Below are 57,671 nucleotides of genomic sequence, written 5' to 3'. Positions count from 1 at the left end.
ACTTTGAGAATTAGAATCAATTGTTGCAAAGTTTTCTACATTCACTTTTTGAGGTTGCAAATTATGATAAACATATTGTAGACCTGATTCAAACGGAATATTTTTAATAGAATATCGGATAGAGTTCATAAATCCAACATCTTTAACATATGAAGAAACATTAAACTTAATTGTTGCTTGCTCCATACTTAAATCATTAGAATAATGACTAAAATAGAAAGCGTTTATCATATTTACTTTAGAAGAAATTGATGTCATCAAAGATGGAGAAACAGCAAAATTACTCCATTTCAAACTCGTTCGAAGTGCCAAATTCTCATCTTTAACTTTCAACTCATCACCACTGATAAATGCATCTACAGCAAACAAATTATTTTTAGAAAATTGAGATAAAAAAGTAAAATTACCATCAGAAAAACCATATTTCATATCTTTTACATCACTGCTTTCTGATCCTGATTTCAAGATTGGGCCGACAATTTCATCGATATACGTTTTTCTTCCTGAAATATAAAATCCAGTTTTATTAGTAAGAGGAACCGCAAAACTTAATTGTGAAGCCAAAATTCCGACATTACCCTGAATATTAAATTCAGATGGCAGTTTCCTATTTGAATTCAAAAGTGTTGTAGAACTCAATCTTCCGCCATATTTTGCATTAGAACTTGATTTATCAAATTCAACCTCTTTAATATGATCCGCATTGTAAAACGGAAAAATCCCTAACAAATGAGACATTCCATAAATGGGCGTATTATTGTATAAGATTGCATTATGCCCTGGATCACCTCCGCGTACATAAAAGTAACCATTTGCATCTCCTGAGTTTTGCACTCCAGGCGTAAGTTGTAAAATTTTTATTATATCAGTGGTCCCTAAGACCGTAGGAACTGAAGACAATTCTTTTAAGTTAAATCCTAATTTCCCTCCCTTGAGATCTTTGATTCCATTTTTTTTATCATTAGAAATCACTACTTCTTTTAGAAGTGACACATCTTTATTTAAAACAATAGAAAGTATGGTGTCTTTTTTGAAATCAAATTGAATATTTTCTTGAATATAACCTGATTGACTGATGAGGATTTTTACCTGCCCAAGAGGAATGTCTGCAGAAAAATCACCTAGATTATTGGTTAAAGAAAAAGTTTCAAAATCGGTAGTAATAAAAGAAATATTTACTCCACTTAAATTTTCATTTTCAGAAGATTTTACATGACCAGAAATAATTGCCTTTGATTGTGCAAAGCCAATAGAAAAACAAAGAAAAAACAGGAAATTAACTATCTTCAACACTTAATTTTAATAAGAAAAATGCGAAAATAAACAATTATAACCCAATTACATCAGGTTATAATTGTTTTTAATTTTATATTATTTCAATTTATTTAAATACATATTAACAGTATTATCTAAACCAAGATAAAGTGCTTCTGCAATTAAGGCGTGACCAATTGAAACTTCCAACAGTCCCGGAATATTTTCTTTGAAAAACTTGATATTATCTAAACTCAAATCATGACCCGCATTGATCCCTAAACCTAATTCGTTAGCTAATTCGGCGGCTTTGGTGTAAGGTTCAATTCCTTTTTCGTTTCCTAAACTGTATTGATGTGCAAAGGCTTCAGTATACAATTCAATTCTGTCAGTTCCTGTTTTTTTTGCTCCTTCAATCATTTCCAGAATCGGATCAACAAAAATTGAAGTTCTAATTCCGTTTCTTTGAAATTCCTGAATAACTTCTGTCAAATATTCCTGATTTTTAATCGTATCCCAACCAGCAGAAGAAGTTATTGCCCCAATTGCATCTGGAACTAATGTTACCTGATCCGGTTTACATTCTAAAACCAAATCAATAAAATTGTGTTGTGGATTCCCTTCGATATTATATTCAGTTGCAACAATTGCTTTTAAATCACGCGCATCCTGATAGCGAATATGACGCTCATCTGGACGTGGATGGATTGTAATTCCTTGTCCTCCAAAACGCTGAATGTCTACAGCTACTTTTAATAAATCGGGAACATTTCCGCCTCGAGCATTTCGAAGCGTTGCTATTTTATTGATATTTACACTTAACTTTGTCATATAAATAGATAATTAATTCTAGTAACACTATATTTGTAATGACAAAAATACAAAGTAAAACGCAGCAGTTTTCGGTATTTTTTGATTATTTTGCATCAAATATCTTCAATGATTTATGACAGAAATTACAAACTATATCACAAATGATTTCAGAGCGATTGATAGTCAGGAAACGATAGCATCGATTCAGGACTTTTTTATCGATGTAAATTTTTCTCATTTCCCGATTCTTGAAGACGGGATTTTTATTGGAAGCATTTCTTCTGATGATGTAGAAACATTTGACACTGATAAAAAAGCAATTGACTACAAATATACTTTAGAACGCTTTTTTGCCAGAAAATCGATGATCTGGCTTGACGTTCTAGAAGTATTCGCTAAAAACCACACCAACATACTTCCAATTCTTGACGAAAATAATGCTTACATCGGTTATTATGAAATGGAAGACATCATGAAATTTTTTCAAGAAACGCCATTTTTAAAAGAGCCTGGAGCAATTATTATTGTTCAAAAAGGACTTTTAGACTACTCTATGAGTGAGGTAACTCAAATTGTAGAGAGTAATAATGGTAAAATTTTAGGATGTTTTGTTTCTGAAGCCGATACTGAAAATGTTCAAATCACAGTAAAAATTGGTTTAGGAGCTATCAATGAAATTATTCAGACGTATAGAAGATATGGTTATGAAATTATTTCAGAACATCAGGAAGATACTTACATCAACAGTTTAAAAGAACGATCTGATTATCTAGACAAATACCTTAATATATAAGTTATAAATGTGCCAATGAGAAAATTAGTTAATTAGACAATTTTCGTATTTTCCAATTATCTAATTGACACATTGACAAATTCTCTAATTTAAAAAAGAATGAAAATAGCCATTTACGGACAATATTATCAAAATAGTACAGAACCAATTATAAAAGACATTTTCAGGTTTTTCAATTCCAACAACGTTGAAATGGTAATTGAGGAAAACTTCCTTAACATGCTATATGAAAAACAGCTGGTTAAAAAAGAGTACAAAACTTTTCCTTCAAACAGTGCTTTGGATAACAGCTTTGAGATGCTAATAAGCATTGGTGGCGATGGAACTATTTTAAGAGCAGCCGCTTTTGTTCGTAATTCTGGCGTTCCTTTATTAGGGATAAATGCAGGGAGATTAGGTTTTCTTGCCAAAGTACAAAAAGAGAATATTGAAAGTTTACTTCAATACGTTATTGATCAAAATTACACTACTTCTGAACGCACACTATTAGGATTAACAGCCGATCCTGAAAACGATGCTTTCGAAGAACTTAATTTTGCCATGAACGAAGTAACTGTGAGCAGAAAAGACACTACTTCTATGATCACGGTAGAAACTTACTTAAATAATGAATATTTGAACTCTTATTGGGCAGACGGATTAATCATTTCTACTCCAACTGGTTCTACAGGATATTCCTTAAGCTGCGGCGGACCAATATTAACCCCAGATGTAAAAAGCTTAGTAATTACACCTATAGCGCCTCATAATTTAACAGCCAGACCACTTGTTATTCCCGACGATACCGAAATTACTTTGCGCGTTACAGGAAGAGAAGACCAATATTTGGTTTCTTTGGACTCAAGGATTTCTTCAGTGAAAAATGAGTCTATTTTAAAAATTAAAAAAACAGACTATAAAATTAAAATGGTCGAAATTCCAGGCGAAACTTTCTTGAAAACCTTGAGAAACAAATTGCTTTGGGGAGAAGACAAAAGAAATTAAACTCTTTTATAATTCTCCACTATACGATATTACCACATTTTCTCGTTCTGCATATAGTGAATCATCATTAAATGGCTCAAAATCATAACGTAAATTGAAAAAAAAGCACATTTAAGCAAAGGAACTTTGATTCGTATTGATAATTATTATATTTGCACGCAATTTTGAATTAAATGAAGAAAATTTTTAATTTATTGTTATGTTTTTTCCCCTTTATTACGCTAAATGCTCAGATCAATGAGCTTGGTGTTTTTCTTGGTGGAAGCAACTTTGTTGGTGATGTTGGTAAAACAACTTATATCGCCCCGGAAAAACTAGCTTTCGGAGTTCTTTACAAATGGAATAGAAGTCCGAGACATTCATGGCGCTTCTCTTATACACAATCGAATGTTAGTGGAAATGACTACAAATCAGATGAAACAGGAAGAAATCAGAGAGGTTATCGTTTTGACAATGATGTAAAAGAGCTTTCTGCAGGATTAGAATTCAACTTTTTCGATTTTAATCTTCATGATTATCATACAAAAATTACTCCTTATGTATATTCGGGATTAAATTTCTTTATCTTCGACAACCTATATAGATATACTACAAGCCCAAACGTCATTTATTCTGAAAATTCAAGCTCTTTTGCTATACCTTTTATATTAGGTATAAAATCAAACATAACACCACGTTTTGTTTTAGGACTTGAAACAGGAGTACGTTATACGTTTTCAGACAATATAGACGGAAGTCACCCTAACACAAGTAATTCAAACATTTTAAAGTTTGGAAATTTAAATAATAATGACTGGTATGTTTTTTCAGGTGTTACCTTAACATACACATTTGGAAAAAAACCTTGCTATTGCGCAGAATAAAATGAATTTAATAGAATCAATAGATCACACAAACTTACCAAAACACCTTGCCATTATTATGGACGGTAACGGACGCTGGGCAAAACAACAAGGTTTTTTGCGAGCGTTTGGACATGAAAATGGAACAAAATCTGTAAAAGAGATAATCAAAACTTCGGCTAAGCTGGGTATTGAGTATTTAACTTTATACGCTTTCTCGACAGAAAACTGGAACCGACCAAAACTTGAGGTCCAAGCATTGATGAAAATATTGATCAATTCATTAAAAAAAGAACTCATTACGCTTCAGGAAAACAATATTCGTCTTAACGCAATTGGAAATCTTGATAAATTGCCAAAAACAGCCCAAAAAGAGCTTTTGGATGTGATGGAAAAAACTAAAGACAATTCCCGATTAACACTAACTCTTGCTTTAAGTTATGGATCTAGAGAAGAGCTGGTAAATGCTGTAAAAGCAATTAGTGATAAAGTTAAAAATAATATAATTTCAATAGACACTATTGACGATTCAATTATAAATGAGCATCTTTACACGCAAAATTTACCAGACGTAGATTTATTAATACGAACCAGTGGAGAACATAGAATAAGTAATTTTTTGCTGTGGCAGATCGCTTATGCAGAATTATATTTTACTAATGTCTTGTGGCCAGACTTTAAAGACCAGGATTTATATGAGGCTATTATTAGTTATCAAAAAAGAGAACGTAGATTTGGAAAGACCAGTGAACAAATTAAATAATTTTTTAGTGTTGCAAAAAAAAATACAAATAGTCCTTACCCTTTTACTTTTGGGTAGTTTTTCACAAATTAAAGCACAAGAAAGAGTTCCTTTTGATCAGGGAAAAAAATATATTCTAGCCAAAGTTTCCGTAGTTGGTAAAATAAGCTTCAATGAGCAAACCGTTGTAACGTTTTCAGGACTTCAAAAAGGTCAGGAAATCACTGTTCCCGGTGAAGAAATTAGTAGTGCAATTAAAAAATTAGGTAAACTAGGTTTATTTGATGAAATTGCTTTCTATGTAAATAAGGTAGAAAACGATAGTATTTATCTGGATTTAGATATTATTGAGCTTCCTAAACTAAACGAAGTCAAATTCGTTGGTATTAAGAAAGGTAAAGTTGAAGGTTTAATTAAGGATAACAACCTGACTAAAAACAAAATAGTCAATGAAAACTTAATTACAACTACTAAAAACTATATTGAAAACAAATACAAAAAAGACGGTTTTTACAATACAAAAGTTACTATTACCACCACTCCTGACACCATAGCAGGAAATCAAGTAAATATGCTTGTTAGAGTTGATAAAGGGGACAAAGTAAAAATCAGCAATATTGATTTTACTGGAAACAAACAACTTACAGACAGCCAATTACGTGCTGCAATGAAAGACACTAAACAGAAGAACTTTATTCGTGTTTTTAAAGCTTCCAAGTTTATTCCCGAGAAATACAAAACCGATTTAGAGAAAGTAATTGCAGCCTATAAAGAAAAAGGATATCGTGATGCTCGTATTATTTATGACTCTGTACAATATAACAAAAAGAAAAATACACTTGCGATTAAGATTAATGTAGAAGAAGGAAATAAATACTATTTCGGTAACATTAAATTCCTAGGTAATACCGTTTATTCTGATCGTCTTTTAAACAGCTATTTAGGTATCAAAAAAGGAGAAACTTATAATGGAGTTTTATTAGAAAAAAGAATCGCTGACAAGTCTAAACCAGATGCTGAAGACATCACCAATTTATATCAAAATAATGGTTATTTATTCTCAAACATTAATGCTGTAGAGGTAAAAACCGTAAACGATACAATTGATTTTGAAATCAGAGTTACAGAAGGTCCAATTGCCTATTTCAACAAAATTACTGTAGTTGGAAATGATAAAACAAATGACCATGTTATTTATCGTGAGTTAAGAACTAAACCAGGTGAAAAATATAGCAAAGAACAGTTAGTAAGAACCATTCGTGAGATTGGACAATTAGGTTTCTTTGACCCTGAAGCAATTGATCCGAAATTCAAAAACGTTGATGCTGCAGCAGGAACTGTTGATATTGAATATAATGTTGTAGAAAAAGGATCTAGCCAGGTCGAACTTCAGGGAGGTTACGGTGGTGGAGGTTTCATCGGAACATTAGGACTTTCGTTTAACAATTTCTCTGCGAGGAAATTATTTGACAAAGAGGCTTACAAACCATTACCTATGGGAGATGGACAAAAAGTGGCACTTCGTTTACAAGGAAGTACCTATTTCCAAACCTATAGTTTATCGTTCTCAGAGCCTTGGTTCGGAGGGAAAAAACCAGTACAATTTAGTTCATCTATCTCTTACAGTAAGCAATTTCTTAACAATTTTGTCACCAGAACTGTTGATAGAAACAAAAGTTTTAATATTTTTACAGTACAAGTTGGTTTAGCAAAAAGATTAACTGTTCCTGATGATTACTTTGTATTATCACAGTCTGTAAGTTATCAGCATTATGATCTGAACAACTACAATACAGGTTTGTTTACATTTGGTAATGGTGCATCAAGAAACTTAGCATATACTATTGGAATTTCAAGAAGTAATAAAGGGGTTAACCCAATATTCCCGACTTACGGTTCTGAATTTAGCCTTTCTGCCAAATTTACACCTCCATACTCATTATTTAATGGTGTAGATTATGGTGACTTAGGAAATCAGGAGGAATATAAGCTAAAAGCAACAACAACTTATACAGATAACAATCAAATAGTTGTAAACCCTGGAGATTATTTAGACTCAAATGGAAACAAAGTGAGTACTTATCAGGAAGCAGGAGCCGACCCAGCAAAAGTGGATCAAAAGAAATATAATTGGTTAGAATATTATAAAGTTAAATTTAAAGCTGATTGGTATACTAAAGTTTATGGCAAACTGGTCTTAAGAACCCTAACAGAATTTGGTTTCTTAGGAGCTTACAATCAGGAAAGAGGTGTTATTCCGTTTGAGCGTTTTTACTTAGGTGGAGATGGTATGGCTAACTATTCTATGGATGGTAGAGAGACTATCCAGTTAAGAGGTTATCCTAACAACTCTTTAACTCCTGTAAATACAAATAACGATCCAATCGGAGCAACTATTTATAACAAATTCTCTATGGAGTTACGTTATCCGATTACATTAAAATCGTCAGCTTCTATTTTTGTATTGACATTCTTAGAAGCAGGATCTTCATACCCAACGTTCAAAGATTACAATCCATTTGATTTAAATCGTTCAGCGGGAATCGGAGTTCGTGTATTTATGCCTGCATTTGGAATGCTTGGTTTTGATTATGGTTATGGTTTCGACGCTCTTCCAGGGCAATCAAAAGCTAATGGATGGGAACCTCACTTTATTATTGGACAACAATTTTAAAGAAATAACGTTTGGTTAAAAATCATCAAATAAAGTTATGTTATGAGAAAACAATTTTTATTTATATTTTTAGCCTTGATTGTAGCAAATACAAGTCAGGCACAAGGTAAGACGACTAGAATTGGCTACATCGACATGGAATATATTTTAGAAAATGTTTCCGATTATAAAGAAGCTAAATCACAATTAGAGCAGAAAGCTCAAAAGTGGAAACAAGAAGTTGAGGCTAAAAAATTAAATATAAATACGCTTAAGGAAAGCTTAAAAACAGAAAAAGCTTTACTTACAAAAGAATTAATTGAGGAAAGAGAAACTGAAATTAAGTTTCTTGAGCAGGAAATGATGGATTATCAGCAGAAACAATTTGGGGCTGATGGTAATTTAATGAGACAAAAAGCTGCTTTGGCAAAACCAATCCAAGATCAGGTTTTTACCGCGGTTCAGGATATTGCTCAAGCCAAAAATTATGATTTTATCTTTGATAAATCATCAGATTTGACAATGCTGTTTAGCAATACAAGATTCGACATAAGCGATCAGGTTTTAAGAATCTTAAATCGTACAGAAAAACGCGAACAGTTGACGAAGAAACAACTGAAAGAGCAGGAAGCTAAAGAAAATCTTGAAAATGCAATAGACGAAAATCCTGCTATGGCAGAGCGTCAAAAAGTTCTTGACGAAAGAAAAGCGGCTAGAGAAAAATTGATCCAGGATCGAAAACTAGAGCAAGAAGCGAAGAAAAAAGAATACGACGACAGACGTAACGCATTAGCAGCTGAAAGAGAAGCAAAGAAAAATGGCACGGTTTCTGGAACAGCTAAAACAACAACAGAAACTCCAGCAGCAACAGAGGCAGCAAAAACAAGTACAACTGCTAAACCTGCCACAACTGGTACTGAGCAACCAACAACTGCTGAGCCAGCGATGACAAAAGCGGAGGAAAGACAATTGCTTTACGAACAGCGTAAAAAAGAATTAGAAGAGAAAAGAAAGAAAATTTTAGAAGAGAGAGAAGCGGCCAAAAAAGCAAAAGAGGCCGAAACACAAAAAGCAAATACGACCAATAATTAATTAATATTTTAAAAATGATGAAACAAATCAAAACTTTACTAATTGCTGCAATTCTTATTTTAGGAGCAAGTAACACAATGAACGCGCAAGCGAAGGTAGCTCATGTTGATGTAAGCGAGATCATGTCGAAAATGCCTGCTATGCTAGATGCTCAAAATCAACTGCAAAAATTAAGTGGTACATATGATGCTGAATACAAAAAAATGGTTGATGAATATCAAGTAAAAATCAAAAAGTACGAGCAAGAATCTACAACAGCAACTGATGCTGTTAACACAGAGCGTTCTAAAGAAGTTCAGGATATGCAAAAAAGAATTGTTGACTACAGAGACAATGCACAAAAAGAACTACAACAAAAAGAAACAGATATCGTAAAACCTTTAATGGAAAAAGTAAGAGCTTCTATCCAAAAAGTTGGAAAAGCTAAAGGTTTCCAATATGTTTTAGACGGTTCTACTTTATTATTAGCTGATGGTCCAAACATCACTGCTGACGTTAAAAAAGATTTAGGATTCTAAGAAATTCAAAACTTAAAAAACTAACTGTTCAATTCTATAAATTGAGCAGTTTTTTTTTACAAAAAATTAAAGCTAATCTGTACTATAATTTCTCGAATTGAATTAACTTAGAGTAACAGATTTTATCCAAAAAATAGTAATTTTGCTTTATGACAAACAATAATCCTATAGGCGTTTTTGATTCTGGTATTGGCGGAACATCCATCTGGAGCGCTATTCACGATCTTCTTCCAAATGAAAAAACCATTTATCTGGCTGACAGTAAAAATGCTCCCTACGGTCAAAAAACGAAGGATGAAATTGTTGCATTAAGTAAAAAAAATGTAGAATTTTTACTTGATAATAATTGCAAACTCATTGTAGTTGCCTGCAATACCGCTACAACAAATGCAATACGTGAACTACGCGCAGATTACGACATTCCGTTTGTTGGAATCGAACCTGCAATCAAACCTGCGGCAAACAACTCGCAAACACAAGTAATCGGAATTCTTGCTACAAAAGGAACATTAAACAGTGAATTGTTCAACAAGACTGCAGAGATGTTCCAAAACACTAAAATAATAGAACAAGTTGGTTATGGACTTGTACAACTTATCGAAGACGGTAATCTTTATTCGCCAGAAATGACACAGTTATTAGAATCTTATCTAAAACCAATGATAGAAGCCAATATTGATTATCTTGTTTTAGGATGTAGTCATTATCCTTATTTGATTCCTCAAATAAAAAAAATTCTCCCGGATCATATTAAAATTATAGATTCAGGAGAAGCTGTTGCACGACAAACTAAAAATTTACTACAGGACAAAGTGGGCTTTTCAGATGCTACACAAAACGATCCTGTTTTTTATGTCAATTCAGACCCAAAAGTATTGGAATCTATTTTAGAATATAAGTATCCCGTAATTAAAAAAGACTTCTAAAAGTTTATTCAAATTTACGTTTGACAAACCAAATTCCATCCAATGATAAATTGAGAGATATCTTATGATAATTTTCTTTTATCAGATCGTTTGCGATCCTTCCTTTTTGCCCATAAGAATAGGAAATATTTAAAGAAGAAAAGGTATTGTCAACTGGGAGATTCAATCCGATTGAAAATGAGGCATTATTCACACGATGTGAATCAACTTCAAGATATCCGGTATCATAACTGATTCCTGCAGCATAGCCTACTCTATCCCAATATTTTCTTGGATTCTTTTTGGAACTATACGTAAATCCCAATGCAACACGATCCTGATTTACAAAATTACCATACAGATCCGATTGTTTAGTATCATTCCATAAGCTTCTTTCATAGTCCACAGTCAAATTCAGATTATTCTTAAATCGTTTGCTTACGCCGATTCCAAATTCAAGAGGCATATAATAATCATCTGTATCCGAAGACGCTTCAGATTCGATAGAAGTTTGAACCTCATCAGCAATTGCTGTTACCGATTGTACTTTGGAAGCATTAATTCTTGAAGGAACCTTAAATGTTGTTCCAATAGTAAAAGTGGAATCTATTTTATATTGTGCCCCCAAAGTAGCTCGTATTCCGCTATAATCTGTTTTTTTATGAATTGTTGTTATAGAATTTCCAATTAAAAAAGAACGATCATCAACCGTATTTCCAAAGAGTACTGTTCCAGTAGCTCCCACTGTCAGTTTTTTTCCTATTAGATATCCATATGAAAAATCTAAACTATTCAATCCTCCAGATCCTGTAGCCGTGAGGTAATAATATTCTTGTCCGTCTTGTATAGGCAGTTTTAAATTTGAAATTTTAAATGTAGAACTGGAATATGGACGAAGAGAAAGACTAAAACCTGATTTTTTTGTAACAGGAAACGCAAATGCTAAATGCGAAAACTGAAAATTATTTCGGTTCTCTTTACGCGAACCACTTTGATATGTTGTGGACAATGCTTTTCCTCCTATATCAAACAAAAAATGGTTTTGATACATAAATCCTAATGATGCCGGATTTAAATTATTAATAAATGTATCCGAAGGCAAAGCAATTCCCGATGAACCAATTGAAGGCAGATATCCAAAATCTGAATCATACAAACTCCCAACTCCATATAATGAATACGGAGAACTTGAAATACTTTGAGAAAAGGAAGTCAACGACATCAAAATGAAGCAGCTCCATAAAACAATTTTATTTTTCATTAATATGAGATGTAATAAATTTTAAGCTGAATTTTATTGTTTAAGTGCTTTTGATCACCCAAAACAAGTCTGTTTACGGATTGGGCAATTCCTGGCAAAGTCAAGATAAGCGCTGACCTCGAATCAGATTGTTTGAGCATTTCTTTTTGGAGAAAACTTCCAACTGAAATGGAATACCCTACATTTTCATTAAACTCATCACTTTTCTGACTCAGTTTTCCATAAACCGATGTTCCAGCTGAGTTTACTAGTGTTCCGCTAATTCTGTTTAAATTATCTCCAACATAAACAGTTAAAGAATCTGCCAAAGGATATTTTTCTGAATATGAATTATTGACGGGTTTCAGGATTAATTCTGCATCTACAATAGCTCCATTTGTTGAAATATTTTTAAACTGCTTTATATTAGGAAAATCTATTCGACAAGCGACGCCAGTTCCAGACTGAATAAATCCTTGATTATTGGTCTGTAAGCTTGATAATCTGCCAGTAGAAGCAGGAAGATTTTGTATAATGGTTCCCGTTTTATCCAGAGAAATAGAATTAAATTGCTTAGTAGCATCTAAAATCGAAAAATCTACTATGAGAGATGCAGCTTCATTATCTGATTGGTATTTCGAATAATACAACCGAACTTTACTTGTTGAAACACTAAATCCGATAACATTGGAAGAATTGGAATTTTCAGGAACTAAAACAAGACCTTTTAAATATTCTGTAAAACTATCAAAATCTGTAACCTCTCTTTTTTTGATTTTTTGAAAAAGAGCTTCACCAAATTCCTTACTCATTTTAATGTTTATAGAATCTTTTTCTTTTGGTCTTGGTTTATAAGATATAGTTCCAAGACTTTCCGAACTATAGGTCAAAGTCGAATTGTTGTAAAAATTACTATCATTCGTGTTTGGCTTAACCTTTTGAGTCAATCTATGAATGTTAAATGTCTGGACTTTTGTGGTATCTCCGTAATAATATCTGTCATATTTAAGAATCATTGAGATCGAATCGAAAACATAATTGGTAGATTCTGTATCTGAACCCACACTGTTTAAAGCATAAGTATCTGCAGAAAGCTGAAAATAACTATCCGATTTAACTTTCCCGAAAACAGGATCATCATAATTTCCGATTAGAATTCTTCCACGATTTGAGGTTGCAAGTGAATCAAAATTAATAGTTGACATGTTAACCGTAACCGTATCAATCAAAATAACTTTATTACTTAAAGCCAGATAATCTGAGCCTACTGTAAACTCTCCCGTATCGGTATCTGTACCACATGAAAACAAGCTTAGTAAAAAAAGCAAGATCAATATAAACTTGTGCATAATTTATTTTTTCAACAAATATAAAATGCAAGCTTTCGCGCTACACTATAACATATACTATCACGCATTTTTAAGCTACAAATAGAACAAAATGATCTATAACAGCAATTATCTCCTTAAAACTTAATTCGACCTTAAAAATGACAATTTAGTCTATCAAAACAGGTCATACATATATCTTCTTTTTTTTAAGAGAGCCTTCCGTTTAATTTTGAAACCAATAAAATAAATAATGATAGTACGGTTTTTAATTTGTTCTCTTTTTTCGATTTCGTTTTTAAGTATAAAAGCACAAGGAAATTTTACTGCTTACGCGAATATTAAAACAGAGTCAACAAATAAGATAAATTTTAATGAAACTGATTTTGCTGTTTCCTATAAAAAGGATCTGGGTGCTAAATACAAAATAACAAACACTTTAGAATATTCGAATTTAAAAGTGAATTACGAATTGAATCCATTAGATTTTTATCAGGATCAGGATAAATTCAATCAGATTCAAAACAAATTTGAATTTTCACATCAGATAACAGAAAAAACAAAGTGGGAGTTTTCAGTTGTTCCAACAGTTAATTTTCAACAAAATTTAGATATATCAGATCTGACTGTTTTAGGAAATGTAACGATTAATCAGCAGCTGAATCCGAAATTAAATATTGTGATTGGAGCAGGAAGAACATCCATTTTTGGCGCACCAAAATTTACTCCAATTGCAGCTTTGGATTATAAATTCAATGAAAAAACTAATTTAAGAATTGGATTCCCTGATTCTAAAATTACATATTCAAACAATGAAAGAAATGAATTCAAATTAACAAACAGCTTTAACGGAAGTTTTTATCATCTCGACACATCGAATGATAAAGAAAAAGCAGTTTTATCACAAATGACATCTGCATTTGAATACGAACGTAATGTAAGCCGCAACTGGTTCTTAAATTTTAAAGCAGGTTATGATTTTGATAAAAAATACAGATTATTAGACAATAGTGACCATCAAATATATAATTACAATACAGGAAATGGTTACGTTTTAGGAATAGGGATCAAATACAAACAATAAATAAAATTAAATACACTATGATTAATCTAAAAAAAGGAATTTTATTCACCGCGCTTTTTTCGAGCCTTTTTTTTCTAAGCTGCAGTAATGATGAAGATGAAGAATTAATGGGGAACTGGATTAAAAAATCAGCCTTTGACGGCCCGGCAAGATCTAGTGCAACAAGTTTTGTTATTGGAGATTTCGCTTATGTTGTGGGCGGTTACACTGGTGACGAATATTTGAAAGATTTATGGATTTACAATTCAAACGGAGATTACTGGGAACAAAAAGCAGATTTTATTGGTGTAGGCAGAAGCTCGGCTTCTAGTTTTTCATTAAACGAAAAAGGATATGTTGGTCTGGGGTATGACGGAACCAACAAACTAAAAGATTTTTATCAGTATGATCCTTCTAGCAACAGTTGGACTCAAAAAACAGATTTTGCAGGAACAGCGCGTTACGCAGCAGTTGGATTTCAAGCAGGTGGAAAAGCTTATTTTGGTACAGGATACGATGGAAATTACCTAAAAGATTTTTATCAGTACGACGATCAAGCTAATTCATGGACACTTGTAAATGGTTTCAGCGGAAACAAAAGACGTAATGCGACAGTTTTTGTAATTGCAGACAAAGCTTATCTGGTAACGGGTATTAACAATGGTACTTATCAGGAAGATTTCTGGGAGTTTGACCCTGCAACAGATACTTGGACAAGAAAAAGAGATATCGATAAAGATACTGATGATGATTACTCATACAACGACGATTATGCTCTTGTACGTTCTAATGCTTCTAGTTTTTCTATGAATGGATTAGGATATCTTGTAGGTGGTGAAAACATCAAAACAATTTGGGAATACAACCCAACAACAGATTTATGGGTAGAAAGAACAGCAATGGAAGGTGCTACAAGAACTGACGCAGTTGCTTTTGCAATCAACAACAGAGGCTACTATATGTTAGGGAGAATTGGCTCTACTTATTTTGATGATGCCTGGGAATTTAGACCTTTAGAAGAACAAAATGATAATGATAACTAACACCATAAAACACTTCCAGGAGACAATCTGGAAGTGTTTCCTATTTTTTGTATTCTTTTTATTTTTTATATCCTGTGTTAAAAAAGAAGTACTTACATCTACAGCTTTTAAAACAAATTCAGGATGGGGATATACAATCGCTTACAAAGAAAAAATTCTAATTAAACAGACCGTTATTCCGGTAATAAGCGACAACAAAAGTTTTGCTACAGAAAGCGATGCCCTAAAAGTAGCTGAACTTGTAAAAGGAAAACTCAAACAAAACTTATCTCCAGCGGTAACCAAAAATGAATTAATTTTATTAAAAATAAAATTATAAATGCAGTTAGATACCTTAAAAAATACCGGCTATAACAAAATTCTATTTCATTGTGCAATATGGGTTTTCTTTATTTTGACTTCTTTAATTCAGTTTTACGAAAGCCCTTTTAAGATGGGAAACGACTTTTATGCACAGTGGATTACAGGAATCGTATTGTTTTATCTGAATTATTTTTATTTGGTTCCCTCCTATCTTTTACAGAAAAAATATTGGCTATATTTTTTGTTTGCTTTTGGCCTAATTACCATTTTTATGGTTATCAGAATAAACTTTTTTATTCCTGAATTCAGGCATTTAAGACCCGAAAACATAATGCCGCCGCGAATGATACCTCAAGGCCCGCATTTTTTTCCAAGAGAAGGAATGCATATGCCTCAAAGAATTGAAATGAGACAGCCGATTTTCTTTAAACTCGGACCTTCTTTTTTCTATATTCTGATTATAACCATAAGCGCGATTATTAGAACATTAACCGAATTTTACAATAACCAACAAAACAAATTAATTGCCGAAACACACAGAACAAATACCGAATTAATATATCTGCGTAAACAAACCAACCCGCATTTTTTATTCAATTCATTAAACAGTATTTATTCTTTGGCACACAAAAAATCTGATTTGGTCCCTGATGCCATCGTGACGCTATCGGAGCTCATGCGCTATATGCTCTATGAGACCGATAACAAAACGGTGGCTTTAGAAAAGGAAGTAAACTATATTCAGAATTACATTGAACTGCAAAAACTGAGATTAAACAACATCGAGGACATTGTAATTAATGTTCATGGTGATACCAGAAACAAATTTATTGAGCCCTTATTATTGATTTCCTTTGTCGAAAACGCCTTTAAATACGGAACTGATTACAAAGGTGCAGCTCACGTAAAAATTAAAATACTTATTACTGACCACAATCTTGATTTCTGGATTGAAAATACTATCGAAAATTATGTAAAAGATCCTGAAAATTCAGGAATTGGGCTCGTAAATATTCAAAGCCGTCTTGATTTGCTTTATCCAAATGCACATGAATTAGTGATTACGCAGGATAATGAATATTACAGAGTTCATTTAAATTTAAAGTTAGACGAAATCAAAACCGGAATACATTAAATTAGAAGTTATTATTGTTTGGGCATAATTTTGATTTATCAATCAGTATTTTATGAAAATTTTAAAACTTAATTTACTGGTTTAAAATTACTTTTGAATGCCAAAACAAATTATTAAAACTTAATTCTGAAAAAATGAAATGTGTAATTATAGATGACGAACCTTTAGCAGTAGAATTATTGCAGGATTTTGTCAAAAAAGTAGATTCGCTAGAATTAGTAAATTCTTTTAACAATGCGATTGATGCTGTTTCGTTTATTAATCAGAATAATGTGGATTTAATTTTTCTGGATATTGAGATGCCTCATTTTTCGGGAATTGATTTTATTAATACAATAGAAAAAAAACCTTTAGTTATTTTTACCACAGCTTATTCCGATTATGCTGTAGAAGGTTTTAATCTCGGAGCTGTAGATTATCTGGTAAAACCAATCCCTTTTCATCGTTTTTTAAAAGCAGTTGTAAGAGCTCAACAGGTTTTACAGCCAGTTGCGGCAAATCAAGCCGTTTCTGAAAATACAAATGCTCCTGAAATCGAACAGGATTTTATGTTTGTAAGAGCCGAATATGAAAATGTAAAATTGAATTTTGCTGATATTCTTTTTATTGAAGGTCTAAAAGATTATGTCAAAATTTATACGACTGACAACAAATTTACTCTAACATTAATTAGTCTAATCAAATTAGAAAATTTGCTTTCGAGTAAAGGTTTTGCGCGAATTCACAGATCGTATATTATCAATATCAAGCATGTAAAATCTATTCAGAAAAATAAAGTTTTAATAAGCGATAAAAGGATTCCAATTAGTGAAAGCTATAAAAATACTTTCTTCGAAAAAATCAACCTTTAAGTTTTTAAAATTCCAAAAATAGAATTCTTAAAATAAAAATTCCAAATTCCAATGCTTTTAGAACAACACATTGGAATTTGGAATTTCTTTTTTATTGGAATTTTTAAATCTATTTTTCTTCTTTAAACCAGCTGGAATACATTACATAATTATTTGAAATGCGTTCTATTTCACCTGCAAAATCAGATTGATCGATATCTTTTACTTTCTTCGCAGGAACACCCGCATAAATAGTTCCTGATTTCACAATTGTATTTTGAGTTACAACAGCTCCAGCAGCTACAATAGCGTTGCTTTCTACAACACAGTTATCCATGACAATGGCTCCCATTCCGATCAAAACATTATCCTGAATAGTACAGCCGTGTACAATAGCATTATGACCTATTGAAACGTTGTTTCCAATTATAGTCGGATGTTTTTGATAAGTGCAGTGAATAATTGCTCCATCCTGAATATTTACTTTATTCCCAATTTTAATATAATGCACATCTCCTCTCACAACCGCATTAAACCATACACTACAGGAATCTCCAAAAGTAACATCTCCTACAATTGTAGCGTTTTCAGCAACATAACAATCCTCTGGAATCAAAGGTGCTTTTCCGTTTACAGATTTAATCAGCATAAAAATAAAATTTAGTTAATCGCAGGACAGTTACAGTCGTAACGTTCTTTTCTACAGAACAAATTAATTCCTAAAGTAATTTGATGATAACCTCCTGTATCAAATTTTACATCTCCCATTACTTGAGAATACGTATAAGCAAACATAAAGTTCTTAAAGTTAACTCCAACTATAGGTGTAAAAAATTGTAATTTTTGAGAAGCAACTCCGCTTCCTGCAAGATACTGTGCGCCATCAAAACCTCTTCTATAAGATAGGGCCGCCCAAAGACTTCCGAAATCCATATTTTTGTAGGCTTTTATATTCAGATCGATCGTTTTTTCTTTTGTCTTATCAAAGTACTGGAAAAGTATAGAAGGTTCCCAGGTAACATTATTCCTTTTACCAAAAACATATCCTACGCTCAATAAAAATTTTCTCAAATTATCGCTTTCGTATTCGGTATATAATTCTCGTCTTGTTTCTAGCAATCCTTGAACTGTTGCATGCGCATAAAAATCCAGAAAGTTGTAAGAAGCTCCAATATCCATATTAAAGTAAGAGTCTTTCTGAATAGAACCGAATACAATAGGATCAAAAGTCCCTCCAAATTTCGTTTCATCCAATTGACTTTGTATCAAACCACCACTAATACCAAAAGAAAGCTGATTTAAATCAATCTCATCTCTCGAAAACATAATATGATGCGCATAAGTAAGCTTAACCCCTTTTTGAGAATGATAACCGTTTTTATCGTTAAAAACAATAATACCAGCTCCAGAACGTTCTCCTACTCTTCCGTTAAAACTTAATGTTTGTAAAGATGGTGCATCTTCTTGCCCGAACCATTGCTTTCTTGCAGTCAGTCTAATTTTTGCACAATTGGCAGCTCCGGCCATTGAAGGGTGAATCAGGTAATAATTATCCGACAAATAGTCTGAATATACAGGTATTCCTTCCTGTGAATAAGAAAAAAAGGAAGAAATAAGAAAAATTAATAAAACCCTGATTTTTAATTCCATAAAGGCAATTTTGTATCTATATAATTTTTACTCCTGCAATTTAATACGATTTCTTTGAAAAGAGTCTTAATTATTTTATTAAAAAATCAAATATAGCTAATAGTAGAAAATAACTTTAGTAAATTTGCAAAAAATATACTACCATGACAAAAATCAATATAAAAGAAACTCAAAACCCAACGATTTTGAAGTTCGAGTTTGAAGATTTCATCACTCAAAATCAAAACTTTGAGTTTAAAAATATAGACGAAGCACAAGCTTCTCCGCTGGCTCAGCAATTGTTTTACTTACCGTTCGTTAAGACTGTTTATATCTCTGGAAATTTTATCGCTATTGAAAGATATAGCATTGTAGACTGGGATGATGTTAAAGATGCTGTAGCAGAACAAATCATCTCTTTTGTTGACAAAGGAGGCGTTATCATTAAAGTTGACGAAACAAAGGCAAAAAAACAACCTATTACAGTTTATGGAGAAACGACTCCAAATCCTTCTGCGCTGAAATTTGTAGTGAGCAGAATGCTGACTCGTAATGCTGTAGAATACAAAAACATTGATCAAACCGCTTCTTCTCCATTAGCACAGGAATTATTTAAATTTCCTTATGTAAAAGAAATCTTCATTGACGAAAATTATATTTCTGTAACCAAATATGAAATTAATGATTGGTCTGAAATCACTTTAGAATTAAGAACTTTCATCAAACAATTTATCGAAAATGGAGGTACTGTATTGGACGAAAGTCTAATTCAGACAGCTACAAAAAATGAAGCTACAAAAGACGAAGCTTTTGATAAATTGGACGTTACTTCGCAACAGATTATTAATATCTTAGAAGAATATGTAAAACCTGCAGTAGCTGCCGATGGTGGAAATATTGCTTTTGAATCTTATAATGAAGATGATAAAACAGTTAAAGTACTTTTGCAAGGAGCTTGCAGCGGTTGTCCTTCTTCAACATTTACATTAAAAAGCGGTATCGAAAACATGCTTAAAAGTATGTTGAACGATGAAGCCATAAAAGTGGAAGCTGTAAATGCTTAATTCACAAACAAAATAAGCAAAAGCGTCTCAATTGAGACGCTTTTTTTATTATTAATCACTCGTTATCAATTATTTATCATTAAAAAAAAGACTAATTCTATAAAATTAATTAATATTGTATTTATAACCAATTAATTAAAAACCATGGGATTATCTTCATTTTTTAAGAATTTATTTGGCTCGACCAAAGAACCTGCAAATAATACTGAAACTACTCTTGAACACTCAAAAGAAATCGCTGAAACTTACATTGAAAAAGCAGAAACTTTTGCCGAAGAAGCTGTTGACAAAGTAAAAGAAGTTTCGGAACCAATTATTGAAAAAGCAGTAGATTATGCTGAAAAAGTAAAAGAAACAGCAAGCGAATATGTAGAAAAAGCTTCTGACGCAATAAGTGACGTTATTGAAAGTATAAAAGAAGCTACTGCTGAAACTACAGACGAAACGAAAAAACTAGCTTATGAAACCGTTGTGGACGCAAGTGAGCCAGCAATTGAAGAAGCGGACAAGGAATAAACAGCTTTCTTTCTTATAAAAACAAATATTATTTATATTTGCAAAATTAATACGCCTTCTCGCTTTGAGAAGGTTTTTTTTATTCTTAAAATACAAACATGAGCCCAGAACAAATAGCAAGTTATACTTCTACATTTATTACAATATTAGCTGATTATTCGCTAACATTAATCTCAGCACTTATAATCCTTTTCGTTGGTTTATATGCCATTCGACTAATAAACAGACTGATTAGAAAAATAATGGTGAAACGAAATTTAGATCCTACTTTGACTAAGTTTCTTGCCGATATTTTACTTTGGGCACTGCGCATTTTATTGTTTATAACTGTCATTTCAAAATTAGGAATTCCAACTACTTCATTTGTTGCCATTTTAGGAGCTATGGGACTTGCAGTTGGTTTGTCACTTCAAGGTTCGCTTTCTAATTTTGCTGGTGGAATGTTGATTATTGTTTTCAAACCTTTCAAAGTAGGTGATACAATTGAAGCCCAAGGAATTATTGCAACCGTAGAAGAGATTCAGATTTTTGTTACCAAAATGGTAACTGGGAACAATCAGACCGTTTTTGTTCCAAATGGTACTTTATCAAACGGAACAATCATCAATTATTCGATGTTGGGAGAAAGAAGAGCCGATTTGACTTTTTCAATTTCTTATGATTCTGATATTAAAAAAGCAAAAGATATTCTTTTGGATGTTTTAAATAAAAATCCAAAAGTATTAGAACAACCTGCTCCAGAAGTTTTCGTAAAAAATCTATCAGCGAGTTCTGTAGATTTTGCTGTTCGACCTTGGGCAAAAAATGCCAATTACGGAGCTGTTTTTACTGAAACTTTAGAAGATTGTAAAGCTGCACTTGATCAAGCAGGAATTGCCGTGCAGCCGTATACTATACAAAAATAATTTACTCTTTTTTAGAAGGAGCAGTAATCATAAAATCTTTTAAATAATAAGGTTCAAAATAAGCGACATCTACAGTGTCGCTTTTTTGATACTTATCAAAACTGATTTTACTCATAGCTTGCGCTGAAGGATATTTTATATCTTCTAAAAATATAAAATTGTCTTTAGTCAAAACAGCTTTACATTTATCAGCGCAATCACCTACAAAATAAAGCTTGTCTGTATATTCTTGAAATGAATTCTCATCAATTATTTCCGCTTTTATTCCTCTTTCTATTGTCAGGTCAGCATTAAAAATTTCGCTGTACACTTCCATACGACGAGCATCCAGCATCGGAATAATTTTTCCGTCTGTAACTCCTGCCTGAGAAGCTAATGATTGAAGTGTATCAACCGCTATTAACGGAATATTTAAAGCATAACACAACCCTTTTGCTGCCGATACACCAATTCTTAAACCCGTATAAGATCCTGGGCCCTGACTTACTGCAATTGCCTTTAAATCTTGAACAGAAATATCTGCCTTAGCAATTACTTCTTCAATAAAAACATGAAGTTTTTCGGCATGTGAATATCCTTCATCTGCAAGTTCACTGCAAAAAATGGTTTTTCCTTCTTTTGCGACAGATACTGAACAATTTTTAGTAGCCGTTTCGATATTGAGAATAAGAGACAATGTTGTTTAATTTTAATTATTAAATATTTTACTTAAGAATTTCTTTGTAAAGAAAAATCGCTATTAAAAGCAATAAAGGCAACACACATAAATTTATAGCTAAAAACAATAAATAAAGTAAAGCCTTCTTACCAGCAGAAAAATAGACATATTCTTCATTATAATAGTCCGTTTTGTAAACCTTATAATGGGTAAAACTAAGAAATCCTACTGTTAGAATTAAGCTTACCCCTATAAATTGAAAAAATCCTTCTGGCGGGCTTCCACATAATGAAATCATAATTATAATGATTAAATTATTTCTTAGGAGCTTCTGCTTTTTTAAGCTTTACTTTATCCCCAGAATTAAGTTCTTTAGAAACTGTTGTGTAAGGCCCTGTAATAACAACATCACCAGGCTTTAGACCGTCCATTACTTCAATATTGGTATCGTCCTGAATTCCTGTTTTTATGATTCTAATTTTAGCCTTATCTCCTACTTTTACAAAAACACATTCGAATTTTTTATCACTTTTCGGAGCTGCTTTTTTATCTTCATTAGGATCTTCCACTTTAAAATCTTTTACAGCCGTAGTATCTGATTTTACAACAACAGAGCTAATTGGCACTGCCAAAACATTTGTTTTAGTCGTTGTGATAATATCAACAGTAGCCGTCATTCCAGGTCTAAAAGGAGAATATGTACTTGGTTTTCCTTCCAATAAATCTTGATAAGAATCTTTTAGAATTCGAACTTTAACTTTAAAATTTGTAACCTGATCTGATGTTAGCGTTGTACTAGCAGAGTTTGAAATACTGGTTACAATTCCCTTGAATTTCTTTTTCAAATAAGCATCAACTTCAACGTTTGCTTCGTCACCAATTTTAATTTTAACAATATCATTTTCATTGACATCAACTTCAACTTCCATATTGTTCAAATTGGCCACACGCAAAAGTTCAGTCCCTGCCATTTGCTGTGTTCCTAGAACTCTTTCTCCTAATTCGACATTCAGAACAGAAATGGTCCCGTCTGCAGGAGAATAAATCGTCGTACGTCCTAAATTATCTCTTGCTTCCGTAACGGATGCAGAAGCACTTTGAACATTGTAATAAGCGCTTTGTTTTGTCGCTTTTGCAACCTCATATGTCGAAATAGCTTTATCCCAATCCGATTTTGAAATAACTCCTTTATCGTATAGCGTTTTATTACGTTCATAATTTGCTTTTGCTTCTTTAAAGCTAGCATCAGATTGTGTTAGACTTGCTTTTGTTCCTGCCAGATTCGCAACAGATCTTTCCAAACCAGAAGTATATAAATCTGGATTTATTTTTACTAATAAATCTCCTTTTTTAACAACCTGACCTTCTTTTACATTCAATGAAATAATCTCACCAGAAACCATTGAAGCAATTTTAACTTCGATTTCCGGTTGAATTTTACCTGTTGCCGAAACTGTTTCTACAATTGTTGAAGCCGTAACTTTTGCGATTTCTACTTCTTTTCCTTCATCCTTATTCCCTATCACTCCGGCCTTTGAAAGACCAATCAAAGCTGCAATAAGAACTATTGCGCCTCCTACTAAGAAATAAATTGTTTTTTTTGACATAATAAATTATTTTGTAATAACTGGAACGATTGGAATTCCGAAATAAAATTCAAGTATTTTAATTTTAAACATGTAATCATACTTTGTTCTGATAACATCAGACTGTGCATTGGTCAATAAGGTTTGAGCTTGTGTAAAATCAAATGAATTCATTAAACCCACATCATATTTTTCTTTTGCATAGTTGTAAGCCTGTTGTCTTGCTTCTAAAGTTACTGTAGATGCCTCGTATGTATTTAAAGCTGCTTTAGCATCAGTAAAAGCGGTATAAACGTTACGTTGCAAATCTAAACTTTTTTGCTCTAAATCTATTTTAGATTTTTCTAAACTTACCTTACTTCTTTCAACATTGTTTCTAGTAGCAAAACCATTAAAAATTGGTACATTTAATGATAATCCAAACGATTGTCCTTTATTATCATTAAACTGATCAAAAATAGGCTGCGCATTTCCTAAAACCGACATGGAATTATCACGCAAAACAGCCTGATTTGTTCCTTGAACATAACCAATTTGAGATGTTGGATTTAATGTGTTTGGAACTGATCCCACGATAATATCAGAATAACTTGCTCTAGTATTAAAATTATAAAAAGCACTCAAGGTTGGCTGATAAGCTCCTTTTGCAATTGCAACATTTTTCTCTGCAATTTCAAGATTAGTCTGTGCTAATTTTAAGTCAGTTCTTATATCCTTTGCTTTGTTATAAATTTCAACTGGTGTCTGCGCAAGAATATTATTTGTATCTTCAAGATTATTGTTATCTACAACATCAAAATCTGCGAATTCTTTTAATTGTAAAAGTTGTGCTAAACTCAATTTTGAGATCAATAAATTATTTTCAGAAACTGCAATGTTTTGTTTATCTGTTGCAACAGTTGCTTTTAAATCGTACAAATCTCCACGAGGAATTGTTCCCGCATTGACCATTTCCTGAGAACGTGCAAAACGTTTTTCATCAATTGTCAATTGTTCTTTTTTAACTTTTAAATCTTCTTTATTAGATAAAATTTGTAAAAATGCGCTCGCAACATTTAAAGAAATATCTTCCTGCATTTTAAGCAATTGATATTTTGATGCCACAATAGAAAGATTGGCTTTTCTTAAATTATGCTGATTTTGAAGTCCTTTGTAAATATCAACTCCAACAGAAGCTCCAACAGAAGAATATTGTGTAGTTTGGTTTTCAAGTAAACCTGTTGTAATATTTTGGTTCAAACCAATGTTCCAAGAGTGTGATGCATTTGCATTTACAGTTGGCAGGTAATTACCTATAGCACCTTTTTTATCAATTGCAGCAGATTTTAAATCTAATTCTGTCAATTTTATAGTGATATTGTTTTCTAATGCGTATCTCACACATTCTTCCAGCGTCCATTGTTTTGATTGTGCTTGTCCAGTTATTCCAAAACCGAATAACATTGCAAAAACCAGACTATTATATTTATTTATTTTCATATACTTTTAATGAAAGCGCAGTAAACCGAACTACGCAAATTTAACATTTTTTAAACCCAAAAAAAATCCCTTAAACCTTCAAATTAAATTATTTCTTTTCACCTTCATTAATCAAGCCCTGATTCCAGATTTTAATCTTATCTGTAGCCGTTATTCCACTTTTAATCTGAACGTAGATTCCGTCACTCACTCCAAGGACTAAATCTCTTCTTTGGAATTTCTGTGGAGCCGTTTCTATCTCAACATAAGGTTTCTGTGTTTTTTTGTCAAATTGTACCAATGACTCTTTTATAGCCAAAACTTTTTCAGCTTTCTCCAAAATAATCGAAGCATTTGCACTTAATCCAGCTCTAATAAAAGTATCATCCCTGTTTATCATTTGAGCCTTAATTTGAAACTGAATTGCTCCATTTTCTGTAACTCCTTTTGGTGCAATATAATTTAAAACAGCATCAAATTTCTTATTTTCAATTGCTCCAATTGTAATCTCGATAGGCATTTTTTCTTTGATTTTACCTACTTCAGATTCATCAATTTTCCCAATAAAAATCATTCTTCCAACATCGGCAACGCTTGCAATTGTAGTTCCTTCATTAAAATTATTACTTTCAATAACCTGGTTTCCAACTTTAACAGGAACGTCTAAAACCATTCCGTTAACTGTAGAACGAATTAAAGTATTGGCATAACTTCCAAAAGAAGATGTTGTTCCAGTTTTAACAATGTCTAAACTTTGTTTCGCAGCCAAGTAAGTTTGTTTTGCCTGATTATATGCCACCTGGGCCGCATCAAAATCATTTGCAGAAATAACCTCTTTTTCAAATAATGTTTTTTGTCTTTTATAAAGTCTCTCCTGATTGTCTAAAGCAATCTTAGCTGACTGAACCTGATTCTGTGTACTACTTACGTTTGAAACGTTTGCTACCACACGAATCTTTGCAATCATATCGCCTGCTTTTATTGTTTCACCCGCTTTGATATACACTTCTTCAATAATACCTGAAATATTTGGTTTGATTAATACCTCTTCATCAGGCTGAATATTACCTGTCGCAATCGTATTTTTTACAATTGTTTTCGTTTCTGCTTTATCCGTTTTAAATACAATTGGCGATTCCTGATTCTTAGCATACAAATAATATAGTGCGCCAAAAAAAACGATCGCAATAAATATTAAAATGGTAACGGTTACTCCTTTTTTCATTTGTTTTTGGTTTATTCGATTTATTTTGATTGATAATTTATTCTGTTCTTAAAGCATCTACTGGCTTAACACTAATAGCTATCTGTGCAGGAATAAAACCTGCAAGTAATCCAGATCCTACTAAGATCAATAGTGCCACAAACACCACCCCTAGATCTACAGTAGGATTAGCAAACATGGTATCGCTTCCTGGTGGCATTGAATCTAGCACCATGTTCAAAATTGCTATAATTCCTGTTGCAACAGCGATTCCGAACATTCCAGAAATAATAGTTAAAAATATAGATTCTGATAATATTTGACTTCTAATTTCGCCAGGAGTCGCACCTAAAGCTCTTCTAATTCCAATTTCTTTGGTCCGTTCTTTTACTACGATCAGCATGATATTAGAAATTCCAATGACTCCCGAAATCAAAACTAGTGTTCCTACAAAATAGGCAATCACTTGCAAAATATTAAATAGACTTTGCACTTTATTAAATTGTTCATACAAATCAAAATTCCCGACAGCGCGTTCGTCTGTTGGATTCACAGAATGCAATGATTTTATTAACTCTAATATTTTAGGTTTCAAATCGGTTATAGAAGCTCCATCTTTTGCTGTGAGAGCCATCCATCCTACTTTATCTCCATAATTAAAAGCCTGCTGAAAGGTAGTAAATGGAATAAAGATATTTTTTTGCTGTTGCTCGGCATTTCCTCCCTGTTGCTTAGATGCATAAACCCCAACAACCATAAAGTTGATGCCATTAATTTTTATATAAGTCCCTATATATTCTTCTTCTTTGCCATAAAGCTCACTGATAACACCTTTACCAATTACTGCGACTTTTCTTCTCTCTTCAATATCTTGCTGATTTAGAAAACGCCCCTTAGTAATATTCATCGGCTCCTGTTTAATCAGTTCTGGATAATCTCCAAAAATTGTAAAGGCTGAAGTTTTAGTTCCTCTCACCACATTATTTGTTCCGTTAAAATCTCCAAGTTGATTTCTAGGAGAAATGTACAGTAAATCTGGAATAGCTTGTCGTAATGCGGCAACATCACTGTTTCTAAAATCGTATCTACGTGTTTTGGGCAGACCTTTATATGCTTTTGATGTAGTTTGACTCCACATAAACATGGTGTTTGTGGCTATTCCATCAAAACCTTTTTTTACACCATTTTCCAGTCCTTTACCAGCAGCAAGTAATATTACTAAAATAAATATACCCCAAAATACCCCAAAAGCAGTCAGAACTGTTCTAAAGACATTTGCAGTTAAAGCCTGTAATATTTCGTCCCAATTATCTTTACTAAACATAATTATTCATCTCTAAGTGCTACAATAGGTTTAATTTTGGCTGCTCTATATGCTGGAAAAAAGCCTGCCATTGCACCTGCAAAAACAAGCAATATCAAAGTGGTTAAAGCTACATTAAAATCAACCTCAGGGTTTCTAAAATACTCACTCTGAACCATTGGTCCAACAAACTCTAGTAGTAAAAGACTAGCCAACAACCCAACAAAACCAGCTATAGTAGTTATAAAAATAGACTCATGAAGAATCATCGAAATAATTGAAAAAGGAGAAGCTCCCAAAGCTTTTCTAATTCCGATTTCTTTAGTTCTTTCTTTTACAATAATAAGCATGATATTACTTACCCCAACTACTCCCGCAATAATGGTACATATACCTACCCACCAGAAAAAAAGCCTAATATATAAGTTTAAATCATAAACTTGTTTGGCATCTTTAACCGAATTATAAACTCCTACTCCACCGTCATCATCAGGAGCCACCACATTTTTACTTTTTAATAAGTTTTTTAAATCTTGTGTGAATTTTTCTGATTGAGCCAGTGCTTCGTCGTAATTGTCTGTCTTTTTTAATGTAAAGAACAAATTACTGATTTTATCGCCTCCGCCAAATGTTTTCTGAACAGTCGACAATGGAAGGTAAGCACGTGTTTCTTCTCTTTCTCCCCCTGGATCGGTAAAGACACCCACTACTTTAAAACTAATATTGTTAATTAAAATTTCCTCTCCTATGGCTTTTTTATCCTTAAGTAAGTCTTGTTTTAATTTCATTCCAATAACAGCCACTTTGGAGTTGTTTTCCATATCTCGGGCATTTATATAACGCCCCTGAACTATGGTTAAATTCTCTATTCCGCCATAATCCGGATCCACACCTCTAAATTGATAACTTCCAGATTCTTTTCCATACGCAAAAGGTTGTCCCCAATAATTATTTGTTGAAGCACGTAGATCTAATTTATCTTCAAATTTTTGTACTGATTGATTGTAATCACTATTACGAAATTGAATCTGTCTTCCTGGATTTAAGCCTTTGTATTCTTTAGTTGTAGTTCCTGACCATACTTCTATAATTCCTGCGGCATCACGTTCAAACTGTTTCTCGATTCCATTTTGAAGACCTTTACCCGCACCAAGCAGAATCACCAAAATGAAAATCCCCGAAGCCACCGAAATCCCTGTTAGAAATGTTCTCAAACGGTTTTTGGATATAGCTTCAAATATTTCCTGCCAACGTTCAATATTAAACATAAGACGAAGCTCTAACTTGTTCTACTTTTTTATCATCGATAATTAATCCATCTTTTAGGACTACGTTTCTTTTGCACATAGCGGCAATATCCGGTTCGTGTGTAACAATTAAGATTGTTTTTCCCTCATCATTAATTCCTTGAATAAGTTCCATCACTTCATAAGACGTTTTGGTATCAAGCGCTCCCGTAGGCTCATCTGCCAATAAAACTTTCGGATTTGAAGCTAATGCTCTTGCAATGGCCACACGCTGTTTCTGACCTCCTGACAGTTCATTTGGCAAGTGATGCGAATGAGATCCGAGACCTACTTTCTCTAGATATCTCATCGCAATTTCATAACGTTCTTTTCTTTTAACCCCTTGATAATACAATGGCATTGCCACATTATCAAGAGCCGATTTGTAGTTGATTAAATTGAAAGACTGAAAAACAAATCCCAAGAATTTATTTCGGTATTTAGAAGCAATCGTTTCGTTTAATTTCTTTATTGGAGTTTTATCTAAAATATAGCTTCCTGAATCAGCTTCATCCAAAATTCCTAAAATATTAAGAAGTGTCGATTTACCTGAACCTGATGATCCCATGATCGCAACTAGTTCACCTTCTTCAATATTAAAATTAATACCTTTTAGTACGTGTAATTCTGAACTTCCCATCTTATAGGATTTGTGCAAATCTTTGATTTCGATCATGGTATTGTTAAATTTTTAGACAATGATAACATTTTTATTAAGTAAATTATGATAATAAAAAGTTAATAATTTTGTTACCTATTTCTTATAAGACTTCGTTCTTTATGAATTGTTACACTTTTTTAATAAAATATGATTGTTTTCGTAATTTTACCTCGTTTTTAAAACTTACTTTAATGAAGCTTACTTCCATTATTTCAATGTTTGCGGTACTTGCCATACTAACTGGCTGTTCTTCTGCTCAAAAATTAGACACTTTAAAACCCGAACCAGACGATGCCAGTCCGTTAGTTTATGACAGCAGTCCGTCATTTATCAACTTACCTATCACCGTAAAATTATCCGATATTGAAAGCCAGACCAACGCTTTATTAAATGGCTTAATTTACGAAGACAACACGATTGAAGATGACGATATAGAAATGAAAATCTGGAAGCAAGGTCCGATTAAAATTCAAAATGATCCAGCAAATCCTGATAAGAAAATAAAAACTATTTTGCCACTAAAAGCCAATATCAAATATCGTATCGGAACTAAAAAACTGGGAGTAGAATTATATGATGTTAGAGAATTTAATTTAAATGGCGTAATTACATTATCCAGCGAAACAGCGCTGACAAACTGGAAGCTTTCTACAAAAACCGAATTTAAATCTCTTGATTGGAATGAAACTCCAACAATGACGATTTTTGGTAAAAACATGCCGATTACCTATTTAATAAATCCTGCTATTTCTATTTTTAAAGGAAAACTAGAAAAAACTACAGATGAAGCCATCGAGAAATCAATGGATTTTAAGCCTAATGTGCTTCAGGCGGTTGAAAAAATATGCACGCCTTTTCAAATGAGTGACACTTATGAAAGCTGGCTTCGAATTGTTCCGATTGAAATTTACTCTACAAATGCGAAGTTAAAAAATGATTCGTTCTTACTTGATATGGGAATGAAATGTAACATGGAAACGATTGTAGGCAAACAGCCTGAATCAAAATTTAGTGCCAGTAAAATTGCATTGAAACCTGTTGCTAAAATTCCAAATCAGATTTCGGCTAATATTGCAGCAATTTCAAGTTATGTTGATGCTTCAAAAATTATGACCAAGAATTTTGCCGGACAGGAATTTGGATCAGGAAGCAAAAAAGTAACCGTAAAAAACGTTACAATCTGGCATAAAAACGGAAAAATGATTATTGCTCTGGATGTTTTAGGATCGATAAACGGAACATTGTATCTAAATGGAATTCCGCAATACAACTCACAGACCAAAGAAATTTATTTTGACAAACTCGATTATGTTCTGGATACCAAAAGCAAATTAATGCGAACTGCCAACTGGCTTGCTCAAAGCTACGTTTTAAGAAAGATGGAAGAAAGCTGCCGCTATTCTATACAACCAAATTTAGACGAAGGCAAAAAAAGCATGGCAGGTTATTTGAAAAACTATTCACCAATGCCTGGCGTATTTGTAAATGGAAAAATGGAAGACATTGTATTTGATAAAATCCAACTCACCAATCAGGCTATTATCGCCTTTATCAAAATAAACGGAACGGTTAATGTTTCGGTTAATGGACTTAAATAAGAAAAAAAAAGCAGTGTATAATTACACTGCTTTTTTCTTTTTAGAATACATTCGGTAAATTAAATAACCGATTATTATTACTAACAAATACGGAATCACCATTAAATAAACAATTCCGTCATTTACTGCTTCAGCTTTTTTAGTATTAGAATCTCCTCCCAAAGCCGCACGACACATGGCGCATTGTGCATTGGTTGAAATTCCAATAAGGAAAAAGCAAATTCCAAAAACTAAAGTTTGAATTTTGGATTTTATAATTTGACTATTTTTATTAGTGTGCATAATATGGAGAAATCATTAAAAACACTACAACACCTGTTACCGCAACATACAACCAAATTGGAAAAGTAATTTTTGCAATTTTTCTATGTCTGTCAAATCGTTTTGCAAGTGCTCTAACATAAGTTATTAAAACAAGCGGAATAATCGCTATAGAAAGCAAAATATGCGTAATTAGGATAATAAAATAAACCAATCGTAATGAGCCAACTTTAGCACTTTCTATCGCATCCAAAACACCATCGTGGTTAGAATCTCCAAATTTCGTAGAATCTGAAGTCATGTGATAAGCAACATACATCACTAAAAACGCAACTGATAACGCAATTGCGAAAGTCATTAATCGCTCATGCAATTTCTGATTTCCTTTTTTTATAGCTAAAACCGCCCAAACCAATACTATTGCAGTAATACCATTTGTAGTTGCATAAATTGGAGGTAAGAAAGATAAAGGCTCTACATCAAAACCAAAATCTTTAAGTTTAACACCAAACAAAATTGCCACAACAACCGGAATTATAATTGAAACCGCGATAATAAGTTTGTTATATTTTTTTTCTAATGAATGATCTTCCATTTTTATTCTTCTAATAAAATTTTAATGTCTTGTTGAATATCACGAACTCCTTTTTTATCTAAACCGTCATAGTAAATACTAGGATTTCCGAATTCATCTTTTCTACAACGAATATTCCCTTCTTTATCGATTAAAGCAAACAATCCTGAATGCTCAAATCCGCCGCTTACTTTATCATTCGCCCCAGCATAAAGATTAAAACCTTTGTTTGACAAATCCATTATTACATCTCTGTCGCCTGTTAAGAAGTTCCAGTTTGAAGATTTTACCCCAAGTAATTTGGCATGATCTTTTAAAACCTCAGGTGTATCATGTTTTGGATCAATTGTTATAGAAACAATTCCGAAGTTAGGATTTCCAAAAAAAGTCTTTTCAATCTCCAGCATACTCATATTCATTTTTGGACAAATAGAAGGACAAGTTGTAAAAAAGAATTCTAAAACATAAACCTTTCCTTTATACGTTTCATTAGAAATTTTCACATTATCCTGATTAGTCAATTCGAATTTTGGAGCTGGTCCTATTGTTAAAAGTTTAGCATCTTTTGAAGATTTTTCTCCAACATTATCCAAACGATTTCCTTTTACCACATCTCCATTTTTAACCCGATCAACAATTTTTGGAATAGCATAAATCCCAAAAATCAAAATGATAAAGGAGATTCCTATATATGATTTGTTTTTGAACATTATAAATGATTATTAAAGTTGCTTAGTAGCGTTATGATTTTTCTTTAAAGCGGCGCGGTATTCATACAAAATGATTTTAAAATCATCCAGCATTTCATTACTCAATTCAGATGGATGAAAAGTATCATATCCTTCTTTATATTCTTTTGGATCTTTTCTCCCTCTTAGGTTACGTTCTTTATCAATGATATAAACATTAGAAGTACCCAAATTTTGATCTAATTTTTCTTTTAAATGCAATCCGTCATAAAATTTCTGAATATCTTCTTTTGGCGCAAAAACAAAATTCCAGTTTTTAACATCTGTAAAAGGAGATAAAGCATCCTCAATTTTTTGAGCTTCTTTTTCTGTTCCTTCTGGACAAAGAACTACAAACTGAAGATCTTCAAAACCATTATAACGTTTGTAGATCTTTTCATTTAAATTAAAATAATTACCTCTGTTATCCAAAATATTTGTACCAGCAAAACCTAGCACTGTAATCTTTTTATTGAGAGAGATTTTTTTTCCGTTTAATGAATTCCAATTTCCAAAATCGGCAACTTTTGGTGTTATTACAGGAAGTGTTGTAAAACTATTTACACCAGAAGCAAAAAACAAATAAGCTACAATTGGCAAAACAAAAAGTACAAAGAGAACTATATTTTTTTTCATTGTATTAACGGAAATTATTGAGGTACAAAAATAAAAAAAGCTCCGTAAATCGGAGCTTCTTTTCGAATTAATATCATGTTAAAAATTCCATTTAATAGTAGAATCTTTAAAAACCCCATAAATATAATGTCCTTCTGTTAACAGAATAAACAATAAATATAAAACAAGGAAGACAACTGATGATACAACAGACCATCTAAGACTGCTTTTTTCACCTTCCATGTGCATAAATGCCCATACAATATAGTATGCTTTGAAAATTGTAAGGATATAGAAAATCCAGTTCAACAAATTCAAACCGATAAAATGCGTAAATTCTAATGATGCTGGTTTATAGATACCTAAAATAACTTCTACTGTAGTTACTACTGAAAGTAATCCGAAAACAAACCAGATTCTTTTTGTATTTGATACGTGCTCGTGTGACATAATAATTAAATTCTAAAAATTAAACTAGGTAGAAAACTGTAAATACAAATACCCAAACTAAATCTACGAAGTGCCAGTATAAACCAACTTTCTCTACCATTTCGTAGCTTCTTCTTTTCTCATAAGTACCTAATAATACATTGAAGAAAATAATGATATTGATAATAACCCCAGACAATACGTGGAATCCGTGGAAACCAGTGATGAAGAAGAAGAAATCAGCAAATAATTTATTACCGTACTCGTTTCTGATCAAGCTAGCACCTTCTACCACATATTTAGCAGTCGCTAAATGAGCTTCAGATTCTTCTCTTGATAAAACAGTTTTTTTCTTTTTATCTGTAAGTTTTTCAGTTCTAATTAAAATTTCAGGATGTGCTTTAAATCCAGCTTGAACTTCAGCAACTGTGTAAGTTGGTAAAGATTGAGCATCTTCCATAAACCAAGTTGAATGGCTTCTTGTTAAAGCTTCTCTTTGTTCTGGCAATTTAACAGCAAAATCAGCTAAAGCTACTCTTTTTCCGTCTTTATCTACGAATTGCAATAAGCTTCCGCCAACAGTTTCAACTGCACCGTATTCTCCTTTAATGAAGTTTTTCCATTCCCAAGCTTGAGAACCAACGAAGATAATACCTCCAATAATTGTTAAAAACATGTAGATTGCAACTTTTGTCTTTTTCAATTGGTGTCCTGCATCAACAGCTAATACCATTGTTACAGAAGAAAAGATCAAAATAAAAGTCATTAATGCTACATAATACATTGGAGCCGCAACACCATGCATAAATGGAAAGTGAGTAAACACTTCATCAGCCAAAGGCCAAGTTTCAATAAATTTAAATCTAGAAAAACCGTAAGCTCCTAGAAATCCAGAGAATGTTAAGGCATCTGATACGATAAAAAACCACATCATCATTTTACCATAACTTGATCCTAGTGGCTGGATCTCATGACCGCCTCCCCAAGTTTTTTCGTCGTTGTTTGCAGTAGTAACTGTCGCTCCCATAAAAGATATTCGTTAAAAAGTTCCCAAATTTACGTTTTTTTCTTATTTAAAGAAAAATAAAAATAAAAATAAATATACCCATAATAAATCCAAAAAGTGCCAATACATCGCACCTAGCTCTATCCCAAGAGTTTGAGTCGAATTGTATTTTTGTTTAAAATGATTATAAATTATAATTAAAAGTGAAATTAATCCGCCAGCTAAGTGCAACAAGTGTGTAACTGTCACCACATAAAGAAAAGTTGTAGTAATTGAACTACCTTCTCCTGTAAAATAATATCCTTGCTCAACGATTTGTCCAAATCCCTGAAATTGTAATATTATAAACAAAACCCCTAAAGCTAAAGTTCCTAAAAGAAGACTTGTAACTGCACTTCTATTGTCTTTCTGAATGGCTTTTTTTGCCAAATGAAAAGTAACACTACAAGCAATAATAACTGCCGTACTCCAATAAAAAGCAGAAGGAAGTTCAAAGTTCTTCAACCAGTCTGCTCTGGATTTACTTACTACAAATGCACTTGTTAATCCCGCGAACATCATGGTCATACTTACCATAGCAAAAAGCAGAATCAGTTTTGCTGATTTTGACTTTTGTGCTTGTTCTTCATTTCTTGTTATTGTCATTTCCATAACTATCTTAAAAATTTATCTACTATAAATACAATTTGTAAAAGCGAAATATAAGACACACTCACCAACATTAATGTCCTTGCCGCTTTTGCAGTCCTCAACTTATACAATTTAACTGCATAGAAAAGCATCCAAATCCCTAAAAGAAATACTAAAACCGCTGCAATTGGCGAAATAAACAACTGTCCTGTAAATCCTAATACAGGTAACAACGATGCTATAATAAGCCAAATTGTATACAAAATAATCTGTAATGCAGTTCCGTTATCTTTCTTTCCTGTCGGAAGCATAAATATTCCTGCTTTCTCATAGTCTTCATACAAAAACCATCCAATAGACCAGAAATGAGGAAACTGCCAGAAAAACTGAATTAAAAATAATGTTCCAGCCTCTATACCGAATTCTCCGGTAGCAGCAACCCATCCTAACATAAAAGGAATTGCGCCTGGAAATGCTCCAACAAAAACAGAAAGCGAAGTAACCGTTTTTAAGGGTGTATAAATACTTGTATAAAGGAATATAGAAATCGCAGCAAACATTGCCGACTTCGCATTTATGGTATAAAGTAGCGCTATTCCCAGAATTGTAAGCAGACTTGCTACCAATAAAGCTACTTTTGGAGACATACGCCCAGAAGGAACAGGACGATTTTTGGTACGATCCATTAAAGAATCAATATCTTTTTCGATTACCTGATTAAAAGCATTTGATGCTCCAACCATACAATAACCTCCAACTGCCAAAACAGCTAAAACACTCCATTGAAAAGGATGATCAGAATCTACTCCCAATAAATATCCCGCAATAGAAGAAAACAAAACACTAATAGCTAGACCAGCTTTAGTAATCTCTTTAAAATCTAAAAATATTGATTTAATTGATAATGTATTTTTTGCAGCGTTCAATACTGTTGATATTTGTGTATTTTTTTTGAGTGGTGCAAATGTACAAATTAGATTGTAGAATATAAACCTATAAAAATAGATTTTTTCCAATAAAACCTTTACAAATTAAGATCTCAGCATTCTTTAACACTATTGTTTCGAAAAATCTTATTAAAAATTTTAATAATCAAAATACCAGTTAAAAATATCGGAGCGCAATCCGATACTAAACCATGTTGTATTTTGCTTGAAAGTTGTTGCTGTTTCCTGAGTAGGATCAAAATTTCTATAAATAAGACTTCCAAATAATTTCAAATTCGTCATCGGATTAATTAAATAACCACCCTGAATATCTGCAATAAAAATACTGGTTTTGTTTCCTTGCCCTACTTTTACACCAGTGTCGTAAGGACGTTTTTCATCATAGCTTTTATAAATATTCCCTCCGTAGTTATACGAATCTTCAGCAGTGTCAAAATCTAACCCTCTTGTTCCCATTGTAAACTTTGCATCTCCAAACAAACGACCTTTATGGTAGCGGCCAATTACAATCAATTCCTTAAAATTACCGCCCCATTGATGTCCTACACTTTGATTGTTATGTCCGTAATTCGTAATAACAGCACTGTGCGAATACACATAAGGGCGAACATGGTTGAATTCTACCTGAACCAATAAATCTTTTACATTAAATGCATTGAAATATTTTGCTCCAAGCTGAAAACCAAATTTATTCTTCCAACTTTGATTTCCTGCTCCAACATCAGAAACAGAAAATTCATCAATCAGGAACTGTGAATACAAGTTAATACTATTATTCCATTTATATTTTCCGGTAATTCCCAAAAGAGCGTTACCACTTCTCGAAGAAGAACCAAATTCTACTGCACGGTAAAAAATAATCGGATTTACAAAATTAATATCGAAACCCCTATTATTCGAATCTGTCCAAACTACAGATTCAAAAAAACCAAGGTTCAATCTATTGGATACATTCCAACTTAAATAATGGTTCGCCATAAATTTAGTTGCATATGTTCGCTCTTCTGTAACTTCAGGACGAACATCTTTCATCCACATATACGTATTAGTATATTTTATTTTCCAAAAATTGGTATTGATTTTAAAATATGGATACGGACTAGCTCCATCTCCTTCCAAAAGCGAACGATAGCCATCACCAATAAAGTTTCGACCATACCCCAACTGTAAATCGAAAATTTTACTTGGAGCAAAAGTAATATTAGCATCTGCCAAAGGAAAATCGTAAGCATCTGTTTTGAATCTTTTGGCAATTCCAACTCCAGGAATTATCGCCGGATTTCCACCAGAAGGCTTAATAGATTCTGCATAATCATTAAAATAACCTGCAAATCGTCCTTGACTCTCAAAAAATGTAGTCGTAAAATTAATCTGTTTTCCTAAACCTCCTCTAAAATTCAAGGCTCTTGTGTTCACGTAAGTATAAGAAGCATCACTATCTGAAGCCTTACCCATTTGCAAATCCACAATCGGATTTAATGAAAACCAGTAATCTTCTCCTTGAATCTGTACCATGTTTTCGTTCCACCATTTTCTTCCCAACCAAGACGAAACATTTTTCTGCAATGATTGATTTACTGCTTTTAAATTATAATATTTTGAAACCTCAGTATAAGTATAAGGCTTAGAAGCTGTATGATTATTGCTTCCAACCTGATTCATAGCAGCATCAAACTGGGCATAATAACTGTGGGAAAATGGTATATTTAAATGACTTTCGAATTCCGGATTATTGTACTTTTTATATACAATACTATCCAGTTCTGTCATCGGTTTTTCGATTGGTTTTAAAATTTCCGACGCAGCCAAAGCTTCTGCCGCAAGTTGTTCAGAACTTTTTAGAGGAATATCAATCGAGATGGTGTATTTAGAATAAGTTGGCTTTCCGTTATAAGTTGAAGGTTTAATTTTTGGAAATTTCCCAAATACGCGTTTTGCTTCCTCAGATAATTCTTCATTTACTGCTGAAACATAAATTATTTTAAACTCTCCTTCAGCATTAACCTCAAAAAGTACTTTTACTGCCCCCTTATAGTTATTTTGTTTTAAATTTTCAGGAACCTGAAAGTTGGTAAATACAAAATCCTGTACTTCTTTATAAAAACAATTTTCCAATTTTTTACCTTCCAAATTTTCGCAGTTCGGAAAAACAGGAAACATTTCTGCCGTAAAGCCCGGCTGAACTGACGCATTACCATTTTGCTGTGAAGAAACAATGAAAAATGAAAAAATAAAAACAAGGGACAAAAAAAACTTATTCACTTATAATATGGTATTTATTTAATATTGATTTGAGGAACTCTCTCCGTTTGCAATTGCTTTTGCCGCTGACGTTCCTATTCGTTTTACTCCTAAACGAATCATTTCTGCCGCCTCTTCATACGAACGAACACCACCAGCAGCTTTTATAGAAAGTGGCGAAGCATTCTCAAGCATTATAATTATTGTTGGAATTGTCGCTCCATTCGGAGTATCATTTTCTGTTTTATAAAAACCTGTTGAAGATTTTACAAAAATAGAATCTAAATCGTCTTCGTTAAAATGAGATACTGCCACATTTTTTATTAAAACCGATAATTGAATAATCTCTTTATCTGTTAAAGCAGCAACCTCTATAATCCATTTTACGGTTTTATTATTGGCTAAAGCAATCTGGGTTCCTATTAAGATTTCTTTTTTTACTAAATCTATTTCCCCGTTTTTGAAAGCTTCATAATTACAAACAAAATCTAAATCATCAGCTCCGTTTGCAATTGCCTCATTCGCTTCTTTGATCTTAGTTTCAAGACTTGATTTCCCCTCAGGAAAATCAATTACAGTTCCCACCAATAAAACCGAATTAGCGGCTATTATCATTTCTTTTGCTAAAGCAACATATTCTGGACGAATCATAATTAATTTAAATTCTTCCTGAATTGCTTCGGCAATCATTTTTTTTACCACAATCGTATTTTCTGCTTCAGAAAGACCAGCTTGCGAGGCAGTTTTTAAATAAGTCGAATCTAAATATTGCTTTACATTCATAATGATAGAAATTGCAGAAAACCAGCACAAAAGTACATTTTATATTGATAAAAACAGTCTTTTAAAACTTTGATTTTCTTGTAGAAAAAAACCCACCGAAGTGGGTTTAGTATTATATCCTATCGATCTGCTTTTTTAAAGCAATTGCTGTAAAAACAGCTATAACCGCTCCAAGTGCATTAGCCAGAATGTCTGTAACATCTGCAGCTCTTGTTGTTGTTATTGCGTTTTGAAGAATTTCAATTGTAATTCCAAAAAAAACAGAAAATATAAAAGAAATCAAATAAGCTTTAAAATCTTCAGCTCCCTTTCCTACAAATTCCTTTTTGAAAAACAAGATCCACGAAAATGTAAATCCAAAATGAAAACAGAAATGTACAATTTTATCAATATTTGGAAAATTAACAACAGGAATATTACTCGAATCTGTCAAACAAAAATAGGTAATAATTCCTGAGCATATAATTGCCCAAATTAACAGAAATTGTTTAGGCACCGATTAAATCTTTATAAGCTTCGTCAGATAATAAAGAATCAATTTCTGAAGCATCAGCGATTTTAATTTTAATCATCCATCCCGCTCCGTAAGGATCTGAGTTTACAGTTTCAGGAGCACTTTCTAAATCTTCATTAAAAGCAATGATTTCACCTGTTAATGGTAAGAATAAATCTGAAACTGTTTTTACAGCCTCAACAGTTCCAAAAACCTCATCTTTTGAAAGTGTTTGATCTAAAGTTTCTACCTCAACATACACGATATCTCCTAACTCTTTTTGTGCAAAATGAGTAATTCCTACAGTCGCAACATCTCCTTCGATGCTAACCCATTCGTGATCTTTTGTGTACTTTAAATTTGCTGGTATGCTCATAATAGTATGTTTGAAAAATTGATAATTTAAAATTTAAGTCACAAATGTAATAATCTTCTAAGAAATCTAGTTTAGAAACTAAAAATTAATTTCCAAAATTATAACGAAGTGTGAAACCTGATCTAATATTCGTCAAAGGAAATGCTGTTGAAATAACAGCTTTCGAAAACGAATGATCATAATAGAATATTGCTGTTAAGTTTTTGCTGAAAGCGTAATCAGCTGTTAACTTTAATGTCCATATATTCTGTCCTGCCGCAAGCTGATTATTATCGTAATCTAAATAACGAACTAATGTTTCATTATTTCTAAATGAAAAATCGGCTTTTAAGTTAATATCACTTTTAATAATTCCGGTCGGATTGTCTGCCAGTCTTGATGAGAAAATAACATCTTTAAAACGATATCCCAATCCTACTACATACTCCACTCCTTTTACTTCCGTCAATAAGTTATTATCAAAACTCATAGATAAAGCGCGGTCTTTTTTAACCTCTGTCAAAAGACGGAAAGAATTCTTCAACTCAAAGTCAACACGGATAAGCGGACTAAACTGCTCTACCAAATTGACATTGGACATAATCGTTTTATTAAAGAAATTGGTATTTACATCCTGTCCACTTGGATTTTCAAGATAATCAAAGTTAGACCTAAACTGACTAATAGTGTAAGATGCTCTATAATTATGTTGTAAAGAAAAACGCTTAAAGTGATCTTTAAAATATTTATAACGCATTAAACCATTATACTTTATTGTCCAGTTTGGAATAGGGAAACTTCTAAAAATTCCTGTTGAAGCGTTCGAAGCATCTTTTCCAGTATACGCTGCTAAGAATGCCGGAAGCAAAACGGCCTGATTACTTTTAGAATACCCTATCGGATAACCATCATTTGACTGAATTAGTTTTCTCTCACTATTATTCGGATTTGCAATATTCTCTATCGGTACAGTTGGATCTTCGGCAGGAAGAGCAGAAGCATCATATCTAGGAATTGGCATTCCCTGTCCATATCGTTCTTCAGCCAATCGATTTGCAATTACCAAACGGTTACTTCTAAAATCATCAAAAGCTGCCGACTGCGTTTCATTACTTGTTGAAAAAGCTGTTTTTATCATTACCGTTGAAATAGAAAACATTCCGTAACTATATGGAGACAAAGGTGTATAATCCAACACCCCCGTTCTAGCATTTTCAACAACACTATATTGTTCAGATGAATTTTCAGAATAAGAACGATCCATTGCTAAATCTATTTTTAGATCAGGAAATAAATCTACGTTTGCTGTAACCTTTAAAACCTTATTACTAACCTGCGTGAAGCTTTGATTAAAATTCTGATAATCGGTTAGCCATCCATTTTTTGCAGCTTCATAACGTATATCATCCTGACTTCCAAAAATAAATCCTAGAGATGGTTTAGACGTACCGAAGAATCCAACACCTGGTATAAAACCTGGTAAAACGGTTCCGTTGTTTTTTGTGTAATTGATCTGAATATTTTTTACACTAGTCAACACCCCTATTAAACCATCATAAAAAGGACTGCTACTTGTAGCTGGTTTTGCTGTATTCACAATTTTCTCTCCTGGTTTTGGAGCCGCTACCGCCTTGGTTTTTGCTGGTTTTGCTCCCGGAGTTAATCCTAAATATTTATACAGCAAATTCATATTTAATGTTGTAGAAAAAGTATTCGAATTGGCGTTTTGAATAGTATTTCCAAGATTCCATGTAGTACCATTTTCTTCTAAATGAGACATTGCCGTTGAAGGTCGTTGCCAATTATAATCTGCAGTATACGAATAATTTGCTTTTACAAAATTGAAAATTGGAATTTTGTTAATTGGAATTTCATAATTCAAAATAAACTGCTGTAAATGCTGATTTGGTGTACCAATATCAAAATAATCTTCCCAGATATTAAAATCTTGCTTTGGAGTATTATCGTCATTTAGGAAGTTTCTAACAATATTATTAGAAGCAGCATTGTAATTTAATTTTAATGATTTTGTCAAATTAAATCCGAAACCATATTGATAGTTAAAGGCAAAATTTCTTCTATACAACGGATCAATCCCAATACTTCCTGCATCTAATTCAACCTCTCTAAATTGCTGACGATTACTTTGTCTAATAATATTTGTATTGAATGAAACATTTGATGGAAGATAATTGATATTAAAATCGCTCAACAACTTCCAATATTCACTCGTTTTCATGAATTTATTCTTCTTAAACGGAACAACCTCTTTTGGCTGAAAATTATAAGCATAATTTATTGCAGTATTAGACTGTTCGTCCTCATAGTTTTCTACTTCATAATCGTGTCTTTCTACCTGATTGTAAGATTGAGAAAATGTAAAGTTCTCCACATCATAAACATGAGGTTTTTGTTCTGGTGCTCTATCTTTTCTTACTCCAATAAAGTTAATACTTTTACGCTTGGTATAATCTACCGCACGAGTTCTAAGATTATCTTTTTCTGCAGGATCTGTAGTTTCAGCAATTAATTGTTTCAGTTTGATATCCTGATTAAAAGGATCGTATTCTGGAGTAATAACTTCTTCTCCAATTGCATAATTGAATGGAAGATTAATACCCCATTTTTTAGGTAACAGTTTACCTAAATTCAAATTGGTCACAATATTATACTGCTGAATATCTTCACGATCTCTTTCATTTGCACCTTGCTCAATAGAACCAAAACCAATTGTACTCTTTTTACCAGATGCTGATAATGTCATTAAATCGGCCATATTGGTATCAATATTTAATAACGCCGCCATACCACCTTTGTTCTCCAGATCAGACATACGAAGTTCGTTAAACCAAACTTCTCCTTTAATATCTTTATGATCTGCCTGGCTTTTAACTCCGACCATTAAATTTCGAACCAAACCAAAATTTGGATTACCTTTTATACCTAAAGTTAATTTACTGTCCTGATCCCCGCCCTCAACACTTGGATCTCTATCTGGATAATAAATACCATTTATATCTCTTCTTGCATCGTTAGGATCAATCTTCATGGCCAAAATTTTCATTCTGGTCAATAGAGAAAGCGTCAAATCAATATTGTTTTCATCCAACCAAACCTGATCCGGACTAATTGTACATGATCCTCCTGTTCTGGTTACTTTTAACGGAATTTCAATTTGGTAAAAGTTCTGTGTAAAGTCATTACCAAAACGAATAAAACCAATCATTTCATCATCTAAAAGTTCTGTTTCATTTGGAAGAGATTCTGCATGCAGGAACATTTTTAATTTTTTGTACTGACGCATATCCACACTAACATTTTTGAAAACTGCTCTAGAATCCTGATATTCTAATCCTGTTCCGCCCACTCTTACTGCTAGAGATTGTTCGTTTTGATTAATAATAGTGTTATTATTATACAATTGCTCTCTTTGAACTCCTGGAGGAATAACATAATTTACAGGACATTTTGTACCGTTTTCTTGAATATTAACTGCTGCAACATCAAATTCAGTTCCGTCATTTTCTGGATTTGTATCATTTGCATCAAGTGTACCTGTATATCTTCTCCATTCTCCTCTCACTAAATCTAATGCTCCAAAACGAACCGTCATTTGATCATTAAATCCAGTCATGAACATACGCATGAAACGAATTGATCTAAAATCTGTGATATTTCCAATTGTATTCTGTGGTTGAGAAACCGGAATTTTAAACTGAATCCATCTTGCGTTTGTTGTACCACCATTTGGTAGCTCCACATTAGTTACTTCTCTAATATCTGTAATATAATTGTCACCAACCTGCATTCCTGGCTTCAAGTCAACACTATATTCATAATAGGCATTGATTGTACTCATTGTATTATCACGGTTGATATCTTCCACATCTGGAAGTGTTGTAGAACCACGATTTGGATCATCTACACTTACAGCCGAATTGTTTTCAGTTCCATTGTATCTTTTGTAACGATCTAAGACTCCTCCGGTTGTATTCAAATAATACTTATAGTTATCTGCTGCCGGATCTTCTTCGCCTGCATAATTCGTATAAACAGCTCCCTCTTTGGCATCTGGCAAACCATCTAAACCTACGTCTTGATTTCTACGGTTGTCAGCATTGGTATCAAACGCATAGATTAATGATTGAGACGCCGGAACATCTCCCCAAATTGGTTGCGGATTTACCATAACCTGATCTGGCCCTAATCCGTTTTCATATTGTTTTCTTCCGTCTTTAAGAACGTCTTCCGAAACCTCACCTAAATTGAAATAAATTTTTCCGCTATTTCCAGGTTGTGATTGCCCCGTTCCAACATAAGGATCAAGTACCCAGAACTGAATATACTCGACATTGCCCTGCTCAAAATTGGTTGAATTTAGAGCACGCATAATTCCTCCAAAATTGGTTGACGGATTACTTGTTCCAAAATTAGGATTGTTATTATAAGGTCCTCTATCTGATGGATAATATGTTAAATCGAGTGTATTAATAACCTGAAGCTGTCCTTGTGCAATATCTGTATTTGGATAAAGTTCTCTACTGTAAACTCTTCTTGTTGAATTTAGAGATAAATCTTCATTCGAAATTCCAGAAGGTTTAGAAGCATAAAAAACAGGATCGATTGTATACCATGCTAATTTTGCACGTTTATAACCATATTCTAATGTATTCGAAGCAGCATTAAATGTATTATCGTTTAAAGATCCAATGTAAGGAGTTGAAGCCAAACTCCATGCATAAGCCGATCTCATATCGATTGTAGTCTGAGAACCTTCAAAGTCATCGATGTAAATAGTTGCTTCTCCTTCAAAATCACTTGCTTTTGGTGCATCTGGTTTTAAAAACGCAACTTCTCCACGAATCGAAAGATTTGAGGGAACATCTGTATCAACATTAGGCAATTTATTTGCTAGTCTGGTTAAAAACGGAACTTCAGTTGAATAATTTCCATTAAAACCATAAATGGTATTATTTACAGACTCTTGCCCATAACTTGATTTCTGAGTAAAAGGTCGTTCTGTCATCTTTAGGAAAGTTCCTCCAACAACAAATTTTTCAGAAATTTTATGTTCGATATTGAATCCCATAAACCTTCTGGTCTGCTGTCCGAAAATGGAATTATTTTCTAAAGAAACTTCAATTGGTGTATTAGAAGCTTGAAGTGAAGGATCTAAAATTTGTACTCTTCCTAATTGATAATCTACGCTATAATCAATTCCTTCCACCAATCTTCTTCCTGCCGCGCTTACTACAACAGAACCTTGAGGCACATTGAATGCCCCAATTGGGATACCATTACTTCCAGAAGATTTATATTTACCTCTTAATAAGAATTTATTTTTATCACTATCCTGTAATGCACCAGCCTGTGTATTTCGATACATATTTCGGAATACATACTTTCGTTGGTTGTCGTTATAAGTGTTTGGATCATTATAAGTCGCTCCTGTACCACTATCTAATTTTCTAAACAGAAGCTCTCCAAAAGGTTCTTTTGTGGTAAAAATAATTCGAGCATTTTGCACATCAACCGTCACTCCTGGAACATAATCAAAGAAACCGTCTCCACCAGTCTGCGGATCATTATTATAATTCAAACGATCTAGATTGAAAACATTCAATAATGGTGTTTTCTCTACTCTATCTTCTGGTGCTGGATTAGCTGGAAAAGTAGTTCCTGTTACTGGTGTTATATAATTGATTGGTGATGGATCTGTATAAAGAATGTTAAGTCTAAAGTCTTCTTGTTTGATTTGATAAGCTTGTGGAATTTGATACACGTTTTTCATCATCAAATTCCAAACTGGATTTTTCACATTGGTCAAACTACTTTTCAGCATTTTCAAAACCAAACTTTGTGTAATTACAGCCTGATTAGAATTATTACTATTTCCTGTAACAACAGTTGCATCTACCCCATCACTACCAAATTCTCCAACCTGATACACTTTACCTCCAACGGTATATTCAAATGCAACGGCTAAAATTTCGTCATTTGCCAAACGTTGCTGTAAAGAGATGTAACCTAACTGAGAATTAAAAGTATATTCGTTTGTAGTTAATTTTCTGGCATTTTCTAAAATAGAATAATCTGTACCTTCACTTACATTCGCGTTGTTGAATCCAGAACCTGCTGTAGCAATTTCTCTAATGTTAGAATTTAAATAACCTCCTCTTCCTATAGCAGCAGGATCGTACTTGTTATTTATATTATCTGTAGGAGAATCTACAGGCTGATTAAAAAATCCTGCAGAATTGGTAATTACGACAACTTCATTGTCTGGTACTCCATTAACCTGACCTTCACCTAAATCCTGAAGTGCAATAATGTTTCTTAAATTATTACTGGTGGTAGTTACTCTATTTTGTTTGTTGGTTACCCATACTTCTAATCTTGTAACCTGAACACGGCTGTCAATAAGAGGATAATTTCTTAAAGAGTTATCGTATTTATTTCTAAAGTATTGTGAAAGGAAGAAATGTCGATCATTATCGTAATCTAACGCAAACAAATCGAAGTTCTGAACCGTCCCTCCACCTTCTGCGACTATACTTTTGGTTTGAGACTTTTGTTCTGAGAATACTCCAGTAACTGTAGTCTTACCAAATTGCAATTGTGCCTTTACCCCAAATAAACTTTGTGCACCTCTAATCAATGTACTGTTTAAAGGCATACTGACATTCCCGACTTCTACTTTCTGAACAATATCATCTTCAGAAGGTGTATAAGCCAGTTTAAATAAATTCTGAAATGCAAATGTAGACTGTGTATCGTAGTTAGCATTAACCTCCAGACGAGTTCCAATTTTCCCCATTAAACTCATACTGATTCTTTGATCAAAATCAAAAGTCAGACTCGATCTGTTTCTTGGTGAGAATGAAGGGTTATCTTGCTTGGTATAACGCAAACCTAAATCCATTTCTACTGACCCTGTGGGTTTTACATCAATAGTATTACTACCAAAAATGCTTTCGAATAAACTTGAATTAATGTAATATCTTGGAAGTAGATCTTTTTTGGCTGCTTCAGCTCCATTTTTTTTGCCATCAATGGCATCCATTTTTTTTCTAAAATAATTCCTTCTGGATTCTTTTAGAAGTAGATCTTCGTATTCTTTTGGAGTTAAAATTAAAGGATAATTAATTGAAAAGCCATCAACCGAATTGGTGTAGATATAACGATCTGTAATAGGATCATATTTATAAGCCGACAATACACTTGGAGGGTCTGCAATCTCAATTTTACCAACTGAAAACTGAGTTTTAGTTGTATCTTGAGTTGCCGGGGTTACCTGCGCACGCAAAACATTACCGCAGAGTAAGACCAGCAACAAAATACAAATTTTACGCATAGAATTCTTTTATATAAAATGAATTTATAAGCTTTTTAAAGCTTTTTTGATAATTGTTTCTACAGTAGCTTCAGGATCTTCTTTAACGATTCTTTCTACCACTTTTTCAGAAGCTTTTCTAACAAAACCTAGAACTTCTAGAGCAGATAACGCTTCATCTTTGTTTCTATTGTTTTGAACTGCAAAAACTTCGTCCAAATCGTACAATTTAACAACTTTATCCTTTAAATCAAGTATAACCCTTTGTGCTGTTTTGTTTCCAATCCCTTTTATAGATTGTATTACACCAACATCTCCTGATGCAATAGCATTTATTATTTGTTTAGGTTCTATTGACGAAAGCATCGTTCTGGCAATACCAGCTCCGATTCCGGAAACAGAAATTAGCATCCTAAAAATTTCACGCTCCGATTTTTCAACAAAACCATATAAAGTATGCGCATCTTCTTTGATTTGAAGATGCGTATACAATTTTATATTTTCAGAATTTGGAATTAAGGAGAAGGTATGCAGCGATATATTTACCTGATAACCAACCCCCCCACAATCTATCACAACTTCTGTAGGATTTTTTTCTACTAATCTTCCCTGCAAATGTGCTATCATAAATATAATTATTAGTATCAAATATAACAAAATTGCCATAAAACTACGACAAATTTATTCAATCCTTGTTAGAACGTTATTGTGTTATTTTATTCTTTTTACTTTCTTTTTCCTGCGCGTCAATAACTGCAATGGCAGCCATATTCACCATTTCTTCTACACTTGCACCCAATTGGAAAATATGCACCGGTTTACCCATACCCATCATAATTGGCCCAATTGAATTTACTTTGTATAATTCTTTCAGCAATTTGTAAGTGATATTTGCAGACTCCAGATTAGGGAAAATCAAGGTATTTACTTTTTTACCAGCCAATTTAGAGAATGGGAATTTCTCTTCAAGCATTTCTTGATTTAAAGCAAAATCTGCCTGAATTTCTCCATCAACAATCATTTCTGGATGGTTTTTATGTAAATAAGCCACTGCTTCTCTTACTTTTGAAGCGCTTTCGCTTGTCGAAGAACCAAAGTTTGAGAACGAAACCATTGCAATAACTGGTTCAATTCCGAACATTTTAGCTGTTTTAGAAGTCATAATAGCAATATTAACCAAATCCTGAGCAGATGGGTTAATGTTTATTGCTGTGTCTGATAAAAACATTGGTCCACGTGAAGTTAGCATCATGTTTGCTGTAGCAATTAACGATGCATTTTGTGCTTTTGGAATCAATTGCATCATTGGTTTTACAACCGAAGGATAACTTCTGGAATGTCCTGTAACTACTGCATCTGCTTCACCTTCGTTCACCATCATTGCTGCGAAATAGTTTCTTTCGCGCATGAATTTTTCTGCGTCTAATTTTGAAACACCTCTACGTCCTCTAGCTTCCCAGAATGATTTAGCAAATCTATTACGTCTTTCTGCTTCTTCATCTGTTTTAGGATCAATGATTTCAAGATCTGCATCAAAACCTAATTCTGCTTTTAGTTCTAAAATTTGTTCTTTGTTTCCTAATAAAATTGGAAATCCAATTCCGTCTTCGTAAACAATTTGAGCTGCTTTTAAAACATTTAATTGATCTGCCTCAGCAAAAACAATTCTTTTTGGATCTAATTTAGCACGGTTTGTAATCAATCGTACCATTTTATTATCGTTCCCCATACGCTCACGAAGTGCATCTTCATAAGCTGCCCAGTCTGTAATCGGATTTTTGGCAACGCCAGATTCCATTGCTGCTTTTGCAACTGCAGGCGCAACAACCGTAATCAATCTAGGATCAAATGGTTTAGGGATAATATATTCTTGTCCGAAACCTAATTTTGTAGCTCCATAAGCAACGTTAACTTGCTCTGGAACTGGTTCTTTTGCTAAAATGGCCAAAGCTTTAACAGCAGCCATTTTCATTTCTTCATTAATTTTTTTGGCTCTTACATCTAATGCTCCTCTAAAGATATATGGAAAACCTAAAACGTTGTTTACCTGATTAGGAAAATCTGAACGTCCTGTCGCCATAATAACATCTTTTCTGGTCTCAACAGCAAGATTGTAATCAATTTCCGGATTTGGATTTGCCATTGCAAAAACAATCGGGCTTTTTGCCATTGAAAGTAACATTTCAGGAGAAAGAATATTTCCTGAAGATAAACCGATGAACACATCAGCTCCTTTTACTGCTTCTGCTAATTCAATTTTAGCACCATCAACAGCATATTTTAATTGTAATTCTGAAAGTGAAGGATTGTCTTTTGTTAAAAGTCCTTTACTATTATACATTAAGATGTTTTCTACTTTTACTCCTAACGAAACATACAAATCGGTACAAGCAATAGCAGCAGATCCTGCACCTGAAACTACCATTTTTATATCTTCTGCTTTTTTTCCTGCTAATTCAAGAGCATTGATTAAAGCTGCTGAAGAGATAATTGCTGTTCCGTGCTGATCGTCATGCATTACTGGAATATCCAATTCTTCGATCAATCTTCTTTCGATTTCAAAAGATTCTGGAGCTTTAATATCTTCTAGATTGATTCCTCCAAAAGTTGGAGCAATATTTTTTACAGTCTGAATAAATTCTTCAACATTTTTGGTATCAACTTCGATGTCAAAAACATCAATATCAGAGAATATTTTAAACAATAAACCTTTCCCTTCCATTACAGGTTTTCCTGCTTCTGGACCAATGTCTCCAAGACCTAAAACGGCTGTACCGTTTGAGATTACGGCAACTAAATTACCTTTTGCTGTATATTTGTAAACGTCATCAATGTTTTCTGCAATTGCTAAACATGGTTCTGCAACTCCTGGCGAATAAGCCAATGACAAGTCTCTCTGGGTTGCATATTTTTTTGTTGGAACTACCTGAATTTTTCCTGGAGTCGGTTCTGCATGATACAGTAACGCTTCTCTTTTTTTACTCTCTTTGTTCATTATTTTAGCTTTTATTCTAGCTTACAAAGATATAAGTCTTGTTTTAAAAAGGAGTCTTTTTAGCGTTTTCTTTTCTTAAAATCCATTTTGATAAATAAAAAAAGTCCAATAGAAATTGGACTCCTTTAAATTTTTATCGTTTTTAGCTATACTTTATTGAGAAATATAAGAATTCAAATGCTGAATGGTATCTTTCTGCATTTCTATAATTGCTTTTACCACATCGCTTATTGAGATTATTCCAACCACTATTCCGTCTTCTAAAACAGGTAGATGTCGTATTCTTTTTTCGCTCATTAGCTGCATGCAGTCTTCTAGATTATCTGAAAGTTTTACTGTAAAAACATTACTTTCCATAATCTCATGTACAAAAGTTTCTTTAGAAGATTTATCCTTTAAAACAATTTTACGAGCATAATCTCTCTCCGATAATATTCCTTTGAGAACGTTATTGTCTATTATTAAAATGGCTCCGATGTTTTTGTCTCCCATAACTTTTAACGCATCATAAACCGTTAAATTAGAGTAAATAGAATAGACATTTCTTCCTTTTGCTTTAAGTATTTGATCTACAGTCATAATGAAAAATTTTTAGAATTATAAAGTTATAATAAAAACAAACACCATCTGCAACGAAAACGATTTTTTAAAAACACAACTCATTCATTTTAAACAAAATACACCAAAGAACATATTTTCAAAATTATAGTGTAAAGAATGAAATCGTTTAGAATAGTTTTTTGATGAAAATTAGATTTTTTAACTTTTTGACACCTAATTGATAAAAATAAATTGGTTGTTTCTACGATGCTATCAAATGTCCTATGGGACATATACTCGGGCATTTTGTTGGAGGGCTACCGACCAAAAACTCCTAGCGGAGTTACTAAGCGTATATTTTGATGTTGTGAAATGACTCTTTTTGGAGTAGCTTTTTTGCAATATTCAAAAACAATGCTCCAGCTGAGCATACTATTTATAGAAGAAAAGTCTACAGAATCCAAAAATCCAAGCGAAGCGAGAATTTATGGTTAAACGCCCCGTTTGAAATATTTTGAAAAATGCTCCAGCGGAGCATAATATTTATAGAAGAACAGTCTACAGAATCCAAAAAGCTCCATCAGAGCGACATATCGCCCCGATGGGGCTTATTCATAGGGAATTAAAATGTTTTCTATAAATATTTCGTCCCTCTGGGACTTTTAAATAAAAATTACATAATGCGACATATATGACGTACGATATTTTGTAGCATTGAAATACATTTGAAAAAAAACAAGAAATTTCTTAATCACATACTATCGTATGTTGAAAATGATAAAAAGCAACTTGCAAAACTTAAAATAAACGATGCAATATATAATTCTGTAAGTATTTACAATAAATAAAGCAATTAAACTATGGAAGCAAATGAAATTAAAAACCTAGAACCTTTAAGAAAATTAACTTCTTTTTATTTTCAGACCTTAAAGCCAACTAGCGACAAAATAGGAGATAACGTTGCTCAAATAAAATTTCAAAATTATCTAGAATTAGGATGTGTAATTACTGATATGTTAAAGATGTGTATTTTGACATTAAATCAGAATGCGCATCAAATCTCAGAAACTAATAAATCTGCGATCGATGTGAGTCTTATTTTAGAAACGGTACTTCAACTAATTCCTATGAGTGAATTTGAATTTTTAAGTGAAATTAATTATTTGCTTGCTAGGGATTCTAGTATTAAGGAGTAAATAAAACCCCCTTTTCTAAAATTTAGAAAAGGGGGTTTCGTATTTAAAAAAAATTCTAATTTACATTTCTACCACAATAAATTCGCTTCGTCTGTTTAATTGGTGTTGCTGCTCTGTACATTTTACACCATCTGCACATTTATTGACTAATTGTGTTTCGCCGTAACCTTTTGCAGTCAATTTGCTCGGATCAACTCCTTTGCTTATTAACCAATCTCTTGTAGATTGTGCTCTTTTGTCTGATAAAATTTGATTACTTTCAGAAGAAGAGCGACTGTCTGTATGAGAACGAATATCTAATTTTAGATTCGGATATTGGCTAAATGCTCCTACTACTTTCATCAACTGAGGTTCTGATGATTTTTTGATGGTTGCTTTTCCTAAATCAAAAAAGTTCATCGGAATATGAAGCAATTTTACCAAATCTGATCCAATATTAATATTTGCAATTTTTACTGGTTTAACCGCTACTTTATTAACTATGATTTGTTTTGTTTCAATTGGCTTAATGATTTTTTGAAGCGCAATCGGGAAATCTGTTTTTCCGTTTTCTTTCTTTAAATTAACCGAAACATCTTTTCTGTTAAAGCCTTCTTTGACAACTCTAATTGAATACTTCTTTCCGCATTTTACTTTATTGAATACATAATTCCCTTTTTCATCTGATTCAATATTTTGTAACGTATTGAAGTTTTCATCAAACAAAATAAGCGAAGCATTGGCTATTATTTCATTTGACTCTGCATCCGTAATTATTCCTGAAAGTTCTTGTTCACACACCAGTTTCTTTAGTTCTGTAAATCGGTATATATTATCCATTCCGTGTGAATTTTCACGGTTTGAAGAGAAAAATCCGTTTCTGTTTCTACTGTCAATCGTAAAAGCAAAATCGTCTTGCTTACTATTTACGGGCTGACCAACATTCTGAACATCATCAAATGTTCCGTCTTCATTTATTTTTGCAACATATACATCAAGACCTCCTAAACCCGGACGTCCATCAGAAGAAAAATACAATTCATTGTCTCCTGATATAAACGGGAATGTTTCTCTTCCTTCTGTATTGATTCCTGGACCAAGATTTTGTGGTGTTCCAAAACTTCCGTCAGTATTAATTGCCACTTTATATAAATCAGATTCTCCTAAAGTTCCAGGCATATCTGATGCAAAATATAATGTTTTTTCATCAACACTTAAAGCAGGATGTGCCGTACTATATTGATTACTGTTAAATGGTAATTCTTTTACATTCTTCCACTCATTATCTACCAATTCTGATTTATACAATTTAAGAAGGGTAACATTTTTATTGTTTTCTCCTCGTTTTCCATCAATAAAATTGTTTCTGGTAAAATACATTGTACGACCATCCTTTGTGAAAATTGGAGAAGACTCATTATATTTTCCATTATCTCTTTTATGAAAAGGTTTTACGATTCCAACACTTCCGTCGGGCAGTAAATTTGCTGTATAAAATTTAGAGAATGATTTGTTGGTCCATTTAAAATTCGCTTTCGCTATTCCGCCTGTATCCCTTGCAGAGGTAAAAATAATTTTATTGTCATAAACGGTTCCGCCGTAATCTGAAAAGTCAGTATTAACACCAGCATCTCCAATTTCATATCTTCCTGAATTAGATTTAATTTCTGCCAGATAATTTTTCTCACTTCTAACTAAAGCCGCTCTGTTTTGTGAGTTTGCTTTTGTGTTGAATATCTCTAAAATTTGATCTGCTTTTTCGTAATGACCTACCGATTTTAAAGATTGTGCATAGCGATACAAATACTCTGGTAGTTGTTCTTTATTAATTCTGAAAAGTTCTCCATACCATTTTTCTGCATTTCTTAAATCTCCAGTAAAATAATACGAATCAGCAAGTCTTTGAAATACTTTTTCGTCCTGCACTCCTTTTCTTAAGATGTGTTTATATTCTTTTATGGCATCTACATACTCGTAGTCATCATATTTTTTATCGGCTTTGATGATCAGTTTTTCATTTGCTTTTTTTAGTTTTTCTTCCTTGCTCATTTTTTTTGTTTGTGCATTTATCTGGAAAAAAAAGCATACTAATAAAACTGTATAACCTATTTTTTTAATTTTCATAACGGGCATTAATTAGAAGAATCTTGGAGATATCATTTTATTATAATTATTGAAAAACTCAAAGCGAAGGAAAATTTCATGTGATCCTGAATTGTATTTTCTTAATCTAGTTGTTTCATGATCATAACCATAACCAATATACATTCCTTTTGTTACTTGAAACCCAGCCATTGCACTAACAGAAGCGCTCCAACGATAAGCAAGTCCAAGAACGAATTTATCGTTAAACATAAAGTTTCCAGAAACGTCTACTTGCAAAGGAGCTCCTTCTACCATTTTGGTCATCAAGGCAGGTTTGAACTTAATGTATTCTAAACGATCCAGATTAAAAACATAACCCGCAATTAAGTAGTAATTGATTCTGTCTTTAAAAATCGCCGTATCATCAGAATTGTAACGATTGGTTTCTATAAAATTAGGAACAGATAATCCAATATAAGCGCGGTCTGAATGAAAATAAAGTCCCGCTCCAACATTTGGCGAAAATCTATTTTTTAGACTTTGAAACTGTGGATCGTCCTGATCTTCCGTAGTCAATTTATTAATGTCGATATTAAAAAGATTTGCCGTTCCTTTAATACCAAAAGACAAATTCCATGTTGCCGAAGTTGGTATGGTATAAGATAAATCAGCTGACAATGTATTTTCTGTAGTAGGTCCAATTTTGTCATTTACCAAAGAAACACCAAGTCCTAAATCACTATTGCTTAAAGGTGTATTAACAGAAAATGTACTGGTTTGAGGCGCACCTTCTAAACCAACCCATTGGGTACGATACAAACCAAAAACGCTCATCACTCCACGTGTACCTGCGTAAGCTGGATTGACTTCGATTGTGTTGTACATGTATTGTGTAAACTGGGCATCTTGCTGCGCATTGGCCACAATCGAAAAAAACATAAAAACTAAAATTAACTTTTTCATTTAGTAAGCTTTAAAACGGCTTAGCTTAAACTAAGCCGTAATCTTTTTTATTTATTAATGTACAAATACCCAGATTTCTGTTGCGGAGCGTTAGCACTGTCTTTGTATTTCAAAATGTAGAAATAAGTACCCACTGGCAGACCTTCTGTTTGTTTAATTGTAGAGCGTCCGTTAGAATATCCTCTAAATGCTCTATCAGTATTATTATATTGATCAATACTGAAAACTAAAACTCCCCAACGGTTATAGATCTCAACTGTATTATCTGGATAACATTCAATTCCTCTAATATAGAATCGCTCGTTTTTACCGTCTCCATTTGGAGAGAAAGCCTTTAAGACTTCAATTGTACATCCATCTAAATTGATTACAGTTGGATTATCTCCGCTGTTTGATGAATCATCTGACTGATCTTCTACAACTACTCCTCGTGAGCTGCTACCTTTTGCAATTGCCTGATTGCTTACCGTCTTTCTGTTAATATCTTCCTGAGTTATTTTATAAACTGCAGTGAAATTAGTTTCGTTAGATTCATTTACAGCCAAATCAATTGATTGTCCAGAAACTGTTACTCCTGGCAACGGATCGCTTATTGTAATTCCTTTAAGTGGTACATTTCCTGTATTAGTTACTGTAAACTTGTATGTAATTGTTTCACCTGCATTAGCAAAGCCGTCCTTATTTTCGTCATTAAACGTTGCTGTTTTCACAATTGCGATTGCTGGAACTTCAACAAAAACAGTTAATACAGCTGTTGAACAATTTGATGGATCTGCTTTTTCACAAACTTGATACGTTAATGTATACGTTTTTCCTGGGGTGTTTGGTTTTACACTTACCGTTCCGTCTGCATTCCATTCAAAATAAGCATCAGTTGTTACTGGTTTTACAACAACATCTGCTGGATTAATTGGCTGTCCGTTTATCAAATCGTTTCCTAAAACATTTATAAACTCTAAGTCTCCATTAATTCCATCAACACTAATATCAGTGTCATCACCTAAAGTAATCTGATTTGGTGTTGCAGGATCAATTGGATCTACACTGTTTAACACTGTAATTTTAACTATTGCCGGTTGACTACAATTTGATGTACTAGTTGCATCGCAGATTTGATAAGTCACTTCATAAATACCATTTGGAGTGTTTGAATCAATACTTACCGATCCGTCTGCATTTAGAACTACGTTTGAATTTGCCTTAACCGTTGTCAAAATAACATCTGAAGGATTTGGTCTCACTCCGTTTACAAGATCATTTGCAAAAATGTTGATCGTTGCGTTCATTCCTTTTTTCACATCGATTGGTCCTTCTTCATCATTATTTGCAATGATCACCTGCATTGTTGATTCTGTTACTGTAACTTTTACAATATTTGAACTACAGTTTTCAGAATTTAATTTTTCACAAATAGTATAAGTTAACTCATAATCTCCTGCTGGTGCATTAGCTCCCAAACTAACACTTCCGTCAGAGCTAATTGTTAAAAATCCTTTTGGATCTGGTTTTGAAACTAATAATGTAACATCTGATGGATTTAATTCATTTCCGTTTTTAGTATCGTTATCAAAAATATTTACCCCTAGATCTTTTGCTGTATTTGATGCTTTTACAGATGAAATAACATCTGGATTTGCAACAAGAATTCCATTGTTTACAACAACCTTAGAAATTGCACTATCACAATTTAATGGATTAGTGATTTCACAAATTCTATATTCAACATCGTAAATTCCTGATGGTGTATTTATTGCAACTGTTACTGTTCCGTCTGCATTTAAAGTTAATCCTGTCGGAATATTTACTGCTATTAATTTTACCTGACCAGGAAGTGCACCAATAACAACCGGATTCCCATTTAACGTGTCATTATCTACTACAGAATCTGTAGTTTTTCCACCTATACTTCCAATTATTGAAGGTGTTAACGTTTCTGCAACTGCATCAATAACCGGTAATCCAACTGTTACGGTAACCGTATTTGATTTGCAGTTTCCTGCATTCAGATTCTCACAGATCGTATACGTCAGTTCGAAATCTCCTGCTGGAGGGTTGGCTCCGATAGTTACTGTTCCGTCAGGATTCAATGTCAGATATCCTTTTGGATCCGGT

51 protein-coding genes (1 of these 51 running past the window's edge) are annotated in these 57,671 nt (G+C 32.9%); 18 read left to right on the top strand and 33 right to left on the bottom strand.

Annotated elements, in window-relative coordinates; genetic code table 11:
- On the bottom strand, positions 1–1,293 hold the 5' portion of the coding sequence (locus tag NQQ59_RS24340; RefSeq protein WP_144215423.1) for a TonB-dependent receptor plug domain-containing protein. The gene continues 981 nt to the left of window position 1, outside the view; only the first 1,293 of its 2,274 coding nucleotides appear in the window; it begins with the start codon at positions 1,291–1,293; the stop codon falls past the left edge of the window.
- 78 nt (positions 1,294–1,371) lie between these two features.
- Positions 1,372–2,085 carry a pyridoxine 5'-phosphate synthase gene (locus NQQ59_RS24335; protein ID WP_144215424.1) on the bottom strand — a complete coding sequence of 238 codons (714 nt, stop codon included), beginning with the start codon at positions 2,083–2,085 and terminating at the stop codon, positions 1,372–1,374.
- A 115-nt stretch (positions 2,086–2,200) separates the two neighbouring features.
- Here NQQ59_RS24335 and NQQ59_RS24330 point away from each other — a divergent pair, with 115 nt between their 5' ends.
- The 8 genes from NQQ59_RS24330 to murI all read left to right on the top strand — a co-directional run bounded on the left by NQQ59_RS24330 (position 2,201) and on the right by murI (position 10,617).
- Complete coding sequence (locus NQQ59_RS24330) at positions 2,201–2,860, top strand: CBS domain-containing protein (protein WP_144215425.1); 660 nt, start codon at positions 2,201–2,203, stop codon at positions 2,858–2,860.
- A 99-nt stretch (positions 2,861–2,959) separates the two neighbouring features.
- Positions 2,960–3,844, top strand: a complete 885-nt coding sequence (locus NQQ59_RS24325; protein WP_144215426.1) for an NAD kinase — start codon at positions 2,960–2,962, stop codon at positions 3,842–3,844.
- Positions 3,845–4,017: 173 nt separating this feature from the next.
- Positions 4,018–4,707, top strand: coding sequence for a type IX secretion system protein PorG (porG, locus tag NQQ59_RS24320; protein ID WP_144215427.1), 690 nt, complete (start codon positions 4,018–4,020; stop codon positions 4,705–4,707).
- Position 4,708: 1 nt separating this feature from the next.
- Entirely contained in the window at positions 4,709–5,449 is a 741-nt protein-coding gene (locus tag NQQ59_RS24315) for an isoprenyl transferase (RefSeq protein ID WP_144219772.1), read from the top strand.
- Positions 5,382–8,102 carry an outer membrane protein assembly factor BamA gene (gene bamA, locus NQQ59_RS24310; RefSeq protein ID WP_186296589.1) on the top strand — a complete coding sequence of 907 codons (2,721 nt, stop codon included), beginning with the start codon at positions 5,382–5,384 and terminating at the stop codon, positions 8,100–8,102. The genes NQQ59_RS24315 and bamA overlap by 68 nt, the downstream gene beginning before the upstream one ends.
- Positions 8,103–8,144: 42 nt before the next feature.
- The gene (locus NQQ59_RS24305) at positions 8,145–9,173 is read left to right on the top strand and encodes an OmpH family outer membrane protein (RefSeq protein WP_144215428.1); all 1,029 of its coding nucleotides are present in this window, start codon (positions 8,145–8,147) and stop codon (positions 9,171–9,173) included.
- 14 nt (positions 9,174–9,187) lie between these two features.
- The gene (locus NQQ59_RS24300) at positions 9,188–9,691 is read left to right on the top strand and encodes an OmpH family outer membrane protein (RefSeq protein WP_186296590.1); all 504 of its coding nucleotides are present in this window, start codon (positions 9,188–9,190) and stop codon (positions 9,689–9,691) included.
- 149 nt (positions 9,692–9,840) lie between these two features.
- Complete coding sequence (gene murI / locus NQQ59_RS24295) at positions 9,841–10,617, top strand: glutamate racemase (protein WP_144215429.1); 777 nt, start codon at positions 9,841–9,843, stop codon at positions 10,615–10,617.
- 4 nt (positions 10,618–10,621) lie between these two features.
- Here murI and NQQ59_RS24290 read toward each other — a convergent pair whose 3' ends face one another.
- Positions 10,622–11,857 (bottom strand): aromatic hydrocarbon degradation protein, encoded by a 1,236-nt coding sequence (locus NQQ59_RS24290; protein WP_144215430.1) that lies wholly within the window; start codon positions 11,855–11,857, stop codon positions 10,622–10,624.
- Positions 11,857–13,185 (bottom strand): DUF4270 family protein, encoded by a 1,329-nt coding sequence (locus tag NQQ59_RS24285; protein ID WP_144215431.1) that lies wholly within the window; start codon positions 13,183–13,185, stop codon positions 11,857–11,859. Before NQQ59_RS24285 ends, NQQ59_RS24290 begins: the two co-directional genes overlap by 1 nt.
- Before the next feature lie 232 nt (positions 13,186–13,417).
- Here NQQ59_RS24285 and NQQ59_RS24280 point away from each other — a divergent pair, with 232 nt between their 5' ends.
- From NQQ59_RS24280 to NQQ59_RS24260, 5 genes are all read left to right on the top strand, one after another.
- Positions 13,418–14,248 (top strand): DUF6268 family outer membrane beta-barrel protein, encoded by an 831-nt coding sequence (locus NQQ59_RS24280; protein ID WP_144215432.1) that lies wholly within the window; start codon positions 13,418–13,420, stop codon positions 14,246–14,248.
- 17 nt (positions 14,249–14,265) lie between these two features.
- Entirely contained in the window at positions 14,266–15,270 is a 1,005-nt protein-coding gene (locus NQQ59_RS24275; RefSeq protein ID WP_144215433.1) for a Kelch repeat-containing protein, read from the top strand.
- On the top strand, positions 15,260–15,589 hold the full coding sequence (locus tag NQQ59_RS24270) for a DUF4907 domain-containing protein (RefSeq protein ID WP_144215434.1): 330 nt from the start codon (positions 15,260–15,262) through the stop codon (positions 15,587–15,589). Before NQQ59_RS24275 ends, NQQ59_RS24270 begins: the two co-directional genes overlap by 11 nt.
- Entirely contained in the window at positions 15,590–16,708 is a 1,119-nt protein-coding gene (locus NQQ59_RS24265; protein ID WP_144215435.1) for a sensor histidine kinase, read from the top strand. It abuts the gene before it with no gap.
- Positions 16,709–16,842: 134 nt separating this feature from the next.
- A complete protein-coding gene (locus NQQ59_RS24260) occupies positions 16,843–17,559 on the top strand; it encodes a LytR/AlgR family response regulator transcription factor (protein WP_144215436.1) in 717 nt (238 codons plus the stop codon).
- A gap of 109 nt (positions 17,560–17,668) precedes the next feature.
- Here the strand turns inward: NQQ59_RS24260 and NQQ59_RS24255 are convergent, their stop codons facing one another.
- Both NQQ59_RS24255 and NQQ59_RS24250 read right to left on the bottom strand, forming a co-directional pair.
- Positions 17,669–18,187, bottom strand: coding sequence for a gamma carbonic anhydrase family protein (locus NQQ59_RS24255; RefSeq protein WP_144215437.1), 519 nt, complete (start codon positions 18,185–18,187; stop codon positions 17,669–17,671).
- An 11-nt stretch (positions 18,188–18,198) separates the two neighbouring features.
- Positions 18,199–19,188, bottom strand: a complete 990-nt coding sequence (locus NQQ59_RS24250) for a PorP/SprF family type IX secretion system membrane protein (RefSeq protein WP_144215438.1) — start codon at positions 19,186–19,188, stop codon at positions 18,199–18,201.
- A 143-nt stretch (positions 19,189–19,331) separates the two neighbouring features.
- Here NQQ59_RS24250 and NQQ59_RS24245 point away from each other — a divergent pair, with 143 nt between their 5' ends.
- The 3 genes from NQQ59_RS24245 to NQQ59_RS24235 all read left to right on the top strand — a co-directional run bounded on the left by NQQ59_RS24245 (position 19,332) and on the right by NQQ59_RS24235 (position 21,652).
- Positions 19,332–20,231, top strand: a complete 900-nt coding sequence (locus NQQ59_RS24245; RefSeq protein ID WP_144215439.1) for a NifU family protein — start codon at positions 19,332–19,334, stop codon at positions 20,229–20,231.
- 144 nt (positions 20,232–20,375) lie between these two features.
- Positions 20,376–20,747 (top strand): YtxH domain-containing protein, encoded by a 372-nt coding sequence (locus tag NQQ59_RS24240; RefSeq protein WP_144215440.1) that lies wholly within the window; start codon positions 20,376–20,378, stop codon positions 20,745–20,747.
- A gap of 98 nt (positions 20,748–20,845) precedes the next feature.
- Positions 20,846–21,652, top strand: coding sequence for a mechanosensitive ion channel family protein (locus tag NQQ59_RS24235; RefSeq protein WP_144215441.1), 807 nt, complete (start codon positions 20,846–20,848; stop codon positions 21,650–21,652).
- A gap of 1 nt (position 21,653) precedes the next feature.
- On the opposite strand, the gene tsaB is transcribed toward NQQ59_RS24235, so the two are convergent.
- The 8 genes from tsaB to NQQ59_RS24195 form a co-directional block, all read right to left on the bottom strand.
- Positions 21,654–22,328: a tRNA (adenosine(37)-N6)-threonylcarbamoyltransferase complex dimerization subunit type 1 TsaB gene (tsaB, locus tag NQQ59_RS24230; protein ID WP_144215442.1), complete on the bottom strand. Its 675-nt coding sequence runs from the start codon at positions 22,326–22,328 to the stop codon at positions 21,654–21,656.
- Positions 22,329–22,356: 28 nt separating this feature from the next.
- A complete protein-coding gene (locus tag NQQ59_RS24225; protein ID WP_144215443.1) occupies positions 22,357–22,608 on the bottom strand; it encodes a hypothetical protein in 252 nt (83 codons plus the stop codon).
- Between the two features lie 16 nt (positions 22,609–22,624).
- Positions 22,625–23,917 carry an efflux RND transporter periplasmic adaptor subunit gene (locus tag NQQ59_RS24220; protein ID WP_144215444.1) on the bottom strand — a complete coding sequence of 431 codons (1,293 nt, stop codon included), beginning with the start codon at positions 23,915–23,917 and terminating at the stop codon, positions 22,625–22,627.
- 6 nt (positions 23,918–23,923) lie between these two features.
- Positions 23,924–25,375: a TolC family protein gene (locus NQQ59_RS24215; protein WP_144215445.1), complete on the bottom strand. Its 1,452-nt coding sequence runs from the start codon at positions 25,373–25,375 to the stop codon at positions 23,924–23,926.
- Positions 25,376–25,463: 88 nt separating this feature from the next.
- Entirely contained in the window at positions 25,464–26,579 is a 1,116-nt protein-coding gene (locus tag NQQ59_RS24210) for an efflux RND transporter periplasmic adaptor subunit (protein WP_144215446.1), read from the bottom strand.
- A 37-nt stretch (positions 26,580–26,616) separates the two neighbouring features.
- Positions 26,617–27,882 carry an ABC transporter permease gene (locus NQQ59_RS24205; protein WP_144215447.1) on the bottom strand — a complete coding sequence of 422 codons (1,266 nt, stop codon included), beginning with the start codon at positions 27,880–27,882 and terminating at the stop codon, positions 26,617–26,619.
- 2 nt (positions 27,883–27,884) lie between these two features.
- Entirely contained in the window at positions 27,885–29,129 is a 1,245-nt protein-coding gene (locus tag NQQ59_RS24200; protein ID WP_144215448.1) for an ABC transporter permease, read from the bottom strand.
- Complete coding sequence (locus NQQ59_RS24195) at positions 29,122–29,823, bottom strand: ABC transporter ATP-binding protein (protein ID WP_144215449.1); 702 nt, start codon at positions 29,821–29,823, stop codon at positions 29,122–29,124. The genes NQQ59_RS24200 and NQQ59_RS24195 overlap by 8 nt, the downstream gene beginning before the upstream one ends.
- Before the next feature lie 176 nt (positions 29,824–29,999).
- Here NQQ59_RS24195 and NQQ59_RS24190 point away from each other — a divergent pair, with 176 nt between their 5' ends.
- Positions 30,000–31,406: a DUF4403 family protein gene (locus NQQ59_RS24190; protein ID WP_144215450.1), complete on the top strand. Its 1,407-nt coding sequence runs from the start codon at positions 30,000–30,002 to the stop codon at positions 31,404–31,406.
- 21 nt (positions 31,407–31,427) lie between these two features.
- Here NQQ59_RS24190 and NQQ59_RS24185 read toward each other — a convergent pair whose 3' ends face one another.
- From NQQ59_RS24185 to NQQ59_RS24110, 16 genes are all read right to left on the bottom strand, one after another.
- The gene (locus tag NQQ59_RS24185; protein ID WP_144215451.1) at positions 31,428–31,688 is read right to left on the bottom strand and encodes a hypothetical protein; all 261 of its coding nucleotides are present in this window, start codon (positions 31,686–31,688) and stop codon (positions 31,428–31,430) included.
- Positions 31,678–32,262 carry a DUF420 domain-containing protein gene (locus NQQ59_RS24180; protein WP_144215452.1) on the bottom strand — a complete coding sequence of 195 codons (585 nt, stop codon included), beginning with the start codon at positions 32,260–32,262 and terminating at the stop codon, positions 31,678–31,680. The genes NQQ59_RS24185 and NQQ59_RS24180 overlap by 11 nt, the downstream gene beginning before the upstream one ends.
- Before the next feature lie 2 nt (positions 32,263–32,264).
- A complete protein-coding gene (locus NQQ59_RS24175) occupies positions 32,265–32,951 on the bottom strand; it encodes an SCO family protein (RefSeq protein WP_144215453.1) in 687 nt (228 codons plus the stop codon).
- A gap of 12 nt (positions 32,952–32,963) precedes the next feature.
- Positions 32,964–33,605, bottom strand: coding sequence for a hypothetical protein (locus NQQ59_RS24170; protein WP_144215454.1), 642 nt, complete (start codon positions 33,603–33,605; stop codon positions 32,964–32,966).
- A 78-nt stretch (positions 33,606–33,683) separates the two neighbouring features.
- A complete protein-coding gene (locus NQQ59_RS24165) occupies positions 33,684–34,034 on the bottom strand; it encodes a cytochrome C oxidase subunit IV family protein (protein WP_144215455.1) in 351 nt (116 codons plus the stop codon).
- 19 nt (positions 34,035–34,053) lie between these two features.
- Positions 34,054–35,040 (bottom strand): cytochrome c oxidase subunit 3, encoded by a 987-nt coding sequence (locus NQQ59_RS24160; protein ID WP_144215456.1) that lies wholly within the window; start codon positions 35,038–35,040, stop codon positions 34,054–34,056.
- A gap of 42 nt (positions 35,041–35,082) precedes the next feature.
- Positions 35,083–35,670 carry a cytochrome c oxidase subunit 3 gene (locus NQQ59_RS24155; protein WP_144215457.1) on the bottom strand — a complete coding sequence of 196 codons (588 nt, stop codon included), beginning with the start codon at positions 35,668–35,670 and terminating at the stop codon, positions 35,083–35,085.
- 2 nt (positions 35,671–35,672) lie between these two features.
- Positions 35,673–36,575, bottom strand: coding sequence for a heme o synthase (cyoE, locus tag NQQ59_RS24150; protein ID WP_144215458.1), 903 nt, complete (start codon positions 36,573–36,575; stop codon positions 35,673–35,675).
- Between the two features lie 159 nt (positions 36,576–36,734).
- Positions 36,735–38,858 carry an energy transducer TonB gene (locus NQQ59_RS24145; RefSeq protein ID WP_144215459.1) on the bottom strand — a complete coding sequence of 708 codons (2,124 nt, stop codon included), beginning with the start codon at positions 38,856–38,858 and terminating at the stop codon, positions 36,735–36,737.
- An 18-nt stretch (positions 38,859–38,876) separates the two neighbouring features.
- Entirely contained in the window at positions 38,877–39,620 is a 744-nt protein-coding gene (gene deoC, locus NQQ59_RS24140) for a deoxyribose-phosphate aldolase (protein ID WP_144215460.1), read from the bottom strand.
- Positions 39,621–39,732: 112 nt separating this feature from the next.
- Positions 39,733–40,116: a VanZ family protein gene (locus tag NQQ59_RS24135; protein ID WP_144215461.1), complete on the bottom strand. Its 384-nt coding sequence runs from the start codon at positions 40,114–40,116 to the stop codon at positions 39,733–39,735.
- Complete coding sequence (gene gcvH, locus NQQ59_RS24130) at positions 40,109–40,489, bottom strand: glycine cleavage system protein GcvH (protein ID WP_144215462.1); 381 nt, start codon at positions 40,487–40,489, stop codon at positions 40,109–40,111. Before gcvH ends, NQQ59_RS24135 begins: the two co-directional genes overlap by 8 nt.
- 85 nt (positions 40,490–40,574) lie before the next feature.
- The gene (sov, locus tag NQQ59_RS24125; RefSeq protein ID WP_144215463.1) at positions 40,575–47,822 is read right to left on the bottom strand and encodes a T9SS outer membrane translocon Sov/SprA; all 7,248 of its coding nucleotides are present in this window, start codon (positions 47,820–47,822) and stop codon (positions 40,575–40,577) included.
- A gap of 24 nt (positions 47,823–47,846) precedes the next feature.
- Entirely contained in the window at positions 47,847–48,428 is a 582-nt protein-coding gene (gene ruvA / locus NQQ59_RS24120) for a Holliday junction branch migration protein RuvA (protein WP_144215464.1), read from the bottom strand.
- 76 nt (positions 48,429–48,504) lie between these two features.
- Complete coding sequence (locus NQQ59_RS24115) at positions 48,505–50,796, bottom strand: NADP-dependent malic enzyme (protein ID WP_144215465.1); 2,292 nt, start codon at positions 50,794–50,796, stop codon at positions 48,505–48,507.
- A 153-nt stretch (positions 50,797–50,949) separates the two neighbouring features.
- On the bottom strand, positions 50,950–51,375 hold the full coding sequence (locus NQQ59_RS24110; RefSeq protein WP_144215466.1) for a CBS domain-containing protein: 426 nt from the start codon (positions 51,373–51,375) through the stop codon (positions 50,950–50,952).
- Positions 51,376–52,196: 821 nt separating this feature from the next.
- Here NQQ59_RS24110 and NQQ59_RS24105 point away from each other — a divergent pair.
- Complete coding sequence (locus tag NQQ59_RS24105) at positions 52,197–52,532, top strand: hypothetical protein (RefSeq protein WP_144215467.1); 336 nt, start codon at positions 52,197–52,199, stop codon at positions 52,530–52,532.
- Positions 52,533–52,592: 60 nt separating this feature from the next.
- Here the strand turns inward: NQQ59_RS24105 and NQQ59_RS24100 are convergent, their stop codons facing one another.
- The 3 genes from NQQ59_RS24100 to NQQ59_RS24090 form a co-directional block, all read right to left on the bottom strand.
- Entirely contained in the window at positions 52,593–54,560 is a 1,968-nt protein-coding gene (locus NQQ59_RS24100; protein ID WP_257698460.1) for an OmpA family protein, read from the bottom strand.
- An 87-nt stretch (positions 54,561–54,647) separates the two neighbouring features.
- Entirely contained in the window at positions 54,648–55,559 is a 912-nt protein-coding gene (locus tag NQQ59_RS24095; RefSeq protein WP_144215469.1) for a PorP/SprF family type IX secretion system membrane protein, read from the bottom strand.
- Between the two features lie 47 nt (positions 55,560–55,606).
- On the bottom strand, positions 55,607–57,671 hold a 2,065-nt coding region (locus NQQ59_RS24090; RefSeq protein WP_257698459.1), incomplete at its 5' end, for a T9SS type B sorting domain-containing protein.

It is taken from the genome of Flavobacterium panacis (genome assembly GCF_024649945.1).
Taxonomy (GTDB): Bacteria; Bacteroidota; Bacteroidia; order Flavobacteriales; family Flavobacteriaceae; genus Flavobacterium; species Flavobacterium panacis.
This window is presented reverse-complemented; position numbering and strand designations above follow the sequence as displayed.

What these genes read in the sequence shown, in the direction of transcription:
- NQQ59_RS24335 (WP_144215424.1), bottom strand. Translation starts at nt 2,085, where the DNA reads ATGACAAAGTTAAGTGTAAATATCAATAAAATAGCAACGCTTCGAAAT.
- NQQ59_RS24330 (WP_144215425.1), top strand. Translation starts at nt 2,201, where the DNA reads ATGACAGAAATTACAAACTATATCACAAATGATTTCAGAGCGATTGAT.
- NQQ59_RS24325 (WP_144215426.1), top strand. Translation starts at nt 2,960, where the DNA reads ATGAAAATAGCCATTTACGGACAATATTATCAAAATAGTACAGAACCA.
- porG (WP_144215427.1), top strand. Translation starts at nt 4,018, where the DNA reads ATGAAGAAAATTTTTAATTTATTGTTATGTTTTTTCCCCTTTATTACG.
- NQQ59_RS24315 (WP_144219772.1), top strand. Translation starts at nt 4,709, where the DNA reads ATGAATTTAATAGAATCAATAGATCACACAAACTTACCAAAACACCTT.
- bamA (WP_186296589.1), top strand. Translation starts at nt 5,382, where the DNA reads ATGAGGCTATTATTAGTTATCAAAAAAGAGAACGTAGATTTGGAAAGA.
- NQQ59_RS24305 (WP_144215428.1), top strand. Translation starts at nt 8,145, where the DNA reads ATGAGAAAACAATTTTTATTTATATTTTTAGCCTTGATTGTAGCAAAT.
- NQQ59_RS24300 (WP_186296590.1), top strand. Translation starts at nt 9,188, where the DNA reads ATGATGAAACAAATCAAAACTTTACTAATTGCTGCAATTCTTATTTTA.
- murI (WP_144215429.1), top strand. Translation starts at nt 9,841, where the DNA reads ATGACAAACAATAATCCTATAGGCGTTTTTGATTCTGGTATTGGCGGA.
- NQQ59_RS24290 (WP_144215430.1), bottom strand. Translation starts at nt 11,857, where the DNA reads ATGAAAAATAAAATTGTTTTATGGAGCTGCTTCATTTTGATGTCGTTG.
- NQQ59_RS24285 (WP_144215431.1), bottom strand. Translation starts at nt 13,185, where the DNA reads ATGCACAAGTTTATATTGATCTTGCTTTTTTTACTAAGCTTGTTTTCA.
- NQQ59_RS24280 (WP_144215432.1), top strand. Translation starts at nt 13,418, where the DNA reads ATGATAGTACGGTTTTTAATTTGTTCTCTTTTTTCGATTTCGTTTTTA.
- NQQ59_RS24275 (WP_144215433.1), top strand. Translation starts at nt 14,266, where the DNA reads ATGATTAATCTAAAAAAAGGAATTTTATTCACCGCGCTTTTTTCGAGC.
- NQQ59_RS24270 (WP_144215434.1), top strand. Translation starts at nt 15,260, where the DNA reads ATGATAACTAACACCATAAAACACTTCCAGGAGACAATCTGGAAGTGT.
- NQQ59_RS24265 (WP_144215435.1), top strand. Translation starts at nt 15,590, where the DNA reads ATGCAGTTAGATACCTTAAAAAATACCGGCTATAACAAAATTCTATTT.
- NQQ59_RS24260 (WP_144215436.1), top strand. Translation starts at nt 16,843, where the DNA reads ATGAAATGTGTAATTATAGATGACGAACCTTTAGCAGTAGAATTATTG.
- NQQ59_RS24255 (WP_144215437.1), bottom strand. Translation starts at nt 18,187, where the DNA reads ATGCTGATTAAATCTGTAAACGGAAAAGCACCTTTGATTCCAGAGGAT.
- NQQ59_RS24250 (WP_144215438.1), bottom strand. Translation starts at nt 19,188, where the DNA reads ATGGAATTAAAAATCAGGGTTTTATTAATTTTTCTTATTTCTTCCTTT.
- NQQ59_RS24245 (WP_144215439.1), top strand. Translation starts at nt 19,332, where the DNA reads ATGACAAAAATCAATATAAAAGAAACTCAAAACCCAACGATTTTGAAG.
- NQQ59_RS24240 (WP_144215440.1), top strand. Translation starts at nt 20,376, where the DNA reads ATGGGATTATCTTCATTTTTTAAGAATTTATTTGGCTCGACCAAAGAA.
- NQQ59_RS24235 (WP_144215441.1), top strand. Translation starts at nt 20,846, where the DNA reads ATGAGCCCAGAACAAATAGCAAGTTATACTTCTACATTTATTACAATA.
- NQQ59_RS24225 (WP_144215443.1), bottom strand. Translation starts at nt 22,608, where the DNA reads ATGATTTCATTATGTGGAAGCCCGCCAGAAGGATTTTTTCAATTTATA.
- NQQ59_RS24220 (WP_144215444.1), bottom strand. Translation starts at nt 23,917, where the DNA reads ATGTCAAAAAAAACAATTTATTTCTTAGTAGGAGGCGCAATAGTTCTT.
- NQQ59_RS24215 (WP_144215445.1), bottom strand. Translation starts at nt 25,375, where the DNA reads ATGAAAATAAATAAATATAATAGTCTGGTTTTTGCAATGTTATTCGGT.
- NQQ59_RS24210 (WP_144215446.1), bottom strand. Translation starts at nt 26,579, where the DNA reads ATGAAAAAAGGAGTAACCGTTACCATTTTAATATTTATTGCGATCGTT.
- NQQ59_RS24205 (WP_144215447.1), bottom strand. Translation starts at nt 27,882, where the DNA reads ATGTTTAGTAAAGATAATTGGGACGAAATATTACAGGCTTTAACTGCA.
- NQQ59_RS24200 (WP_144215448.1), bottom strand. Translation starts at nt 29,129, where the DNA reads ATGTTTAATATTGAACGTTGGCAGGAAATATTTGAAGCTATATCCAAA.
- NQQ59_RS24195 (WP_144215449.1), bottom strand. Translation starts at nt 29,823, where the DNA reads ATGATCGAAATCAAAGATTTGCACAAATCCTATAAGATGGGAAGTTCA.
- NQQ59_RS24190 (WP_144215450.1), top strand. Translation starts at nt 30,000, where the DNA reads ATGAAGCTTACTTCCATTATTTCAATGTTTGCGGTACTTGCCATACTA.
- NQQ59_RS24185 (WP_144215451.1), bottom strand. Translation starts at nt 31,688, where the DNA reads ATGCACACTAATAAAAATAGTCAAATTATAAAATCCAAAATTCAAACT.
- NQQ59_RS24180 (WP_144215452.1), bottom strand. Translation starts at nt 32,262, where the DNA reads ATGGAAGATCATTCATTAGAAAAAAAATATAACAAACTTATTATCGCG.
- NQQ59_RS24175 (WP_144215453.1), bottom strand. Translation starts at nt 32,951, where the DNA reads ATGTTCAAAAACAAATCATATATAGGAATCTCCTTTATCATTTTGATT.
- NQQ59_RS24170 (WP_144215454.1), bottom strand. Translation starts at nt 33,605, where the DNA reads ATGAAAAAAAATATAGTTCTCTTTGTACTTTTTGTTTTGCCAATTGTA.
- NQQ59_RS24165 (WP_144215455.1), bottom strand. Translation starts at nt 34,034, where the DNA reads ATGTCACACGAGCACGTATCAAATACAAAAAGAATCTGGTTTGTTTTC.
- NQQ59_RS24160 (WP_144215456.1), bottom strand. Translation starts at nt 35,040, where the DNA reads ATGGGAGCGACAGTTACTACTGCAAACAACGACGAAAAAACTTGGGGA.
- NQQ59_RS24155 (WP_144215457.1), bottom strand. Translation starts at nt 35,670, where the DNA reads ATGGAAATGACAATAACAAGAAATGAAGAACAAGCACAAAAGTCAAAA.
- deoC (WP_144215460.1), bottom strand. Translation starts at nt 39,620, where the DNA reads ATGAATGTAAAGCAATATTTAGATTCGACTTATTTAAAAACTGCCTCG.
- gcvH (WP_144215462.1), bottom strand. Translation starts at nt 40,489, where the DNA reads ATGAGCATACCAGCAAATTTAAAGTACACAAAAGATCACGAATGGGTT.
- sov (WP_144215463.1), bottom strand. Translation starts at nt 47,822, where the DNA reads ATGCGTAAAATTTGTATTTTGTTGCTGGTCTTACTCTGCGGTAATGTT.
- ruvA (WP_144215464.1), bottom strand. Translation starts at nt 48,428, where the DNA reads ATGATAGCACATTTGCAGGGAAGATTAGTAGAAAAAAATCCTACAGAA.
- NQQ59_RS24115 (WP_144215465.1), bottom strand. Translation starts at nt 50,796, where the DNA reads ATGAACAAAGAGAGTAAAAAAAGAGAAGCGTTACTGTATCATGCAGAA.
- NQQ59_RS24110 (WP_144215466.1), bottom strand. Translation starts at nt 51,375, where the DNA reads ATGACTGTAGATCAAATACTTAAAGCAAAAGGAAGAAATGTCTATTCT.
- NQQ59_RS24105 (WP_144215467.1), top strand. Translation starts at nt 52,197, where the DNA reads ATGGAAGCAAATGAAATTAAAAACCTAGAACCTTTAAGAAAATTAACT.
- NQQ59_RS24100 (WP_257698460.1), bottom strand. Translation starts at nt 54,560, where the DNA reads ATGAGCAAGGAAGAAAAACTAAAAAAAGCAAATGAAAAACTGATCATC.
- NQQ59_RS24095 (WP_144215469.1), bottom strand. Translation starts at nt 55,559, where the DNA reads ATGAAAAAGTTAATTTTAGTTTTTATGTTTTTTTCGATTGTGGCCAAT.